This window comes from Hymenobacter glacieicola (assembly GCF_014640315.1).
Classification (GTDB): Bacteria; Bacteroidota; Bacteroidia; order Cytophagales; family Hymenobacteraceae; genus Hymenobacter; species Hymenobacter glacieicola.
Genome location: NZ_BMGS01000009.1, coordinates 112,135 through 168,786, shown reverse-complemented (window position 1 = coordinate 168,786; position 56,652 = coordinate 112,135). Strand labels below are relative to the sequence as shown.

Here is a 56,652-nt window from a genome sequence, read left to right as displayed (position 1 = left end):
GTGCTGTCAACAGCACGTCATGCAGAGGCGCAGCCGAAGCATCTCGCTCGAATCGGTAGGGTAATAACTCCCATGTCAGCACGCGAGATGCTTCGGCTGCGCCTCTGCATGACGTTCTAGTGCAGTGAGTCTAGTATCCGACCATCTGACTTTCGCCTATTCAATACCTCCATTCCATTCCCACATGAAACGAGTTTTTCGTACTGCTTTACTCATGTCGTTGGGGCTGCTGACGCCGCAGCTGCAGGCGTATCAGTCGGGCCCCTCGGCTACTACCCTGGCCGCGGCCGACGACGAGAAGATGAACAAGTTCATCTCCGACCTAATGCAGAAAATGACGCTGGAAGAGAAAATCGGCCAGCTGAACCTGATTACCGTGGGCTTCGACGTGACCGGGCCCATGGTAAGCAAGGACGTGGACGCCAACATCCGCAAGGGCAACGTGGGCTCGGTGCTGAATACCTTCACGCCCACGGCCGCCCGCAAGCTCCAGGAAATGGCCGTGAAAGAGTCGCGCCTGCATATTCCCCTCATCTTCGGCTACGACGTCATCCACGGCCACCGCACTATCTTCCCCATTGCCCTGGGCCTGGCTTCGAGTTGGGATTTGCAGGCCATTGAGCGCAGCGCCCGCATTGCCGCCGAAGAAGCGTCTGCCGATGGCCTGAACTGGGTGTACTCGCCCATGGTGGACATTGCCCGCGACCCGCGCTGGGGCCGCATTAGTGAGGGCTCGGGCGAGGACCCTTACCTGGGCTCCCAGATTGCCCGCGTGATGGTACACGGCTACCAGGGCGACGACCTGAGCAAGCCCAATACCGTCATGGCCTGCGTGAAGCACTTCGCCCTCTACGGGGCCGCCGAGGCTGGCCGCGACTACAATACCACCGACATGAGCCTGGTGCGCATGTACAACGAGTACCTGCCGCCCTACAAAGCCGCCGTGGAAGCCGGCGCCGGCTCCATGATGTCCTCGTTTAATGACATCAACGGCGTGCCTGCCACCGGCAACAAGTGGCTGATGACGGACCTGTTGCGCAACCAGTGGGGCTTCAAGGGCTTCGTGGCTACCGACTACACGGCCATCAACGAAATGACCGCCCACGGCATGGGCGACGATGCCCAGGTATCGGCGCTGGCTCTGAACGCCGGCATCGACCAGGACATGGTAGGGGAGATTTTCCTGCGCAACCTGGCCCAGAACCTCAAGGACGGCACCGTGAAGCAGGAGCAGATTGATGTAGCCTGCCGCCGCATTCTGGAAGCCAAGTGGAAGCTGGGTTTGTTTAAAGACCCTTACCTCTACACCAACGAGAAGCGCGCCAAGGCCACGATGATGAAGAAGGAGTTCATTGCCGATGCCCGCGACATTGCCCGTAAGAGCATGGTGCTGCTCAAAAACAGCAACAACGCCCTACCCCTCAAAAAGCAGGGAACCATAGCGTTGGTAGGGCCCTTGGCTACCCGCCAGCGCGACATGATTGGTAGCTGGAGCGGAGCTGGCGACTGGAAACAGGCCGTGTCTTTGGAGCAGGGCATCCGGAACGTGGCCGGCAACGGTGTGAAGATTGTAACGGCCCAGGGCGCCAACTTCACCGACGACCAGCAGATGATTGACCGCCTGAATGCTCACGGCGGCGAGCTGAACGTAGACAAGCGCAGCTCCGAGGAGATGATCCGCGAAGCCGTGCAGGTAGCCCAAGGCGCCGACGTGATTGTGGCCGCCGTAGGGGAGAGCCAAGGCATGACGGGCGAAGCCGCCAGCCGCGCCGACATTGGTCTGCCCGGCCAGCAGCTGGAGCTGCTCAAAGCCCTGAAGAAAACCGGCAAGCCGCTGGTCATCGTGCTGATGAGCGGCCGCCCGATGACCCTGCCCTGGGAAGATAAAAACGCCGACGCCATCCTGGAAACCTGGTTTGCGGGTACCCAGGCCGGCAACGCCATTGCCGATGTGCTGTTCGGGGCCTACAACCCCTCGGGCAAGCTCACGGCCACCTTCCCCCAGCACGTAGGCCAGATTCCGCTCTACTACAATCACAAGATGACCGGCCGGCCCTACCAGGGCGTGGCGCTGGACAAGTACAAGTCGCGCTACATGGACGTGAGCAACGACCCGCTCTACCCCTTCGGGTACGGCCTGAGCTACACCACCTTCGAGTACGGCAAGCCCGAGCTGAGCACCACCACGCTCCCCATGAACGGCACGCTGGAGGTGAAAGTAACCCTGAAAAACACCGGCAACTACGATGGCGAAGAAGTAGCCCAGCTCTACATCCGCGACATGGTTGGCTCTATTTCGCGGCCCGTGAAGGAGCTGAAAGGCTTCCAGAAAGTGATGCTGAAAAAGGGGGAGAGCCGCACGCTCACCTTCCGCCTGACGCCCGAGGACCTGAAATTCTACAACGCCAACCTGCAGTTCGTAGCCGAGCCCGGCGACTTCCAAGTGTTCGTGGGTGGCAACTCCCGCGACGTGCAGACGGCCGCCTTCAAGCTGGCTGCTCAGTAAGGGATAGGCACTACCTGCGCCTTGTTGTGGGACGAGCGCGCGGGGGCTTCCGGAAGCTGATCAGCTAATAGGGGAGCGGGTTAGTGCTCCGGAAGCCGATTATAGCAGTAGCGCGAAGCTTCTTCGGGAGGCTTCGCGCTATTGTTTTTAGGTTAAAGTTGTAGAAGCCTGACCGTGCAGTTAGTGGCTCAGGACAACAGCATTTTACAGGTAGTCGGCCGTCATGCAGAGCGGAGCATCTCGCTCGGCTGACGCCAGAGTTACTACCACAACATCAGCACGCGAGATGCTTCGGCTGCGCCTCTGCATGAGGTTCTTTGGTGCTTATAGGCGACCTATCATAGTAGTTTGGTAATAGTAGTCAATAGCGCAACGGAAAGCAGACAACCCGGACGTAGCAGACCGCCCGGAAGAGCTTCAACTTGCTGCTGCGTATCTTCCCGTGCTTCCTTTGCGGAGCAAGCTGCGTCGAACCTTCTCTTTTCCTTCCCACCATGCTTATTGACCGCATAAGCTGGTCGGCTTCCTTCAGGAAGCAGGCCGGCGCTCAAGTCCTACCCTCCGCCTTGCCGCAACCTCTTCGCCGTTTCAGCCGCGGCGTGCTGCTGCTCTGCGGCCTATTGTTGTGCAGTGCAGCCGAGGCCGAGGATATTCAGTCGCCGAACAAGCAGTTCACGCTCAGCGTGAACGTGCAGGAGGGCGGCGTGCCTACCTATAGCCTCACCTACAAAGGCCGGCCCGTGCTGAAAACCAGCCGCCTGGGCCTGGATCTGAAAAACACGACCTCGCTGACCAGCGGCTTCACCCAAACCAGCGCCGAGCGCCGCACCTTCGACGAAACCTGGCAGCCGGTGTGGGGTGAAAGCAAGAACATCCGCAACCACTACAATGAGTTGGCGGTGACCCTAACGCAGGCCCAAACCAACCGGGTGATGCGGGTGCGCTTCCGCCTGTTCGATGATGGCCTGGGCTTCCGCTACGAGTTTCCCCAGCAGAAGGGTCTCGACTACTTCACTGTGAAGGAGGAGCGCACGCAGTTTGCACTGGCCGGCGACCACAAGGCCTTCTGGCTGCCCGGCGACTACGACACCCAGGAGTACAGCACCGTTACCTCTAAACTCTCGGAGGTGCGCGGGCTGATGAAGGCGGCTACTACCCCCAACGCCTCCCAAACTCCCTTCTCGGCCACCGGCGTGCAAACGCCCCTGATGCTCAAGAGCCAGGACGGGCTCTACATCAACATTCACGAGGCGGCCCTCATCGACTATTCGGCCATGCACCTGGAGCTGGACGACAAGAACATGGTGCTGGAAAGCCACCTCACGCCCGACGCGGTAGGGGACAAGGGCCTGCTCCAGACCCCGGCCAACACGCCCTGGCGCACCGTAATTGTGAGCGACAAAGCTGGCGACATTCTGCTCTCCAAGCTGGTGCTCAACCTCAACGAGCCCACCAAGTTCAAGGACGTATCCTGGATTAAGCCGGTGAAGTACGTAGGCGTGTGGTGGGAGATGATTACAGGCAAAAGCACCTGGTCGTACACCAACCTGGAGAACATCAAGCTCGACTCGGTGGACTACCGCAAGGTGAAGCCCAACGGCACCCACGGCGCCAACACGGCCCACGTGAAAGAGTACATTGACTTTGCGGCCAAGCACGGGCTGGATGGCGTGCTGGTAGAAGGCTGGAACACCGGTTGGGAAGACTGGTTCGGCAAGCACAAAGACTACGTGTTTGACTTCGTGACGCCCTACCCCGACTTCGACGTGCAGGAGCTGAGCCGCTATGCCCAGAGCAAGAACGTGAAGATCATCATGCACCACGAAACTTCGGGCTCGGTGCGCAATTACGAGCGGCACCTCGACTCGGCCTTTCAGTTCATGAACAAGTACGGCTACAACGCCGTGAAAACCGGCTACGTGGGCGACATCGTGCCCTTGGGCCACAAGCACTACGACCAGTGGATGATCAACCACTACAACTACGTGCTGGAAAAGGCGGCCAAGTATAAAATCATGGTGAACGGCCACGAAGCCGTGCGCCCCACCGGCCTCTCGCGCACCTACCCCAACCTGATCGGCAATGAGGCCGCCCGCGGCACGGAGTACGAGTCGTTTGGGGGCAACAACGCCGACCACACCACCATTCTGCCCTTCACCCGCCTCATCGGCGGCCCCATGGACTACACGCCGGGTATCTTCCAGACCCGCGTTAGCGCCTACAATCCGCAGAACAACTCCTTCGTGCACAGCACCCTGGCCCGGCAGCTGGCCCTGTACGTGACCATGTACAGCCCTCTGCAAATGGCCGCCGACCTGCCCGAAACTTACAACAAGCACCTCGATGCCTTCCAGTTCATCAAGGACGTAGCCGTGGACTGGGACGATACCAAGGTGCTGGAAGCCGAGCCCGGCGACTACATCACCTACGCCCGCAAAGCCAAGGGCAGCCCCAACTGGTTTGTCGGGAGCACCTGCGACGAGCGGGGCCGCACCTCCAACATCAACCTGAGCTTCCTGGAGCCCGGCAAAAAGTACGTGGCCACCATCTACGCCGACAAGAAGGACGCCCATTACGAGAAAAACCCGCAAGCCTACCAGATCCGCAAGCAAAACGTGACCAGCAAAACCAAGCTGAGCCAGTACTGCGCCCCCGGTGGCGGCTACGCCATCAGCGTGATGGAAGCTAAGTAGCCGGCACCGGCTGATCTTAGTTAAGCAAAAGCCCCGGCTGGAATCCATGGATTCCAGCCGGGGCTTTTGCTTTGACTTAGGTGTAAGAGGATAAAAGTTTAGGTGGTAAACCGGTTCGTAGACGTAGCCACAATCCGTTTGTCATGCAGAGGCGCAGCCGAAGCATCTCGCGTGCTGATGTTTAATTAGCATTACAACGTCAGCACGCGAGATGCTTCGCTGCGCTCTGCATGACGGCCCTTTAGGTTGCTGTCCACACCCTAGCCGGCGAACCTGTTTTAGTTTACCACCATCGTCATGATGGAGTGGGGGCGGCTGGTGGCCTGGGCGGCCTGGCCTTTCAGCCAGAGCTGGAAGGGCTGCTCCTGGTCGGTTTGGTTCATGACTACCACCGCTACTTTGCCATCGGGATTGAGGAAGGCCGTGGTTTGCAATACGTCGCGGCTGGAAGCGGTGGCAATGCGCCGGGCGCCGGGCCGCACGAACTTGCTGAAGTGGCCGATATAGTAGTAGGCGTTGGTGTAGATGAGCTTGCCGCTGCGGGTGTCGCCGATGATGGGGGCGTAGCAGAAGTTGCCGACGTGGTTGGGGCCGCCGGTTTCGTCGAGCAGGATGTTCCAGTCGGTCCAGGCTACGGTGCCGGCGTTGAAGTCGTTGATCATCGAGTAGCCGTACCGCTCGCCCAGCTTCCAGTCCTGCACGTTGTCGAACTTGAAGTTCTCCACGCAGCCTTCCGTAAACATCAAGTGCTTGTCGGGGTAGGTTTCGTGTACGCGACGCAGGTTATCGAACTGCATGCCCGAGCCGGTCCAGGTTTCGTACCAGTGGTAGCCCAGACCCCAGAAGTACTTGCTGGCTTCGGGGTCATCGAAGAGGGTAGCGGCGCGCTGAAACGCCAGGTCGCGGTTATGGTCCCAGCCGATGAGCTTTTTGTCCGCAAGCCCACCTTTCTTGAGCGTGGGTCCGAGGTAGCCTTTCACAAAGTCGCGCTCCTCCTCGGCCGTGAAAATGCAGGACTCCCACTTCTGCTTGGCCATGGGCTCGTTCTGCACCGTCAGGCCCCAGATGGGAATGCCCGCCTTCTCGTAGGCTTTGATAAACTTCACGTAGTAGTCGGCCCAGCTCTGGCGGAACTCGGGTAGCAGCTTGCCGCCCTGCAACATGTTTTTGGTGTCCTTCATCCAGGCCGGCGGGCTCCAGGGGCTCACGTACAGGGTGAGCTTGCCGCCCGCCGCGGCCGTAGCCTGCTTGATGAAGGGCATCTTGTACTTCTCGTCGTGCTTTAGGCTGAAGGTTTTCAGCTCCTTGTCCCCGTCCTGCACGTAGGTGTAGGTGTCGCTGGAAAAGTCGCAGCTGTTGATGTTGGTGCGGCCCAGGGTGTAGCCTATGCCCTGGCTGGGGCTGAAGTAAGCCTGCAGAAACTCCTGCTGCTGGGCTTTGGGTAGCTTGGCAAAGGTTTCGGCCGAGGCGTCGGTCAGGGCTCCGCCAATACCAACCATCGTCTGGAAGGTGTGGGTCGGATCCACGAAAATGGTGGGCTGGGTTTCCAGGGGCTGGCCTACTTCCTTGAAGGAGAGCTTGTCGGTGGCGCTTAGGCGCAACTGAGAGCCGGCGGCGGTGGTGTACACCTGCACCTGCTTGCCTGCCGCCGAGTACGACTTGGGCGCCGAGGTAGTGGTTTTTTGCGCGGAAGCGGAGGTGCCGAGGCCGGCCGCCAACACAACGGCCCAGAAGAATTTTTGCATGCGTAAAGGAAATCTGGTACGAGAAATCAGGGAGAAAAAGCCCGTGGTACGCGGCAGGTTCACCATACGTAAGTGCCCACCGCGCCCTGGTCGAGCGAGGTAGTGGCCACGTTGCCGCGGTACTGGATAGCAAAGGTTTGGGTAGCGTTGCCCGCGTTCAGCACGAGGAGCACCTTCTTGCCAGCGGGGGTTTTGAAGGCCACGTTGGGTAGCGTGCCGGGCTCGTTGGTGCTGATGCGCACGGAGCCGGGCCGGACAAACTTAGCGGCGTGCGCCACCGTGTAGTAGGCCGTGTTGCGGGTCACATTGTCTCCGCTGATAGTTAGGGCACCCAGGCAGGTGCTGCAGCCCCCGGCGGTGTAGGGGCCGTAGTTGGGGTCGGCGGCCAGGTTCCACTCCAGCACGTTGCGGCTCCAGTTGCGGGTAGCCCCAATCATGAGATTCTGCACGTGCCACTTCAGGTCGCCGCCAAAGTTGCCGGGGCCACCTACCCACTGCTCCGTGAAGTACACGTTTTTGCTCGGGAAGGCATTGTGCACGGTGGTCATGGCCGTGATGTCGCCGGCGTAGAGGTGGAAGGCCGAGCCATCCACGTACTGGCTGGCCCCCGGGTCGCGCAGAATGGTGAGCGGGTACTCCGGCTTGTCCAGGTTGTGGTCGTAGGTGATAAGCTTGGTGGCGAGGCCGGCCGCGCGCAGGGCCGGGCCCACATGGTCGCGGATGAAGCTGGCCTGCTCCTGAGCCGACATCAGCATGCTGGGGTTGTTGCCGTCGTGCAGGGGTTCGTTTTGCAGGGTAATGGCATCCAGCCGAATACCCTCGGCCTGCATGGCTTGCAGGTACTTCACAAAATACTGCGCGTAGGCAGCGTAATACTCCGGCTTCAGGGAGCCCCCGATGTAGCTGTTATTGGTTTTCATCCACCGCGGCGCCGTCCAGGGTGAGCCCAAAATCTTGAGGCTGGGGTTGAGGGCCAGAATCTCCTTGAGCACCGGAATCAGGTTGACTTTATCCGGAGCAATGCTGAACTGCGCCAACGCAGGGTCGGGCTGGCTAGCATCATCGTAGGTAAACACGTTGATATCCAGATCGGAAGCCCCGATACTAACGCGCAGGTAGCTGGTGCCGATGCTGGTACCGTCGGTGGCGAACAACTCCTTGAGCAGGGCCGCGCGGGCCGAGGCACTCATCTGCTTAATGAGCATGGCGCTGCTACCCGTGAGCGTGTAGCCGAAGCCATCAATGGACTGGTAGGTTTGGGTGGTGTCCACGATGATGGTCGGGTGCTGAGCACTAGGCGCCTTGAAGTTTAAGGGCACCGTACGCTGGTAAAACAAGGCCGATTTATCGGGAGTCGTGAGCCACTGCGCCACCTGGGACGGGCCCGCTGGCTGGGTTGGCGGTACTGGCGGGGCCGGCGTGGGAGTGGGGGAGCTGTCGTCCTGGCTGCTGCAGCTGGCCACGCCAAGCAGTACGGCGCAGGCCAGGCTCAGCGGAAATGCGGAGGGTAGTTTCATAGAGAAGGGAAGGTGCCGCCGCGCAGCAGGCTAGAAGTAGACAGCGGGGTTAGTTATCGGAGCGAAACGGAGAAGCCGGCAGACCTTCCTGGTTGTAGAGGGTAGCAGGGCGGTTATTACCCCAGGCGTAGCGCACGGCCACCGGCTGGGCTACCCCTTCGGCCTGAAGTACGACCGTGTTGCCCTGCACCTGCGCCCGCGCCCACGCAAAGCGCCCATCGGGCCCGGCCACGGCAAAGCTGCCGGGCGTGCCCGCGGCCCCAGGCTTGAGTACCAGGCCGCTGCCCACGTTGCGGAACGTAAGTACCAGTTGGTTGCCGCTGGTAGCGAATTTGTCGAGGGTGGGGCCGGAGGCCACCACGCCGGTTTCGCCGTAGGCGACCTGCCGGGCCAGCCGGGCCAGGCGGCGGCCTACGTCCTGCTTGTTGCGGGGGTGGATGTCATCGGGGTTGCCCAGGTCCAGGGCCACAGCCATGCCCGTTTTGGGCACCGTTAGGCTGGTAAAGCGCTGCGCTTCCCGCAGCCGGGCCCAGTCGGTATCCGCCGGCTCGGGGCTGTCGGGCATGTAACCGGCCAGCTGCACAAACAGGAAGGGCAGGGGGCCTTGCTGCCAGCGGGTGCGCCAGTCCTGAATCAGGGCCGGGAAAAGCGTGCGGTACTGCGCGTCGCGGCCGGCGTTGCTTTCGCCCTGGTACCAGATAACGCCTGTCAGCGCGTACGGCACCAAGGGCGCAATCATGCCATTAAACAGGGCCGTCGGCTCATTCTGGACGCCGCCCGGAAACGGACTGCGGGGCCGGGTGCTGGGGTCAAAAGCCGGGCGGTACTGCCAGGCCCCGGCCAGCGGCACCGTGAGGCCGCCTACCGTAGCTGTCATCTCCGTGGGCTTGCCCCAGATGCCGCCGCCGCTACCCGTATCCGTGACCCGCACGGTTACGACGTTGCGGCCCGCGCGCACCAAGTTGGCCGGCACCACGTAGCGCCGAAGCTTGTCGTAGCCCCGGGTGCCGCCAACAGGCACGCCGTTGAAAAAGGTGCTGTCCTGGTCATCTACTTGGGCCAGACTTAGGGTCAGCGGCTGATTAGCGGCCGCAACAGGCAAGGTCAGTTCCCTTCGTAGCCACACAACGCCATCAAAGTCACGCAATTCCGGCGTCTGGCCTTCCCAGATGCCTGGCACTTGCATGGTTTTCCAGGTGGTAGTCGTCAGGTCAGGGTCGGCCCAGGTAGGCTGGCCGGGCAGCAGGCCCTGGTCTTGGCCGGCCGGACTTTGCTGCCAGGCCCGCAGGCGGGCCGTATACGCCGCTTGCTGCTCCGTGAACGAGCCGGGCTGGCCCTGCAATGCGGCCACCGGCCCCCGAAAATCCGGGAGTTTGAGCAGGGCCTCGGCGCTGGTCCAGGCTTCGGCAGCGGTGCCGCCCCACTCAGCCGCAATCAGCCCAATGGGAACCTTGTACCGCTGCTGCAAGTCGCGCCCGAAGTAGTAGGCCACGGCCGAAAACTCGGCCACCGACTGCGGCGTGCACGCCTGCCACTCGCCACCGGCCAGCTCGGCCTGGGGCCGCGGCTCGGCGCGGTTGGGTACATTGAACAACCGGATGGTAGGGTGGTTGGCCGCGGCTACGGCCGCCGGCCCGCCGTCCGTGTCGCGCAGGGGCCACTCCATGTTCGACTGCCCCGAGGCCAGCCACACGTCGCCCACCAGCACATCGGTCAGTTGAATCACGTTCTGGCCTTTCACTTCCAACTTGAAAGGGCCGCCCGCCGGCTGGGCCGGGAGCTTTAACTGCCAGCGCCCGTCGGGCCCGGCGGTGGCCTGGGCCGTGGTGCCCCGGAAGGAAACGCGCACCGTTTCGCCCGGCGCCGCCCAGCCCCAGAGCGGCAACGGGACGTTGCGCTGCAGTACCATGTGGGAGTTTACCAGGCGGGGTAGGCGCACCGTGGCCCAGGCAGCGGGCGAGGCCGCCAGCAGCAGTACCGTGGTAGAGCGAAAACAGGAGAAAAAGCGCATGGCAAGAAGAGGAAAGAGGTCCGAAGAAAAGACACAGCTGGGCTGAAGGGGTGCAACCAGCACCTGAATAGCCCAATCTGGCCTTATCTACGAGGTAGGGCGCCCGACCGTAGTACTTCTGAGCGAGTCACGTGGTAAGTGAAGTGAGCGGGTCGTTAAGAGGCAGAAGGAAAAGCCGGCTCCGGAGCCCCCGAATTCAACCCGCTACCCAGGAGGGGGCCGTCGGCCGGATAGGGGGCTGGGTAAGCGAAGCGTTACCAGATGTACGTGCCGGCCGCGCCGGCATTCAGGCTGGAAGTCAGAGTTTTGCCCTGGTAGCGGAGGCTGAAGGACTGGGGCGCTTTCGTGTTGTTTTGCACCAGCACTACCTTCTGCCCGTTGGGCGCTTTGAAGGCTACGCTGGGCAGGGTTTCGGAGGTAGTGGAGGCAATGCGCACCGAGCCGGGCCGGGCAAACTTGGCCGCGTGGGCAATGATGTAATAAGCATCCTCGCGGGTTACGTTGTTGCCGTCGATGGTGAGGGCGCCGCGGCACTCGGTGCACCCCCCGGGCGTGTGTGGGTTCTGCTGGGGGTCGGCGGCAAGGTTCCACTCCAGCACGGTGCGGGCCCAGTTGCGGGTAGCCCCAATCATGAGCGTGCGGATATGCCAGGGAAAGTTCTCCTCGAACTTGCTTTTGGAGCCCACCCACTGCTCCGTGAAGTACACGTGCTTATCGGGGTGGGCGTCGTGCACCTGGCTCAGGGCCTCAATCGGGCCGGCGTAAAGATGGAAAGCCGAGCCATCGACGTACTTCCTGGCCTCGGGGTCGTGGAGAATGGTCAGGGGGTAGTCGGGGCGGTCGGCGTTGTGGTCGTACACCACAATCTTGGTGTCCAGGTTTTCCTTTTGGAAGGTGGGCCCTAGGTGCTTCTTCACGAACTCGGCCTGCTGCTCGGCCGGCATGAGCAGGCTGGGGTTGTTGCCGGGGTGCAGGGGCTCGTTCTGAATGGTAATGGCATCAATGCGGATGCCGTGGGCCTTCATGCCCTGCACGTACTTGACGAAGTAGCGGGCGTAGGCGTCGTAAAACTCCGGTTTCAGGGAGCCGCCCTTGGAGTTGCCGTTGGTTTTCATCCAGGTCGGTGGCGACCAGGGCGACCCCAGAAGCTGGATGCGCGGATTAATAGCCAGAATTTCCTTGAGCACCGGAATCAGGTGCGCTTGGTCGGGGGCGAGGCTGAACTTAGCCAGCGTCGGGTCGGTCTGGCCCTCGGGCAGGTCGTCGTAGCTAAACACCTGGGCGTCCAGGTCGGAGGCCCCGATGCTCAGGCGCAGGTAGCTCACGCCGATGTTGGTGCCATCGGTAGCAAACAGCTCCCGCAGAATAGCCTGGCGCGCCGCGGGGCTCATGGCGTGCAGGAGCTGGGCGCTGCCGCCCGTCAGGCAGTACCCAAAACCATCAATCGTCTGGAAAGTCTGCTTGTCGTCGATTTCAATGACCGGCGTGCCGGCTGCCGGGGCGGTGGCGCTCCAGCTCGGGGCTGTCTGGGCCTGAAACAGCACCGATTTATCGGGGTTGGTGAGCCAGAAGGCGGCCGTGCCTTGGGCCGGCGCCCCGCCCGCCTGAGGTGGGCGCTGGCAGCCGGTGCCCAGCGTCAGGAGCAACGCCAGCGCAAGGCCGGTAAAAGAGCGAGTGGACATACGGAGCGAGGGGTAAGGAAAAGGCAAAAGGGTGGCCGTTGCGCCGCTCGCGCAGCGCAGAAAAGCATTGTAAATTAGATGTTTAGCTTACGCTAACGCTACGGCCATTAACTAGGCCGCCGTGGGCTTATGGCCATTCAGCCCGTACCACATGATGTAGACGTAGCAGAGCACGGGCAGCACAAAGGCCCAGCGCAGAGAGCTGGCATCGGCCACCAGACCGAAAAGCAGCGGGATGATAGCGCCCCCCACAATGCCCACGTTCAGCAGGCCCGAGGCCTCCTCGGTGTGGCGGCCCAGGCCAGCCATGGCCAGGGTGAAGATGGTGGCGAACATGATGGAGTTCATCAGGCCCACGGCCAGCAGGCTCCACATGGCAACTTCACCCGTCGTCAGCACCGAAATCAAGACCAGCACTACCGCGCCCAGGGCGTTGAAGGCCAGCAGGCGGCCGGGGTTGAACTTGTTGAGCAGGTAGGCGCCCAGGAAGCGGCCCACCATGGCCCCGCCCCAGTAATAGGCTACTTGGTCGCCGGCTACTTTGGGCGTGAGGTTCATCACGTCGGGCAGGTGCAGGTAGGAAACGATGTGCGAGCCAATGGCCACCTCGCCGCCCACGTAGGCAAAGATGCCGATGACGCCAAACACAAGGTGGCGGTACTGGTAGGCCCGACGGCTAGCGTCTTCTTCGGTCGGCGCGTGGGTAATGACCGGCAGCTTCAGCAGGCCCAGCAGCACGCTAATGACAATGAGTACGGCCCCAATGCAGAGGTAGGGAATCTGCACGGCCTTCACATCGATGGCCGCGGCGGAAGAAGCTGACTCCAGGTCCGGCAGGTTCGACAGAATCAGGGCCGAGCCCAGCAGTGGGGCTACTGTGGTACCTAGCGAGTTGAAGGCCTGGGTGAGGGTGAGGCGGGCCGGGGCCGATTTGGCCGGACCTAGGATGGCCACGTAGGGGTTGCCCGCTACCTGCAGCAGCACCACGCCCGTGGCCAGCACGAACAACGCTCCCAGGAACAGGCCGTAGCTACGGCTGTCGGCGGCGGGGTAGAACAGGAAAGCCCCCAGGGCCGCAATCAGAAAGCCGGCCAGCATTCCGCCCTTGTAACCGACGCGTTGCACCAGCTTGCCGGCCGGAATACCCATCACGAAGTAAGCCCCGAAAAAGCACAGGTTAATCAGGTTGGCCTGGGTGTAGCTGAGCTGGAAGATGGCCTTCAGGTAAGGAATCAGGATGTCGTTCAGGCAGGTAATAAACCCCATCATGAAAAACAGCACCGTCAGCGAAGCCAGGGCCGAGGTATAACGGGGCGCTTCGGTGCCGGGCGGGGTGTTGGTAACGGGGGGGGCGGGTGAGGCGGAAATGGGGGCAGCCATGGTGGGAAGGAAGGGGAAGGCAGGTGGAAGATAGAACGTAAAGCAAGTCAGGAACTTCTAGCGGCAAAATAGCCGATTCTCGCGGCGCCGATACTGTGGTAGAAGCCCCGGGAGGGCCGGTTCGCTCCCCTTTAGCAAACCGGCCCCAGGTAGCCCGGCAGTCTAGCGGACCCGCCGGGGTAAGGTACCCCAAGGCTGCTGGTCAGCAGGTCGGGTAAGCGTGATATGTGGTAAACAACAAAGGTGAGGCAGCACGCAGCGCGTGGAAAGTTAAAAAGCCCAAGCCCTAAGAAGGAGAAAGCTGCCGGCAGCAGCAAGGGTAATAAACCAAATATATTGGCTCGTACACGGAGAAAACAAACGCAAAAAACCTCGTTTTCACGGTTGTTTACTGGCTTTATACGCCTACTGCACACGTGCCAGCCAGCTTTTTCGGGGTAGGATTGCTTGTGAGGAGTTAGCTCTTTCTTGGGTCTTGCGGATAAGAAACAACGAAAAAAGGGTGCCTTATCCGTCCGTTTCAGGGTGGGGCTAGCCCAGCAGTATGGCTTCGCCGGACTAGCCTTGCCACCAGATCAGTACCTAGGATTTCGTTGCGCGTTCGGGTTAATGGTCAACTCGCCAAGTGGAGTGGGGAGCAGCGGGTAGTTGGCGTCCGCAATGGGCGTTTTGCGTTGTGCCTTACTTATGCCCGGTGCCCTTGGTGGCGTGGCCAGCCCTGGTGCTTGCCTGCTCGTGGCGGGTGTCGCGCAACCAGGCAAGGCATAGTTTCTTCCCGGGAGCCAGATGTGAGTAGTCTGCTAGTCATTTCTGTACCTGTTAGGGGCTGGAAATTGGCGTGCTCACGCCACCCCAACGCAAATAGGCAGGCTGAGGGCAGCCTGCCTATTTGCGATAAAGCCGAGTAGTGAGGAAATTTATTCGACCACGGACACCCGGACTTTCTTACCTTTTACTTTGGCGCCTGCCAGGCGCTCGGCTACCTGCTGGGCTTGTTGGCGGGGCACGGCCACGTAGCTGTAATAGTCGAACACTTCAATGTGGCCCACCTGCTCGCGCGACACGCCGCCTACGTTGACAAAGGCACCAACCAAGTCGTGGGCACTCACCTTATCCTTTTTGCCGGCCGAAACGTGCAGGGTAACATTCTCGGGGCGCGGGGCCTTGGGCGCGGCCGGCGGCAGCTTGGGCGCGTGCATGGCCTTCCACTTAATGGAAGCCGCTACCGGCCACTTATTCACGTGGGCCTGCTCCTTGTCGGTGGCCAGGATGTGGGCCGTGCCTTCGGCGCCGGCCCGGGCGGTGCGGCCCGCGCGGTGCTGGAAGCCATCAGCCTTATCGGGTGCGTCGTACTGCACTACCGTATCCAGCAACGTCACGTCGATGCCGCGGGCGGCCACGTCGGTAGCTACCAGCACTTGGCTGGAGCCGTTGCGCAGCTTCAGCAGGGCTTTGTCGCGCTCCGGTTGGGGCATTTTGCCGTGGAGCACCTCGGCGGCTACGCCGCGGCCCACCAGGAAGCGGGTCAGCTCCATGCACCGCTCCCGGGTGTTGCAGAACACCAGGGCCCGGCCGGTTTCGGGCTGGTGCAGCAGGTGCAGCAGGGCGGCGGGCTTCTTCTCTACCGTGCCCACGTGGCCAATGAGGGTCAGGTTTTCGGGTAGCTCGTCGGTGTCCTGGCCCGCATTTACCACCCGAGGGCGGGTCAGGTTCTTACGAATCAAGTCCAGCACCTTGTCCGACATCGTGGCCGAGAACAGCAGGGTCTGGCGGCGGCGGGGCAGGCGCTTGATAATCTCCACCAGCTCGTCCTGGAAGCCCAGCTCCAGGAGCTTGTCGGCCTCGTCCAGGATCAGGGTTTTCAGTTGGTTGGGAATGATGCTGCGCCGCTCAAAGTGGTCGAGCAAGCGGCCGGGCGTAGCTACCACCACATGCGGGGCCTGGGTCAGGGAAGCCGTTTCCTCGCGGAAGGCGTGCCCCCCGTAAAAGGCCGCTACCCGCAGATTGGGCAGAAACTTGCCGAGCTTTTTGAGGGCGTCGCGCACCTGCAGGGCCAGCTCGCGGGCGGGCACCAGCACAATTACCTGCACGGCATCCTGCTTCAGATCAAGCAATTGGAGCACCGAAAGGCCATATGCCGCCGTTTTGCCCGAGCCCGTGGGCGCTTGTCCGGCTACGTCCTGCCCGGCCAGGGCCATGGGAACTACCTGCTCCTGCACGGGGGTAGGGGCCTGAAACTGGAGTTCTTCCAGGGCTTGCAATAATTCAGGGGCAAGGCCCAGGTCGGCGAAGGACGGGGTAGTCGAAGTCATAAACGGGTATTTCGTCCCGCAAAGGTAGCGGATTGGAAATGGCCGATGGTGAAATGGCGGATGGGGGAGAGTAAGAAGGAAGGAGAAAGTAAAAAACGGCTGTCATCCTGAGCGCAGCGAAGGACTTTATCCTGGTAGCACGAGTCGTAATTACGACTTACTCTCACGTGCTAAGGTTCTTCGCTGCGCTCAGGATGACAGCCGTTTTCTTGTTGTTTGCTTGTAAAAGCACTCAAGTTGCCCGCGTCCACCAGCGCTGCTTCACTACCCCACGGTTACTCCACAATATCCACCAGCTTGTAGCGCACGGCAGACTTCTTGGGCCGGATGTCCATGCCCACGTAGTGGGCGTAGGCCTTGGTAAAGCAGGCCCCGAAGTAGAAAATCATGGCCGAATAGAACACGAACAACAGCACGAGCACAATGCTGGAGGCCGGTCCGTAAATGGGGCCCAGGTTGCGGGGCACCAGCAGGTAGCCCAGAGCGGTTTCGCCCAAATCGATGAGGACGGCCGTGAGCAACGCCCCGCGCAGCACGGCCCGGGGCGGCACCCGGGCGCTGCTCAGGTTGCGAAAGGTAACCGCAAACCAGGCCGCCAGAATCAGCAAAGAAGCCAGTTGGTTGCCTATTTTAAACAGCACATACCCGAAGTTGGCATCAAAATCGCGCACGTAGTCGGCCAGGAACGCCAGGGCTCCATCCACCAAAAAGGCCAGCATCGACAGCAGCCCCGTGGCCAGCAGCAGACCCAGGGAGCGGGCCCGCTCTTTCAGCACCTTGTGGAAACGGTCGGTGTGGCGGCTGGGCCGAATCTGCCAGAGCTGGTTTAGGGAGCTTTGAATAACCCCGAACAGGGTAGTGGCAATGAAGAGCAGAAAGCCAAACCCGAGCCAGGTGACCAAGCGGCTCCGCTCAATATTGCTGACGTTTTGCAGAATTTGTTCCACCAGGCCGGCGGCCGAGTAGCCCAGTAAATGGGAAAGCTTGGTGAGCAGCAGCACCCGCACCTGGGAGGTAGAATACAGGGAACCCAGCACCTGAATCAGAATAATCAGGATGGGAGGAAGGGCGAAGGTGGTGAAAAAGGCCGTGGCCGCGCCTAGCCGCAGCGGGTCGTTGGCCCCGAACTCCCGGGCTGCCCGCCGCAGCAGAATCAGGAAATCAAGCCAAGGATTACGCCGGCCGGGGCCAGACTCACGTACTTTTGTCATCGGAGGCGCGTAAATAACCGGCGACGCGCAGCCGGAACAGTGACGGGTTGCGAAGGTAACGCCCCGCTGCCGTATCAACCAGCTCAGCCGCTGCTAACTTGTGTTGCCCGTGAATCAGCCCCTGGTCCCGCCGCCCGCCACGCCGTCCCCCGTGCCCCCGGTCCAGGGGTGGTTTCGGCGCCGGGTGGTGCAGCCGCTGCTGGGCATTCTGCGCCAGGGCCTGACGCCCCGGCAGCTGGCGCTTATGGCAACACTGGGCACAGCATTCGGCCTGGTGCCCATGCTCGGCGTTACTACCCTGCTGGCCACTTTTGCGGCCGTGCGGCTGCGGCTGAACGTAGCGGCCATCCTGCTCATTGCCCACCTCTGGAGCCCGGTGCAGCTGCTGCTCATCATCCCGTTTATGAGCCGTGGGGCCAAACTATGGGGAAGCCACGGCCCGGAGCTAACCCTGGCAAAGCTGCAGTACCTGTTTTCCCACGACTGGGTAGGCGCCTTGCAGTTGCTCTGGCACGCTATTGTGGGCGGCCTGGCGCTCTGGGCCGTGGCCTGCGTGCTGATAGGCCCGGTGCTTTACTTCATCCTGCTGCCCATCCTGCGCCGAACGATAAAGTCCGCTCCAGTTTCATAGAAAGCGTATAAACCTTAAACAGTCAGCCTCCCCGGTGGTCGGTAGCCTTGCTACTTACCGCCGGGGAGGCTGACTTTTGTGCGCGGCTGTTCAGGCCTTACGCGCGCTGATACACCGGCGTAGTGGTGAGCAGGTACTGAATCAGGGGCTCCTCCGAGTTGGGGTCAATCAGCATGAGGTCCACGAACTGGGTGTCGCCAATTTTGCCTTGGATGACGGGGCCCAAGTCCTGCAGGAAGGCAGGGTCCTGCTCCTCCGTGTCGAAGGCTACCAGCAGGCGGGCTTCCTGGGGGTTGTGCTGCATGCGCATCTCCGTCAGGTACACGTTGCGAATGTGGGGCTGGGTGGCGCTGTACTCGCGCAGGCCTTCCAGCAGCTCCGTCGGCTCGGGCTCCGGCTGGTGCAGGGAAACCTGCATGTCCTGGGGGTTCGGAGCTTCAAAAAGCTGGCCGCTGAGCAGGGCCTGTACTTCATCGGCAGCCAGCAGCTTGCCCACGGCCGAGAAGGGGTTCAGGGCGCAGTCAGCGCCTTGTACCATGGTGAAGAAGTCGTGGCCGCGCAGGCGCATGTAGGCCACGCTATTTTCCGGCACCGCACCGTTATCGAAAATACGCTCTACGGCCGTAAAAACGGCAATTTTACCGTCGTGCAGGGCTTGCAGCTGAATTTCCATGCCCTCGGTGGGCGTGATTTCGCCGGGCTCCTGCCCTTCCTTACCCGCCATTACCACAACCACTTCTTCGCCCAGCAGAGCCTGGTAGAAGGGGCTGCGGAACTGGGGCTCCACGGCGGCTTGCATCAGCAGCTGCTCCAGAATGTTAAGGGGCTGGAAGTCGGGTAGCTGAGGCGCCTCCTCCCCAAAAGCCCCGGGCAGCGGAATGGGCGGCGCCGGCGGAATCTGGGGCATGGGAGGGGCGGCGGGAGGGGCCGGCATCTGGTAGTTAGAACCTTTATAACGCGGCCCGGCCGGCTTGCTTTGCTCCGCCGGAGCAGGCGTAGCGGGGCTATCCGCAGCGGGAGTAGCAGCGGCAGGGGATGGGGTAGGAGCAGGCGTGGGCGCCGCAGCGTCCTCGGTTTTCTTTTTCAGGAAGTCAAACAGACCCATAACAAAACAGACAGATGAAGCTGCAAGCTAAGCAGGTTTGGGGGAAGATGCACACCTCAAAACGGGCGGTTTGTGGGCCCAAGGTGAAAATATTCTGGCGCGGTAACTGGGTCGAAACGCCCTTGCCAAGCTCCCTTGCCGGCTGGGGCTGGCTCAGTGAATGGCGGTCCGGCCCGGTTACTTCAGGCTCCGCGGCTGGGTGTTAGGGTAACCAAGACGGCCGACCAGTTTCGGCCCAAACAGTTGGAAGTGTTCGGCCCGAAATTGGTTAATCGGTCATCAGGCGGCGGCTCGGAAGGGGGAGGCTACTGCCCGTCGGAGCCATTGCAGCGGCCCAGCAGCTCCGAGGCTTCCCGGATGGTGTAGGGCTGGTTGGTGTTGCCCCAGTTGGTTTGCAGGAAGTTTAGCAGGTTGGTAATCTGGGAGTCGGTCAGGTCTTCGTGGCCAGGCATGACCTGGTTATAGGCAATGCCGTTGACCGTGAGCGGGCCCTTCATGCCCTTGCGCACAATGCACGGCAACTCGGCGCGGTGAAGGGCAATGTAGTCCGTCTTGGCTACGGCCGGAATCAGGCGTTCCAGCCCCTGGCCCTGGTCGCCGTGGCAGCTGGCGCAGTGGGTAGCGTAAAGCTTGGCCCCCTCGTTCTGACGCTCCGTAAAGCAGCCGCTTAGGCCCAGCAGCAGGGTAACGCAACCCGCCACGGCCAGCCCGGCCCGACTGAAAAGCCCGGTCCGGCTCATCGGGTGGCTACTTTTTGTTCTTCCTGCTCCTCTTTCAGCAGCAGGGGTAGCTCCTGAATCAGACGGTCCACTTCCGACTTTTCCATGCCGTCGTACACACCTCGGATGCGGCGGTGGGAGTCGATGAGGGCAAAGGCTCCGCTGTGGGCAAAGCCGCCGGCTACCTTCTTATCTACCTGCGCCGAAGCCATGTAGGCGTGCGCCAGGGCAAATACCGTGTCGTGGGGGGCGGTGGCGAAGTGCCAGCGCGAGGCGTCCTTGATGCCCAGGCGCTCGGCGTAGTCGCGCAATACCGGAATCGAGTCGTGGGCCGGGTCGATGGTGTGGCTCAGAAACAGCACGTTGGGGTTGCCTTCGAACTGCTTGTACACGCGCAGCATTTCGCTCTGCATTTTGGGGCAGATGCTGGGGCACGTTGCAAAGAAGAAATCGGTGATGTAGACCTTGCCGGCAAACGTCTGGTTGGTAATCGTCTTGCCTTCCTGATTGGTCAGCCGGAAGGAAGGCACCGGGTCGGGCAGGGTATCGGCGGGGGTGCGCGGGGCGGAGTGTTTGATGCCGATGATAGACAGGCGCTCCGGCTTATCTGCTTCGGGATTGGTGGTGCAGGCCGGCAGGGCCGCGGTGGCGCTGAACAGCACGCTGGCTAGGAGCAAGTGCCCCGCCGAGCGCAGAAAAGAGGTATTCATGGGGTAGGATGGTTAGCGGCCGGTGCCTGCAGCAGCAAGCGGGCCGAGTCGACACTCGTACGGAACAAGCGGCCGACAGAATCAATTCGTTGTTGCTGACTTGAATAATAAGTCAGGCGGTGCGCCACGGCTACCGTATCCTGGGGGCGGCGGTACCGGTGCATCCAAAACATCATGCCGGCCTCAGCGGCGGCCAGGGCCCGGCGCTGCCGGCCCGCGGCGGCGGTATCGGGAGTTGGAGTTTTTTGCAGCTGCTGACGCAGGGTATAGAGCTGGTCCATCTGGGCCATCAGCTCGTCGTGGCGGGCCAGCAGGGCTTTCTCGGCGTCTTCGGCCTGCTGCTCCTCGCTTTGCAGCGACAGGCAGGCCGATAAAACCAGCAGTAAAGGAGCAAATCGGAGCGTTTTCACGCCGCAAAGGTACAACCAGATTTATGAGCCCGGCGTGAGGGCTTCGGCCCTGGCGGCTGCGCTTCTAGACTTTTCCGGCGGGTTGCTGCTTACCAGTTCAGCTGCTCAGCCCAGCGCCAGAGGGCGCTACCCAGGGCCCAGGCGCCCCACACCAGCAACCCGCCCAGCACCAGCAGCCCGAGCAGCACGCCCGCCAGCAGCCCCTTACCACTGCCCTGATACTTGCCCTCGGCGTAGTGGGCGCGCAGCAGGCGCACGTTCCGGTCGTTGGCTTTGTAGGCGAAGTCGAAGATGTTGCCCAGCACCGGAATGGCCCCAATAACGGTATCCAGCAGCACGTTCAGCGCCATGCGCATCACCAGGCTGCCGCTGGCCCCGTGGCGTAACATGGTCAGAATCAGTACCCCCGAAATAGCTAGGGAAGGCAGGCCCCCAACCACCGGAATCAGGCCCATGATAGGGTCGAGGCCGAAGCGCCAGGTAGTGCCGGGCACCCGGAACTGGCTGTCGAGCAGGTGGGATATGCGCTCTACCCAGCGCAGGCGGTCATCTTGGTCGAAGGAAGGAGGGGTAGGAGTAGACATCGGGCAGGGGCGGGGCCAGGAGGAAACAGTACGAAAGCGGTAGTCATACGGCCGCTGGGCCGCTGGGGGTGCCTGCCCGGCGAACATCCGGCGGCAAATGTGGTTGTGGCTGCGTACAGCTTGCTTACCTACCCGCTCACCAACCAACTTTCTTTGCTATGAAAACCCGCACTCTGGGCCGCGCCGGCCTGCACGTATCCGCCCTGGGCCTGGGCTGCATGGGCATGTCTGACTTTTACGGGCAGCGCGACGACGCCGAAAGCCAGCGCACCATTCACCGGGCCCTGGACCTGGGCGTTACCTTTTTTGACACCGCCGACATGTACGGCCCCTTCCTAAACGAGGAACTGCTGGGCCGGGCCCTGCAAGGTCGCCGGGAAGGCGTGGTAGTCGCCACCAAATTCGGGATTCAGCGCGACCCTGCCGACCCCGCCAAGCGCGGCATCAACGGCCGCCCTGAATACGTGAAAGCTGCCTGCGAAGCCAGCCTGCGCCGCTTGGGCACCGATTACATTGACCTCTACTACCAGCACCGCGTAGACCCCGCCACGCCCATTGAGGAAACGGTAGGGGCTATGAGCCGCCTCGTGGAGGAAGGCAAAGTGCGTTACCTGGGCCTCTCCGAAGCCGCCCCCGATACCCTGCGCCGGGCCAGCCAAGTGCACCCCATTACGGCCCTGCAAACCGAATACTCGCTCTGGAGCCGGGAGCCGGAGGACGAAATTCTGCCAACCTGCCGGGAGCTGGGCATAGGCTTCGTGCCCTACTCGCCCCTGGGCCGCGGCTTTCTAACGGGCCAAATCCAGCGCTTCGAAGACCTGGCCGAGGACGATTACCGCCGCTTTACCCCCCGTTTCCAGGGCGAAAACTTCCAGAAAAACCTGGACCTGGTGGCCCGCATCAAAGAAATGGCTGTCGAAAAAAACTGCACGCCGGGGCAGCTGGCCCTGGCCTGGGTACTGGCTCAGGGCGAAGACATTGTGCCCATTCCCGGCACCAAGCGCGTGCCCTACCTGGAGGAAAACGTAGGTGCGGCCGACATTCTGCTTTCCCTCGAAGACCTGGCCCGCATCAACCAGCTGGCTTCGCAGCATGCGGCGGCCGGGCAGCGCTACCCCGAGCAAATGATGAAGTCGGTAAATGGCTGATAAATAGTCAGTTGCTGGAGCCTTCGCCGCAAGCCGCGCCAGGCGCGGCGGCCCCAGCAGCCGACTTCCCTTGCGCGTCAACGGAGGAGCATAATCTGATTTTCTGTATATTTCAAACTGAACATCAGGCGGTGCTAGCTGGGCCGCTTTACGTATGCCTACTGACAATTACTATGTACACACATGATCCGTATTGCACTGGCAGATGATCATGCCATTATTCGGGATGGAATTCGGGCATTGCTGTCGGGAGAGGACGACCTGCAGGTAGTGGCTGAAGCCAGCAACGGCCGGCAGCTCCTGGCCCTGCTTCCTACCGTGGAGGTAGACGTAGTGCTGCTCGATATCAATATGCCCGAAATGGACGGGTACGAAACCCTGCAGCAACTACGCAAACACTACCCCCAAGTACAGGTGCTTATCCTGTCCATGCTAAGCCACGAGGAGTACATCAACCGCATGCTGGAAGCTGGCGCCCTGGGATATGTGCTGAAAAATGTAGGGAAGGCGGAAATACACTTTGCCATCCGCGCGGTGGCGGAGGGTCGGCAATTTTTGTGCACGGAGCTAGGGATAGAGTTGCTGCACAAGCTGCGCAGCCGCGGAGAAAAAGCACCAGTTGCAGGGGAGAATAAAGCCGTTTGCACACTTTCGCGGCGGGAAACAGAAGTGCTCCGGCTAATTGGCGAGGGCTTTACCACTGGGGAAATAGCGGAGAAGCTCTTTACCAGCAAGCGCACCATTGAAACGCACCGCCAGAACATCATCGAGAAAACCCAGGTGCGCAACACAGCAGCCCTCATCAAATACGCCGTGACCCAGGGGCTGCTATAGGCTACTCAACCGGGCAATAAACGGCGACACCGCTGCGGGAAATACGGAGGTTGAAATCAGGGTAAACCGTAATACGATTCCGTATTTGGGCGGATTCAGGCCAGGCACTGGAAAAAGTAGCTTTGGTGAGCTGCACTTTCCTATCTTCTCCGTTGATGAATCCCGACCAGTTTTTCATTTTTAAAGTAGGTAGTAAAGGATGCGTGGGGTTACACCTGCGAGGACAAATCAGCAGCGTTACGGATGCAATCCGGCTGGAACAGGCCGTGGTGCTAGCCTTACCGGCCACCGGAGCAAAGCACATCTGGGTTGATTGCCAACAGCTAGGGCCACTGACCCGGCAAGCCCAGCAAGCTATATGGCGCGCCGACCGCCTGGCTCAACAAGCGGGCATTACCCTGCATTGGTGCGACCTACCGCTGGCAGTAGTCGCGCAACTTCAGGAAACCGGCATGCACCTAGTGCTGCACCTGGTGGCCAGCAGCCCCTGTCTTTACCCTAGTATTTTGCGGGAAGAGGTAGCGTAACCACTTGCTTGGTAGCTCTTTACTTAAATGCCGGAACCGCCAGCGGCCTTACTGGTAATCAGCGCCGCATGGGGGGTAGCAGGTCAATCCAGCCGTCCTCACTGACTACCACCACCAGCACCGGGTAGCGGCTGCTTTCCACGTAGCGCAGCGCCGAGTTGTAGCGCGAGCCACGGGAAGAGTCGCCCTTTTCCGTGGCCAGCCCGTCCAGAATGACGCCAATGGCGTAGCAAGTGCCCGCCGGATCAATCAGCACGGCCCCGTCGATGTTGGTAACCAGGCGCAGAACCGAGGGCGTCATCAGGCGGGGCGAAACGCGGAAACACTGCCGCGTGAGGCGGGCCGCTTCCTGGGCGGCCCCCTCCGAAATCACCAGAATAGTACCATTGGCCTGGGCCGTTGCCCTAAGGGTCAGCTCCCAGAGGTAGGCGGCGCCGGCCGCATCAACCCCGGGAAACACGCGTCGCAGGGCTACCCCAAAATTAATTTCATCCACCGTGCCCTGGGGCAGGCGGGGCGTGTTCGACACGACTTTCATCATCATGTGCTCGTCGTGGCTGAGCTCCCAGCTGTAGTGCTTGGTGAAGTGCACCGTGAACAGGGGCTCATACTGCGGGTCGGTGGGCTCCACCAGGTAGCCCAGCCCAAATACGTCGGAGGCATCCGTGAGCAGGGCGTTGCGGTCCTCGCTCAGCTCCAGTAGCTTGCGCACGCGGCGGTAGTCGCGCAGCGGTATCGGCGACTCCAGGGTCATGATGGGCACCACGGACTGGTGGTTGCGCCGGGAAATGAGCATGGTGCCCACGCCTTCGTCGCCTTCGTGGCGCAGGGCGGCAATGCCGTTGCAGGCATCGTAGAGGCCGTGGGAGCCAGCCGCCGCCCGCAGCATAAACCGGCGGCCGGCCGCGCGCAGCACTTCGTTGTAGTCGCGGTCCAGCACGGGCCGGTCATCGTCCGTGTCCGACTCGCGCAGGGCCCGGGAGGCATCCTGCAAAAACTCCAGCACGGTAGCGGCCAGCAAGGAGGCTGGCCGCGCGGGGCCGGCCGGGCCGGGAAGGGCGTAGTAGCTGGTGTACACCTCGGCCGAGAGCTGCAACACCACAATCACAAGGTAGCCGCCCACGCTCACTGGCAGGGAGCAGAAACTGACCCGGTCTTCTTCGCGCAGCCCTACTAAGTCGTTGAGGGAGTGCTCAGTGGCCCGCCGTAGCAGCTCGTACCAGCGGTGCTTTTCAAACCGGTCGTGGTCCAGGGGATGCAGGTGGTAGACGACTTCTCGGGGGCCATCGGGCTCCAGGGCGGCGGCCCGGGCCTTAATGGCCGTAAAATCGTGGGGGCGGTAGCGGTGCGAGGCGGGTTCTACGACAATTGCCTCCGGCTCCGAGGTTTCGCGCGCCGAGGCAATTCCGAGCAGAAATACTTCCGGCTTAAGACTACGGTCGAGCAGGTTAAAGATACCATCGGCCGAGAGCTGGGCCGAAACGCGAAACAGACTTTGATTTTCCCACATAGGGAGGGCGAGGAGTGGGCGAAAGAAAGCGCAAAGGAGGAAGTACGGGAAATTCCGGCGAAGGATGGATTTATCAGCTAAATACCAGCGCATTTTCACAACTTTCCGAGCCCGCCAGTGGTTGCCCTACTGCCCGTAGTACCAGCCGGACTTGTCAGCCAGCGGAAAGCGGTGTATCTTCCAGAAGTTCCACGCCTTCGCCCCGCTGTGCTATGTTCGTAGATCTACTGATAGGCGGTATTTTCGCCATGTCGCTGCTGCCGCTCACCACCGGCTACTGCGCCTATAGCTACGGCCGATCCTTCTGGCTGTGGTTTGCCCTGGGCGTTTTCCTGCCCATTGTCTCGTATTTTATTCTGTTTGCCCTGATCCTGCGCCAGCAGCTCGACCACGGCCAGCGCCTGCTCACCGAGGCCAAAGCCATCCTGGCCGAAGCCGAGGAGGCCGAGCGGGTGCACCGCGAAGAGCGGTAACGCCGCGGAAGATAGGCTGGCTGCCCCAGCTGGCCGCCTTGAAGTCCTACCCCTAGAAAACATAGCAAACCCTTACTTCCAGCCTGGAGGTAGGGGTTTGTCGCATTAAGAGGCGTAGCATGGCCCGAAGCATGAACAAGCCGCGCGCTTGGCCACCATAGCATCACTCACGGAACCACCGAATCACTACGTCACCGCCGCCCCCAGCCACTGGGCCAGGCCCCGGGCGGCCCAGGCGCCGGTGCTGAAGCAGCCTTGCAGCAAATAGCCGCCCGTCGGTGCCTCCCAGTCCAGCATTTCACCGGCCACGAAAGTGCCCGGCCGGCGGCGCAGCATCAGGTCTTCATCTACTTCAGGCCAGGCCACGCCACCGGCCGTACTGATGGCTTCCTCCAGGGGGCGCAGGCCAGTGACGGGAATAGGCAGGCTGGTAAGCAGCCGGGCCAGCTCGGGAGGCGCCGCCGGTAGCTGCTCCGGGCCTACCTCCCGGAGAAGAGTCGGGACGGGGGGCCTGAGCTTCAGGGCATCGGCCAGAAAGGAAGCCAGGGACTTGCCCGGCCGCCGGCCCGCCAGCTTGCTCAGGAGCTGAGCTTCGGGCAGCTCGGGTTTAAGATTAAGGGTAAGGGTAGCTGGCGCGCCCGCCGCCAATACGGCCCGCAGAGCCGGCGTGAGGGCATATACCGGCGTGCCCTCCAGGCCGTATTCCGTCAGCATTATTTCCCCACGCATGGTTTGGCCCGCGCAGGTCAGGGCAATGTTCTTGAGCGGTTGCCGCCCTACTTTCTCCCGGAAAAAGGCCGACCACGCCACTTCAGCCCCGCAGTTGCTGGGCTCGAAAGGCACGGTTTGCACCCCAATTTCCTCGAAAGCGGCGGTCCAGCGGCCATCGGAGCCGGTTTTGGTCCAGCTGGCGCCGCCCAGGGCCAGCAGGGTAGCCGTGGGATGCACTACGGTTTGCTGGGCGGTGGCCTCATCCAGGATGCGCAGCCCCGTTTCTCCCGCGAAGCCTAGCCAGCGGTGGCGGGTTTTCAGCTCTACCCCGAGTGTGCGCAGGTGCTCCAGCCAGGCGCGCAGCAGGTGGGCGGGCTTGTGCTCCTCCAGCGGAAAAACCCGGCCGCTGGTGCCCACAAAGGTACCGATGCCCAGGCCGTGGGCCCAGGCGCGCAGCTCGGCGGCGGAAAAATGCTGGAAATAACAGGCAAACTCGGGCTGCCGAGCGGCGTAGCGGGTTGCAAAGCTGGCCGTCGGTTCCCCGTTGGTCAGGTTGAAGCCCCCGTGGCCGGCCACCAGAAATTTACGTCCCAGGGTAGCCTGGGCCTCATACACGATGACACGGTTGCCCGCTTCGGCCAGGTGCTGGGCAGCCAGCAGCCCCGCCGGCCCCCCACCCACTACCGCTACCCACGTTGCCCCCAAATCAGAAGTACTCGCCATAGGGCAAAGGTAGAGCGCAGCTTTCAGCTGGCAGTTGCTACCCGAAACTTCGGCGGAGCGGGCCAGCTAGGCTGCGCCGCACCACGCCCAGCCAGGCGGCCAGCTGGGTCAGCAGCCAACCCGGCCGCCTGGCTCGGGCATAGGTAGGCGGCCTGCGTTTCCGGGCGGGGTTGGTAAGCCGTTGCCAGGTTAGTTTTCGCTTTCCTTGATTAGCTGCCGGCGGTAGTTGGCCAGGATGGTAGACTTCAGCAGGAAGCCCATGTACCGGTCTTCGGGGCTGAGCACGGGCAGGGCCCAGGCGCCGAGCTGCTCCATGCACCGCAGCGTGTCCAGCAAGGTATCATCGGGGCGGACAATGGCGGGCGGGTCGGTCATCAGGTCCCGGACGCGGGTGGTGTTGTAGTGCTCGTCGTCGAAGAGGGCGTCGCGCACCGTATCCAGGCTTACAATGCCGTGCAGATGCCCCCCCGCATCGACCACCGGAAACAGGTTGCGCGTGGCGTGGCGGAAGGTTTGCACCAGCTCGCCCAAGGTGTCCTCGGGGTGGACGGGTAGGAAATCGGTTTGCACCTGAGAGGCCACGTCGAGCTGGGCCAGCAGGCCCCGGTCCCGGTCCTGGTTGACGTACACGCCCTTCTGCACCAGCTTGCGGGTGTACACGGAGTACGGCTCGAAATAGCGCGTAATCAGGTAGGAGCCGGAAGTCACCACCATCAGGGGCACAAACAGGGCGTAGCCACCGGTAATTTCAGCAATCAGGAAGATGCCGGTCAGGGGCGCGTGCACCACGCCGGCCAGGGTACCCGCCATGCCCAGCACGATAAAGTGCACTTCGGAAATGGGGTACAGGCCGCTCATGTTAATCAGGCGCGCAAACACGAAACCGCACAGCGCCCCGGCAAACAGCGAGGAGCCAAACATGCCCCCGTTGCCCCCGGAGCCAATGGTAATGCTGGTGGCTACCACCTTCAGCAGCATACTGCCCGCCGCCACCAGCAGCACCAGCCACACGCTTTGGTCGTGGAAAACATCGAACAGGGAATTATCCACCAGCTGGTCGGAGTGGCCGCCCAGCAGCAACTGCACAATGTTATAGCCTTCGCCGTAGAGGGGCGGAAACAGAAACACCAGTCCGCCCAACGCCAGCCCCCCCAGCACTACCTTGCGAAAAGTGCCCGGCAGCTGCTCGAAATACTTGTCGGCCCAGAAGTACACCCGGATCATGTATACCGACAACAAAGCCGTAAACACGGCCAGCATCAGGTACAGCGGCACGGCATCCACGGGCCAGGAGGTAGTAATGAGCACGAAGGGCTGGCCCGCGTACAGGGCCTTGGAAACCACCGTAGCCGTGGCCGAGGAAATTAGCAGCGGCACAAAGTACGCCGCCGACAGCTCCGAGAGAATAACTTCAACGGCAAACAGCACCCCGGCAATAGGCGAGTTAAAGATGGCCGCTACCCCCGCGGCAGCCCCGCAACCCGTGAGCAGGCGCCGCTCGCGGCGGCCAATGCGCAGCACCCGCGACGTGTTGGAGCCAATGGCCGAGCCCGTCACGGAAATAGGGGCCTCCAACCCCGCCGAGCCCCCAAACGTCACCGTCAGAAACGAGGAAACCAGCTGGGAATACAGCTTGCTGCGGGGCACCACGCTACCCTGCCGGGCAATGTTATAGATGATAGGCCCGATACCGCGCCCCAGGTTGCCATCCAGGAAATACCGGGTGAACAGCACCGTGAGGGCAATGCCAATGATGGGGTAGAGGGAGCTGGAAAACACCTGGTACTGAGCCGGCACCCAGGCGTTAAGCACCTTTTGGGAGTCGTGGACCAGGGTTTTGAGCACCACCGCCGCCAACCCCGCCAACAGCCCCACCACCATGCTGACCAAAATAAGGTACACCCGGTCGCTGATGTGGCGCAGGCGCCATAACAGCAAAGGGCGTAACAGCCGGTGAACGGTGCTTTTAGGCATAGGCAAAGATGGTGAAATTGTCAGACGGGCAGGGGGGCAGGAGGTGAAATTGTGAAGTGGTGAAATGGTGAGCTTGGCCGTGTGAACAATAAAAACGAAAGACCGTCGTGCCGAGCCGGCGGCGAAGCATCGCGCGGCTGCCGGCTGAGTGCTACTGCAACCTCAACCCGCGCGATGCTTCGCTACGCTCGGCATGACGGTCTGATTTAACTCAAAAGTTTCTTCTACTGTCCACGCAGCCTGATAGATGAGTGATTGAGTGTGGTAGTCAGGTCCTTCGCTCCCGCTCCGGATGACAGCGCAAAAAACTCACCAATTCACTATCTCACCGCCTCACCTCTTACTGCCCGAGTCCGGGCACGCCCAGGCCGGCCCCAAGCAATTCTTGCTTGACCTCCTGCATAATGCGGCTCTTGAGCTGGAGCACCCCGCGGCGGTAGTCCTCCGAATCGGCCCAGAAGTACACGCGCAGGTCGGCGGTAGTGGGAGTGGCCTTTTCCAGGTTGACATAGGGTTCCCGCGGGGCTTGCTGAATATCGGAGATGGTGCGCAGGTACTGCAGAATCAGGTTGATGGCCACATCGGGCGTAACATCGGGGCCCAGCTCCACGCTCACCAGAAAATCCTGGCGCAGGTTGCCGTCGCGGGTGTAGTTGATCAGCGGCTCCTTGAGCACCATGGAGTTGGGCAGAAAGATGTGCTTGCCATCGAAGGTGCGCATGAGGGTAGTGCGCAGGTTCAGGCCCTCCACGTGCCCGATCAGGTCTTTGATCTGCACCGTGTCGTTGATATGGAAGGGGCGGTTGAAGGCCAGGATGACGCCGGCCAGGAAGTTCTCGGCAATGTCCTTGAAAGCAAAACCCACAATAAACGCCGACACGCCCGCCGCCCCAATCAGGCTGCCCACTACCCCCGTGAACCCGAGGATGTTAAGGGCTACCATCAGGCCCAGCAGCACCATGGCCCACTTGCTGAGCTGGGCCAGAAAGTTGGGCAGTAGCGGGTCGTGGGAGCGGCGGCGCAGGCGCCCGCCCAGCAGGGTACTGACCCGGTTGGCAATGGACACGGCCGCTACCAACAGCACAATGGCAATCAGCAGCTTGGGCAAGAGAAACAAAAATTGCTGCCAGTAGGCCGACAATACGCGGTGAAAATCCTGAATCATAGGGGTGAATAAGCTACGCCCAGCGGGCTAAAACAGAAGCCCCGCGACCAAGAGGCCGTCGGGGCTATGAAGTTGTTATACGCGCGGAATCGGGGCGGGGGTTAGGCCGGGGTGGTGTCGGGGCGGTTCATCCAGCGCCAGAACACCAGCCCGCCCACGGTGTAGGCCACCACATCCAGCGGATCGGCCACTCTTTTCGGGTTAAACAGGGGCAGAAGCACCTCAAACCAGACGGCCACCACCACCCAACTGGCCACAATCCAGGAGAGCGGCAGCACAAAGCTGGGCTGGCGGAAGTAAAACCGACGCATCAGCCACAGAACCATGGTCAGTTGCAGCGGCAGGTCAACCAGATCAGCCAGGTGGGAGTTCACGAAGGTAGGTAGCCGCCCGCTGAGCCAGTAGCGGTTGATGCACGCAAACACGTACAGACAGGTGCCGAGCACAAACAAAGGATGGCGCAGCTCGGCGGGCAGCCTCATCCGGCCAGGGCCGTTACCAGCCAGATCATAAAGGCCATGAGAGCCGCAAAGGCCAGCTGTCCGCCCCTAATGAGATACTTCAGCCCGCGCACCAGCGCGCCATCCTCCGGCTTTATTTCAATCAGCATCAGGGAGGAAACCGGCTGCTCCGATAGGCGGTGCCGGGCCTCGTCGCTGGCCACGCGGTAGGGCTCCAAGGTCTGTCCGCAGTGCTGGCACTGATCGGTAGGCTGCTGCTGCCACTCAGTCCAGTGGCCACAGTGCGGGCATTTTTTGGTGGCCGTCGTCATGTAGTAGGGCAGTTACAGCTCCATGATGTCCTCGTTCCAGAGCGTGGGCTCGTCGCGAATGAAGTCCTGCATCATTTGCACGCACTCAGGCAGGTTCAAAATTTCGACCTCCACGCCGTGCGACTCCAAAAACGCCTGGGATTCGCCAAAGGTCTGGGCCTCACCCACGACCACCTTCGGAATCTTGAACTGCACAATGGTGCCCGCGCACATGTAGCAGGGCATCAGGGTGGTATAGAGCACCGTGTCGCGGTAAGTGCGCTGGCGGCCGGCGTTGCGCAGGGCATCCATTTCGCCGTGGGCAATGGGGTCCAGCTCCTGCACGCGCTTGTTGTGGCCGCGACTCACGATTTCCTCGCCCCGGCGCAGCACCGAGCCAATCGGAATACCGCCTTCTTTCCGGCCCTGAAGCGCCTCATCAATGGCCGCCCGCATGAATTTGTCCATGTGTTGAATGATCATAGGTATGAGGCCGCAAGGTAGGGTGTAATTACCCCAAGTTGCGTACTAGCGCTAGTACGCAACTTGGAAAGGAGGGGCTAGGGGTGGTTGACTCGTTGAACCTCATCTAGAGTCTTGCGCTAGTAATCGTTCTGGTATCATCAACCACCCCTAACCCCCCCTCATCTGAAAAGGGGAACTAGACGCTAGCCCTAGTACGCAACAATGGGTTCTTTACCTAGCGCAGATGCCTTTATATGGGCAGTACTGGCACTTTTCCAGGTCGTCGGTTTTGCGGATGGGCTCTTCGGGGTCGAGGATGCGGTTGACGAGCTGGCCCAGGAGCTGCTCGCTGTGCTGCACGAAATCCTGGCCGTCGGCCGTGAGAAAGCTCATATCGGCCGACATGGGGCCGGCGCTGAGGTTGCGCAGGGAAATAATGGCGGCGTCAGCGGCGGGGCGGCCACCTTGGGCCAGCAGGAAGCGGTAGAGCCAGAGCTGGCGCACTTTATCGGCGGCGGGGGTAGCATCGGTGAGCAGGCGCTGCACGGCATCGGCGGGCCCTTCGCCGCGCTTGAGCAGCTGCAGGTGGTACTTTTCCACCATGCCCGTTTTGTAGTCGACTACCCGCAGGCGGCCATCGGGCAGCTGGTCCACCCGGTCGGCAAAGCCGACGAGGCTCACGGGTAGCTTCTCGCCGGTGGGCAGGGGCACGTACACGGTGGTTTGCAGGGCTTCTTCCTGGCTTTGAATGAGCAGGGGCAGGGCGTCGGGCTGCTCCAGCAGGATTTCCAGGTAGCGGCGCACGAGTTGGCTGGCTACCTGCCCCAGCACGTGGTTCAGGCCTTCGTCGGCGCGGGCATGGCGGCCATCTTCTTCCCGGCGCAAGGCCTTGGCCACCATGACGGGCGCGAGCTTCAGCAGGCCCGGAATATCCTGGGCCGTAACGGATTGCCGGTTCTGTTGGAACGGACCGAACAGCTCCTCCAGCGCCTCGTGTACCACCGTGCCGAACCCATCGGGGCCCAAGGCTTCTTCTACCTCGTCGTTTTCGCGGAAGCGGGCTACGCGCTGGAAGTAGAACTGCAGGGAGCAGTTCAGGTACTGGTTCAGGCCGGTGGGCGAGAGGCCTTTGGTCAGCACCTCGCGCAGGGCCAGCAGCATGCCGGTATCTTTCTCCAGCACCAGGTCCGGGGCTTCGGTGGAAGCTTCCAGCACGGCGGCTCCCGCATGCAGGGGAGGCAGTACTACCTCTTCGGGGGCGGCGGTAACTGTCAAGTCGCGCAGTACCAGGCCGGGGTTCTGCACGGCCAAGTCGTTTTCAATCTGCAGCAAAAAGCGGCTCCGCTCCCCGGTGCGGGTGCCCTCGGCGCCGGGCAGAATGTGGAGCAGATCCACTTGGCCAGCCCGCTGCAAGAGGCGCCAGAACTGGTGGGCCGTGGCGGCTTCGTGGTCGGCGTAGGTAGGCAGCTGGAACGTGGTCAGCACGTCGTACGGGAACAGGGAGCTGTGGCGCTTGGGGGCCGGCAGCACGTTCTCGTTGCAGCTCAGAATGATGATATGGTCGAAGTCGAGGGCGCGGGTTTCCAGCAGGCCCATCACCTGCACGTCGGCAATAGGCTCCCCGCTGAAGGGCAGGCGCGTCGCCTTCATCTGCTCGTACAGAAACCGCCGGAAGGAGCGCACCGACAGCCGCTGCTCCCGGCAGTCAAACACCGAATCCAGGCGCTTGACCAGGGTGAAGAACAGGTAGAGGTACTCGGCTTCAATGGCCGAATGCTGGTCCTGGTAGGCTTGTTTGAGTAGGTTGATGAGCGTGTAGCAGGCCGCAATGATGTCGTCGCAGTTGTTCCAGGTAGCGAATAGGGCTTCTAGCAACTGGTGGCCGCGGCCCAGCTCCACCAGCTCCTCGGCGGGCAGCAGCACGGCGTGACGCTTGACAATGGCCCGGCAGACGTGGTCGAGCAGGCCGTGGTGCTGGGTGTCCTCCTGCTTGTCGAGCCAGTGCTGGTAGCGGCGCAGGAACGGGTGCTGGAGCAGCTTGCTGACGGCCAGATGGTGGTAGCGCGGCACTCCGTAGCCGGTTTCCGGCGAGCCTTCGCGCACGCCCGTCAGGTGCACCTCAAACAGCAGATCCACCAGGTTGAACAGGGGTGTGCTCTGGAAGTTGAGGCCCATGGTCACGTTGTACTCCGGCACGGCCTCCAGGGGTAGGCCGTGCAGCACGGGCAGCAGCAGGGTTTCGTCGGGCAGCACCACGGCTACCTTGGCCGTGGGGTTCAGCTTCCGCGACTCGGCCAGCAGCTGCCCGGCCACCTTGCCCTGCATGGAGGCGTTGGCCACGCCCACGAAGCGCACTTCCCGGGGCAGTCCGCGCAGTAGCTCGGCCGGGCCGCCGAAGTTTTCCCAGGGCAAATCGAACAACTCCTGGTACTGGCGCAGGTGCTGGCCGGCCCGGTTGGGCGAACCTTTTTCCAGATAAAACGCATCGGCATCGAAAAATACTTCCGCCCGGCGGGCCTTGCGCAGCAGCCGGATCAGCTTTTCCTCGGCTTTCGAGAGCAAGCCCAGGCCAATGAACACGTGTTGGGGTAGGGTTTCGTCTTTTTCCAGCCGATCCTGCACGCGGTTCACGGCCAGGCGGTAGGAGAGGCCGGGGTACGCCAAGTGGGTCTGCTCCATGCGGCGACGCAGGCGGCGGTACACCTTCTCCAAGTCGTCCCAGAAGCGGAAGTAGGCGGCCGTGGTGCTTTGCGCGGCTGGCTCAGCTCCCAACTCCCAGCGTTCCAAGGCTTTAGCCTGACTCAGGTACTCGAACACTTTTTTGGGCGAAGCCAGGTTCTGGTCGAGGCTGGAAAAGTCCTGGAGCAGCAGGCCCGACCAGCCCACGAACTGGTCGAAATCCAGCTTGGGGTCGATGTCGCGCAGAATTTCGAACAGCAGCAGCTGCAGGGCAATGGGCTCCTCTACCTGCACGCCGGCCAGCTCCACCATGTAGTCTTCCATGGCCGCAATGCGCGGGCTCCACACGGCCTGCCCGGCCTCGGCGGCCAGGCTCAGCTCGTTCTGCAAGTACACCACGGCGCGCCGGGTAGGCACCACCACCACCAAATCGGACAGGTCGCCGCTGGGGCCGTACTTCGCCACCAGTTCCCGGGCCATGCGCGTAAGAAAGGGCGTGGTATCGGGGCGGGCAGCAAGCGGGGCAAGGGTAGCAGGGGCAGCAGGAGCGGTAATCATACAGTGTAAAGATAAGGCCGGACGCGCTGGAAATAGTTTCGGAGGAAGAAGGCCCAGCGGTTACCTTGCGGGAGATTGGTAGCCTGGCCGGCAAAAAAATGCTTTCATGAAAACCAAACACTTTCTTCTGCTATTCTGCCTTGGGCTGAGCGCTAACGTTGTAGGCGCTATGTTCAAAATCCTGCACTGGCAAGGCGCCGATGTGCTCCTGATTACCGGGGCTCTACCGGTGCTAACGGGGGCCGTAGGGTTTATCTATAAGCTGTTCAGCCACCCCAAAGTGAAAGACTTTCTCAACCGATAACCGCAAGCTCTACCTTAACCCTACCCCCGCAGAAGTACGTACTCCGGTAGCACAAACCACCTGCTACTGTTTTTCTGATGGATCCTACCCAACTTAGCCTCGAACTCCGGCACGGCCAAAGCCCCGACCTGAAACGCCGCCGCTGGATTATCGGCCTGTCCCTGCTCGGGGTGGCGGCCGGCCAGATAGTCAGCCTCTACCAAACCGGCATCATTAAGCACCTGCCCGACCCACCCCTTGGCCCATTTGACTCCGATAAGGTGGATGCCTCGGACTACGCCTACAAGCGCATGGATACCCCCGACGCGCTGCCGATGATTGTTACCTATGGCATTACGGCCACCCTGGCCGGAGCCGGGGGCCTGCACCGAGCTAGCAAGCAGCCCTTACTACCGGTCGCCATGGGCGTCAAAACCTTGTTCGACTCGCTTACAACCGTGAAGCTGGGCCGCGACGAGTGGCAGGAAAACAAGGCCCTGTGCTTTTACTGCCAGGTAGCCACAGTGGCCTCGTTTGCCTCCCTGGCCCTGGCCTTGCCCGAGGCCATTAAGGGCGCCAAAAAGCTGCTGGGTCGGCGGTAACCGCTTATATCACATTTACAAGAAAGCCCGCGCTATAGCAGCGCGGGCTTTCTTGTGAGGTTAACTTCTGCTATCGTGCTGCTTAATGGCCGGCGTTAACCAGTGGCTCAGGTGCCTCTTGCTCCTGAGGAGCCGGGGCCACATAGGTTGCCAAGGAGCGGGCTAACAGCAGCAAGCTCACCAAAATCAAGGCGGCCCCCAGCAGGAAGGGAGCACCCGGGAAGTAAACGGGGGCACTGGCGCCGGTGTAGTACGAAAACAGGTTGGTCATCAGGGGCGGCCCCACAATGGACGTCAGGCTCATGAGGCTGGTCAGCGCCCCCTGAAGTTCGCCCTGTTGGTTGGGCGGCACCTGACCGGAAATAATGCCCTGCAACGCCGGCCCGGCAATACCGCCCAGGCAGTACGGCACCAGAAAGGCAAACATCATCCAGCCTTTGGAGGCGAAGGCAAACAGCACGAAGCCCACGGCGTACAGCAGCATCCCCAGAAACACGGAGCGCTTCGGCCCCAGCACTGGGTTGATCCGCCGGATCAGTACGCCCTGCACAATGGCTACCAGCGCCCCCAGCGCCCCCAGCGAGTACCCAACCCAGGCTTCCGTCCACTGAAACTTCTCAATCACGTAGTACGACCAGGTCGACTGCGTAGCGTGGGCTGCCACGTAGAGCAGCAGCAAAGAGGCCACCAGCCCGGTAATGACGGGGTAGCGCCGCAGCAGCCGCAGGGAGCCGATGGGGTTGGCGCGGGACCACTCAAACGGCCGCCGCTTTTCCTGGGGCAGCGACTCAGGCAACACAAAATAACCGTACACTACGTTCAGCAGGGTAATACCGGCCGCCGCCAGAAAAGGCACCTGATGGCCGTATTTGCCCAGGATGCCTCCCAGCGCGGGCCCGATGATAAAGCCCAGCCCAAAGGCCGCCCCGATCATGCCAAAATTCTGAGCCCGCTCCTCGGGGGCTGATATATCGGCAATGTAAGCGGAGGCCGTCGTGAAGCTGGCTCCCATTACGCCGGCAATCAGGCGGCCGGCAAACAGCCAGCCAATGCTGGGCGCAAAGGCCACCAGCAGGTAGTCGAGGCCAAACCCAAGCAGGGAAAGCAGCAGTACCGGCCGGCGCCCAAACCGGTCACTGAGGTTGCCCATCACCGGCGAAAACAGAAACTGCATCACGGCAAAGGCAAACACCAGCCAGCCGCCTACCCGGGCCGCGTCGCTGATAGTGCCACCCGTCAGGTTGCGGATAAGGGCCGGAATCACCGGCACGATGATACCAATGCCGATTACGTCCAGCAGCAGCGTCAGGAAAATAAAGCCAAGCGCGGCCTTGCGGGGAGCAGCCATAAGGGAGGAAGGATAGGTAGTGGCAACCGTAAAGGTAGAAGCATCTGGCTTCCCTGAGCGTTGGAAAGATGACGGGTGAACCAGATAGTTTTCTCTTGTCTCCAGTGTTTTTAAGTTACAAGCAGCTGTTCCTCAAAACACTACCACTTCTTGCGTGTCAAAATAGTACAGAACGCACTGCACGTCCTCGTAGCCCAGCTGCCGGAATAGGCCGGCGTAGCGCTGCAGGGGTAGGCGGTGGCGGGGCTCGGGGGGGGGCAGCTTAAAGTCGATGAGGGTGACGCGGCGGCCCGTAGACTCAAACACAATACGGTCGGGCTTGTAGTCCTGCTTGCGGGTGCCGCCCACCAGAATCTCGCGTTCCGCCTCGGCTTCTACCTGGGCGCTGAAGTAGTGGGCCATCTGCGGATGCTCCGTTACCTCGTGCAGGCGGCGCAGTAGCTCGGCCCGCTCCCGCGTGCTCACCAGCCCTTCGGCTACCAGCTGAGCCGCTACCCGGTCTACTTCCGTGGCTCGTTTCACCCGGCGCAGGGCGTAGTGCAGCTTGCGGTTCCACTCCCGCTGGGTTTGCTGCTCGTCGAAATCGAAAACCGTGTTGGCGTGGCGCTTCAGGCGCAGGCGCTCCTCCCAGGGCGTGCTGGTGAGGTTGTGCAGGGGTAGGTCGTGGTCGGTGGTGGCGGGCGCGTGGCGCTGGGCCGGCACGTAGCCGTGGGCATCGGACAGCACGTAGGCCATTTGCTCATCGTCCCACTGCGTGGTGCTGCTGAGGTAGCGGTGTAGCAGCTCGGCCACGGTTTTGGCCGGCTCCGGCGGGGCAAGGGCCTCCCCGTCCTTGGGGGCTTTCACCGGCCGGGGCTTGCGGCTGATGGCGTAGAGGCGGTGGCGCGGGCGGGTGAAGGCCACGTACAGCATGTTCAGGCCTTCCAAGAAGGTTTTCTCGATTTCCTCGGTGTACTGCTCGGCCAGGGGGGTATGCAACAGGGCCTGGGTTTGGGGTAGCACAGCCACGGCGGGCATGCTGGTTAGCGGTTTATGGTCCGTGTCGGCCAGCCGGCCCCAGAGCAGGGTACCCATGTAGGGCCTGAGCGACCAATCCGCAAACGGCACAATAACCACGCCGTAGGCCAGCCCCTTGGCCTTGTGCACGGTGGTAATGGTAATGGCGTTGCGGCCGGCCGGGGCGTTGATGCTCAGGCTGCTTTTGCGCTGGTCCCAGTAAGCCAGGAAGTTGTTGAGGTTGTTGCCGAAGCGCAGGCTGTACTCCAGAGTCAGGTCCAGAAACCGGAACAGGTACTCCTGCTCGGCCACCCGGTGTAGCAGCCCGAATAAGCTAATCAGGCGCTCCGTCAGCTCGTAGAGGCCCAGGTTGCCGGTTTCCCGCTCTTGCACGTCGTAGCCCAACGCGCGCAACTCATCAAAGAAGGGCTGCACCGATTCACCGTTGGCCAGCTCCGCCCAGCGGCGGGCCCGCTCCGGGGTTGGGTCCAGGCCGCGCACCACCCGGTCTACCAGCAGTAGCGCCTCCGCTCGGGCCAGCGTGTCAGCGGGCTGGTTCAGCACCCGGAACAGAGCCACCAGCAGGTTTACTACCTCCGCAAACTCCAGGGAAAGGGAGTCGGCCGAAATAATATCGTAGCCGCGCTCCTTCAAGAACTTGGCAACCCGGCGGCTTTGGTCGCGGCGGCGGCAGAGCACGGCCACATCCTGCAGGCGGAAGCCATCGGCTACGGCTTTTTCCACCAACTGAAGCGTCAGATAAAGGGTGCTTTCGGTGTAATCCAGCGTCTGCCCGGTAAGGTAGCCCGGTAGCAAGTCCGGCGTGTACGTGCCCAGGGCGGCATCGTAGCGGCAGGCGGGGGCATCGTCCTCGGTGAACAGTAGCTCTACGTGGCCCGTGTTGTTGGGCCGACTAGTTGCCGGCCCCTGTTGCACAAAGCCCGCATCGTAAATGTCCTGCACCAGCGGCAACGAGGCGTGCGTAGCGCTGACGTGGGTGAAAAAATGGTTGTTGAAGTCGATAATGGCCGGGGCCGAGCGGAAGTTGGTGTTCAGGTTGGCCGCTTCCAGGCTTTGGTCCAGGGTCAGGTAGCGGTCAGCCAGCAACTCGCGCAGCTCCTCATCGGCCGCCTTGTTATACAGGTGCTCCGTCTGGTTTTGATAGAGGCGCAGAATCTGCTCCATTTCGCCCCCGCGCCAGCGGTAGATGGCCTGCTTGGCGTCGCCCACGGCCAGGCTGAGGTTGCCCCCGGCCACGGCATTTTCCACCAGCGGCAGCAGGTTGTTCCACTGCAGCACCGAAGTATCCTGGAATTCATCGATAAGCAGGTGCAGGTACCGCTCGCCCATGCGCTCATACAGGAACGGCACCGGCTCGCGCAGCACAATCTGGGCAATGCGGCGGTTAAACTCGGCAATAAGCACTACCCCCCGGTCGCGGCTCAACTGGTCCACCGACTTGCTCAGCTCACTCAGCAGACTGACTTGGAAGAGATAGGGCAACATACCCGTCACCAGCAGGTAGTCGGGCAGCAGGGTAGCGCGCAGCTTTTCCACCAGCTCGTAGGCGGCCAGCAGAGCCGGTTTCACGGCGTCCACGCGGGCCTTATCCGGAGCGGTTTTGACTTTGCCGCTGTACCACTTATTCTGCTCTACGGTGGCCCGCACGTAAGTATTGGCTTCTTTATCGGGTTGTAACCGCTCTTCCCACTTGGTGAGGTAGCCCAGCAGCCCGCTGCGGCCCTGGTACAGGTCGGAGTCAGTTACGCCGGCCGTATCCACGGCTTCCTGGGCTACCTGGGCTACCTGCCGGAAGGCGTCCTCAATTTCGGCTTTGCGCTGGCGCAGGCCCTCGTGCAGGCGGCGGTAATCCTGCAGGCTCAGTTTCTGGAGCTGCTCCACGGCCTCATGCACCGGCTCGCTGAGCAAGAACTGCCCGAAATCCACCAGCTCGGTGGGCAGGTTGTTCCAGCTGCGGCCTTCGTCGGCCTTGCTAAGGGCAAAGTCGGAGATGGTGCGCGACAACAGGGCCGCGTTAGGGTCCCGGTTCACGCGGTCCAGCAGCAGGGCCACGGCACTTTGCAGCACGGTAGCACTGTCCAGCTCCACTTCAAACGTGGCAGGCAGCCCCAGCTCCCGGGTAAAGGCCGTAACTATGCGCTGCACAAAGGAGTCGATGGTGCTGACGGCGAAATCGGCGTAGTGGTAGAGCACCAGCCGGAACGTGCGCGCGGCCCGCTCGCGCAGCACCCGCTGCCGCTCCTCCGGGGCAGGCAGGTAGGCCAGTTGTCCTTCCGCGGCCAGCTCTTCGGCAATTTCCGTGAGCAGCGAATCCGTTTCGCCTTCCGGCAGCTGGGCAAACCGCCGCAGGGCCCCAATAATGCGCTCCTTCATTTCGCCGGCCGCGTCGTTGGTAAATGTAATGGCCAGAATCCGCTTGAAGTACGAGGCATCGTCGGTGCCCAGGGCCAGCTTCAGGTATTCCTTGGTGAGCTGATAGGTTTTGCCGGAGCCGGCGGAAGAGGAATAAATGCGGAAAGTGGCGGGCATGGGAAGGGGAAAGGAGGACCAAGAGAAAGCTCTTGCCCGAAATGAATTCCGTTTTCAGGCACTCCCCTTTATTCTTCCTCTTTGCTAGGTAGAGCCGGGGGAGCCTGGTTTTCAACCGTAATTTTGGTAGCGCCGGCCCGCTGAATCATTACTTGTTTGCCCACTTCTGTCAGGTTACGGCTCTCGTAAATCTTCATGGCCGTCGATATATCGATGGCCTGCCGGGTCTGCTCATCCAAATCGAAGGTGAGCGTGATAAAGTTCAGGTGTACCCCAAGCGGCTCCAGCGCTTTATTTGCTTGTGTCAGCAAGCTATTCTCGATTTCAGCCTGGTCTAGCTCTACAATATCCTCGGTCAGAAATAACGCCTTGCTTACGTCCCGAATCCGCTTGTCGATAACCATGTTTTCGGCGCCCTCAAACGCGGTTGGACTAAGCGCCTCATTGCTGTCCGCGTTAGCATTGGCCTTGCCCAAATACTTGGCCTGCCTGATAAACGCCAGCGGGTCAATAATCGAATAATCGTAGTCGATGTGGACGGAAGCCCGCACGCGGTCCTTCAGGTTGGTAATAAACCGACTATCCCCCTGCATCGGAAAGTTGGGAATGACCACTTTCATGTAGCACGGATTCATCGTGCCTTTCGGTACGGCGTCGCCGGCGGCAATTTTACTCCATTCCATGCCACAGTCATTGGAAACCAACACTTGCTGGTTTGATTTGGCGTAGTTGCAGCTAGACAAAAGACCAGCTAGTAGTAGAACAGAAAAAGTGCGCATAGTGGCTGCATGCTGAAGTAAGCGGAAAAAACAAGCGGCTGGCTAAGGTAGTAAGGCCCTTGTTCAGTTGGCCCTACACCGGTCCCCGCAGCCGCACCACCACGTCCGGCTCTATTCGCGCGGGCCGCTTGGTGGTGGGGTCCAGCAGCACCCATTGGGTTTCCGCCTCGCAGAGCAGCTTGCTGTCCTCGGCCCGCTCAATGCGCACGAAGCGCTGGCACTGGGCCCCGCGCACTTCTCCAATCCAGGTGGTGCAGCGCAGCTGCTCGCCCAGCAGGGCGGGGTGGCGATACTGCACGCGGTGTTCCCGCACTACCCAGATGTAGTGCTCCCGCTCGCCGGCGGGGTAGGCCGTGAGCCAGTGCGCCCCGGCCGTATCCTGCACCCAGCGCACGTACTGCACATTATTGACGTGGTCTAGCTCGTCGATGTCCTCGGGCTGAACCGTCAGGAGGCGGGAGAAGCGAAAAGCGGGGGGCGCGGGCATTTCCATAGGCTCAAAGTTACCTCCTCGGCCGGCAAACAAACTCAGGGCTGAATAAGCTTGCAATAAATTCAACAAGAGAAATCAGGGTAGTAATTGGTATTAATTACCTGAAAAACAGAATGTTATTGAGAATGGATGGTAGTTAAGCACGGGATAAATTCTTGGAAGGGTAAACATATGAGGTATTCCACATCTAAAATATCCGTGTATATTTGAGCACATTAAGAAAACGCGGTTTCACCGTCCTGTTGAGTACTTCCATCCGGGAGGGAAAGCAGAGTTGAGTGCGCTTTCCGAAAAAAACATCCATCATCACCAGTACCATGCAGACAGGAACTGTAAAATTCTTCAACGAAACCAAAGGTTTCGGCTTTATCAAAGTTGACGAAACCGGCGAGGACGTATTCGTGCACGTAACCGAGTGCATCGACGAAATCCGCGACAAAGACAAAGTGGAATTTGAAATTGCTCAAGGCCGCAAAGGCCCGAACGCCGTGAAAGTGAAACTGGCTTAGTCCTTTATCCTTCTCGGATAGCTTTAAAAAAGCAGGCTCCTGACGAGCCTGCTTTTTTTGTGCCTAGCCATTACAATTATCATTGGCCCCTGCGTATGGATCTATTTTAAAGCTCGAGCCGTTAGGGAATAGCTGAGGCAGGAATGCAATTTGATTATTTCTGCGTATCTTTGCACCCGCATTTGAGAACGGCCACGTTCCGCGCAGCTTGTGAGCTGCCTTTAAGAAACCTGTTGGGCCGGCTTTGTCTTCCGTCCGTTGCTTCCGTCACTTGTCGTTGTGTTGAGTGGGAGAGAAGAGCGTCGCTGAATCCGCTGTTTTCAGAGCTACAGTCTCCACTCCATCAACACAGACATGGAAAACGAAAAGGTAAAAATGAAATTCAGTGAGTTGACCCTCTCTGAAGAAATGCAGCGCGCCATTGCTGAGGTAGGCTACGAAGAAGCGTCGCCCATTCAGGAGGCTGGTATTCCGGTATTGCTCCAGGGGCGCGACGTAATTGGACAGGCCCAGACGGGCACCGGCAAAACGGCCGCTTTCTCTATTCCCGCCATTGAGCGCATCGACACCGAGTCGCGCGAAGTGCAGTGCCTGGTGCTCTGCCCTACCCGCGAACTGGCCGTGCAGGTTTCCGGCGAAATCCAGAAGCTCGGCAAATACAAGCGCGGCTTGGCCGTAGTGCCGATTTACGGTGGCTCCAGCTACGACCGGCAGTTCCGCGCCCTGGAGCGCGGCGTGCAGATTGTGATTGGTACGCCCGGCCGCGTGATGGACCACATCGAGCGGGGTACCCTCAAGCTTGACAACTGCAAAATGATCATCCTCGATGAAGCGGATGAGATGCTGGACATGGGCTTCCGCGACGACATCGAGACGGTGCTCAAGAAGATGCCCGAGCAGCGCCAGACGGTGTTCTTCTCGGCTACCATGAGCAAGCCGATCATGGAGATGACCAAGCGCTACCAGACGGATCCGCAGATCGTGAAGGTTAACCATCAGGAAATGACGGTTACCAACATCGAGCAGAGCTACTTTGAGGTGCGCGGCCCCCAGAAGAAGGACGTGCTGACCCGTCTCATCGACATGTACAACATTAAGTCGGGCATCGTCTTCGCTAACACGAAGCGCATGGTGGACGAAATCGTGGGTGACCTGCAAGCCAAAGGCTACTTCGCCGAAGGCCTGCACGGCGACATGGGCCAGCAGCAGCGCCAGAATACGCTCGACAAATTCCGCAAAGGCACCCTGGAAATCCTGGTCGCCACCGACGTAGCCGCCCGCGGCATCGACGTGGACAACGTGGAGGTAGTCGTAAACTACGACCTGCCCGCCGACGAGGAATACTACGTGCACCGCATCGGCCGCACCGGCCGCGCCGGCAAGCAGGGCAAGGCCTTCACTTTTGTGAGCGGCCGCGACATCTACAAGCTGCGCGACATCATGCGCTTCACCAAGGCCACCATCAAGCAGGAGCGGGTGCCTTCGTTTGAAGATGTGTCGGAAGTGAAAACTACCCTCATGCTCAACTCCATTAAGGAGGTGATTGAGAAGGGGAACCTGGACAAGTACATTGCCCGGGTGCAGCGCCTCATCGACCAGGATCAGGAAGACGGCGTAACGTCCCTGGACGTGGCGGCGGCTCTGCTGAAAATGACGATGAAAGAGGACAAGCGCGCCCAGGAAAGCCTCGACGCCAGCCGCACCCAGGGGGCGGCCCGCCCCGGCTTCACGCGCCTGTTCGTAACCATGGGCAAAAAGGACCGTCTGCACCCCCGTGACATTGTGGACCTGATTGCCGAAAACACCAGCCTCACGGCCGGTAAGGTAGGCGACATTGCCCTCTACGATAAGTTCAGCTTCGTGGAAGTACCAAACGAGTTCGTGGAAGAGGTGGTCAGCCAACTGGGCCGCAGCACCATTCAGGGCCGGCCGGTAGCCTTCAACATTGCTACCCCTCGCCAGGAGGGTGATGCTCAGCAAGAAGGCGGTAACCGGGGGGGCTTCGGTGGCGAGCGTCCGCGCCGGGGCCCGGGTGGCTTCGGTGGTGGCGAGCGGCGAGAAGGCGGCTTCGGCGGCAACCGCGGCGGTGGCTCCTACGGTGGCAACCGTGGTGGCAGCTCCTACGGCGGCGGTGAGCGGCGGGAAGGCGGCTTTGGCGGCAACCGCGGCGGTGGTAGCTACGGTGGCAACCGGGGCGGTGGTTCTTACGGCGGCGACCGTCGGGAGGGCGGCTCCTTCGGGGGTAACCGCAGCGGTGGCAGCAGCTACGGCGGCGGCTACAAAGGCAAGCGCGACAACGGCGGCTTCGACGAATAGGTAACTTCCAGTCTCGGCCGCAAGCCGATATAGCCCAAGGTTAAATAGCAAAGGCCACTCGAACGAGTGGCCTTTGCTATTTAACCTTGGGCAAACTATGCGGTAGCAAACCACTAGCCGCCTAGGGGCAGTTGTGTGGGCTATTTCGAGGAGTCGCGCAGGGCGCGCATCTCGTCGTGGCCTTGGGTTACGCCAGCGGCCTGTTTGGCAATGAGGGCTTGCAGCTCGCTGGGTATGCCTTGCAGTTTCTGGGCTGTTTCGTAGGCTTTTTTGGCGTAGTCTTCACCCCGCTCGCACTCAGCCAGGATGCTGTGCCGGTCTTTGCCGGTTATCAGACCTTTCAGGTTGATAAAGGCGCGGTGTACGGTACCCGTAATGGAGGATTCCTCTTCCGGATGCAGGTTCAACTTGTGCATCTGGTCTTCCAGCTCCGTGATGTACTCGGAGCGCTGAGCGGCATATTTCTTAAAAATCTGCTTCAGATCAGCGTCCTCTACGTCGGTCATGGCTTCGGCGTAGCCGCGCTGACCATCTTTTAGGGTTTCCAGGAGTTCGTTGAGGCCGGCTTGGAGGGTTTTAGCGTCCATGAGGAGAGGAAATTTGGGTGTTAGGAAAGATAGTTGTGCCCTTCTTTACTGATAGAACCCAAATCAAGTTGCAATAAGTGCTAAAACGAATATCGCCGCTCAGCGCTACGCCGTGCCAAGCAAGTTGGTTTCAAGTTCAACAAGCAAGGCGTAGTTGCCCGTTCGTTACCATAGAAACCCAGCGTATGTACCAATTACGCAGCAGCCAGGGCCCGCCCGGCCAGGTAGCCCGTGGTCCAGGCTGCCTGAAAGTTGAAGCCACCAGTAATGCCGTCAATGTCAAGTACTTCCCCGGCAAAATGCAGCCCAGGTACGCGGCGGCTCTCCATGGTTTGCATATTGATTTCACTGAGCGTGATGCCCCCACAGGTGACAAACTCGTCCTTGTAGGTGGTTTTGCCGCGCACGGGTAGGGCCGTGCGGAGCAGGCTCTCGATGAGGCGGTTCTGAAGCTTGGCGGGCAGCTCGTTCCAGCGGGTTTCCGGCCCAACGCCGGCCTGCTCCGTGAGCGTGCGCCACAGGCGTTGGGGCAGGCCGCAGAGCGGATTGCTGGCTACCACCTTCTTGCCGTGCAGCTCCCGGAACTCTACCAAGTACTGGCGCAGCGTGTCCTCGGTGTACTCAGGAATCCAGTTGATGAGGGTAGTGCTCTGGTACTGCAGCTCGTGCAAGCGGCGGGCGCCCCAGGCGGAAAGCTTGAGTACTGCCGGTCCGCTCAGGCCCCAGTGCGTGACCAGCACTGGACCTTCGTATTCCAGCTTTTCGCCGCTTACGCGCACCCGCGCCCGGGGCACGCTCACGCCCGGCAGCTCCCGCAGCGGGGAATTGGGTACGTTGAAAGTAAACAAGCTGGGTACTGGTTCCTGCACCGTGTGGCCTAGCTGGCGCAGCCACTCATACTGCTCCGTTTTAGGTGCACCGCCGGTGGCTACCAGCAGTCGTGCTACCGCAAGCTTCTGGGCGTGGGCGCCCGTCAGGGTCAGCTCGAAGCCCCCCGCGGGTAGCAGTGCAATGTGCTCGGCAGTGGTTTGCAGCAGGATTTCAACGCCCGCTACCCGAGCTGCCGTCAGCAGGCACTGGGCAATGGTTTCTGAGGAGTCGGTGGTGGGAAACATGCGGCCGTCGGGCTCGGTTTTGAGGCGCACGCCGCGCTGCTCAAACCAGCGGACCGTGTCCAAGGCACCAAACTGCTTGAAGGCCTCTTTGAGTTGCTTGGCCCCGCGGGGGTAGTGCTGCACTAGTTGGGCGGCCGTGTCGGCGGCATGGGTCACGTTGCAGCGCCCCCCACCCGAAATGCGGACCTTGCTCAGCAGCTTGGAAGTTTTCTCAATCAGGACTACCCGCAGGCTGGGGTTGGCCTCGGCGCAGGCAATGGCCCCGAAAAAACCCGCGGCTCCCCCGCCCAATACGGCCACTGTACGCTTCGCTTCATTCACGCTGCAAAGATACGGCTTAGGCGGCTGGCAGCGAAGGCCCGGGCTACCGCAACATCAGCAATATTCGAGGGCGGCCACCACATCTTCGTGGCGGAACTGGTAGCCGGTCAGCTCCCGAATAAGGGTAGAATCAATCTGCTTGCCTCCCGCAGACTCTTCCAGAAACGTGGGCGGCTGCAAGCCGAGCCGGGTAGCGGCGACCGTGTAGAACGTGCGGCGGGTAGGATGGGTAGCAGCGCTGGCGTTGAACGTGTAGCCCCATAAATCCTGCTCAATAATGCGGCTGAGCAGGCTAATGCAATCCTGCAAGTGAATCAGGTTGACGGGCGCTTCGCCGTGAGGAACGCCCGCGCGCCCCGCCAAAAACCGGCCCGGCGCGCGCCCCGGGCCCATTAAGCCGGCCAGGCGCACTACCGTGTGGGCGGGGCCCTGAAACAAGGCTTCGGCCTGCAGCAACGGGGCGGCGGCCGTGGCAGCGGCCTGCGCGTCGGGCTCCCGCATCAGACGGGGCTCGTCGGCATACACGCCCGTGGAGCTGACCAGCAGCACATGCCGAACGCCTACCTGAGCGGCTGTTTCGGCCACCGGGCGCAGCAGCGCCGGGTAGGCCTCGGGGGAGCCGGCCCCGCGGGTTGGTGGCACGTTCAGCACCAGCACGTCGGCGCCTTGTAGCTGAGCCCGTAGGGTGTCGGCATCAGTAGCAGTGAGGTTGGGAGCCAGCCGGAGCAGAAAGGGCCGAATCCCGGCGTCGCGCAGGGTAAGGAGCTGGCCCGGGGTGGTAGTAGAGCCGTGCACGCGGTAGCCCAACGCCACCAGGGCCTGCGCCAGGGGCAAACCTAGCCAGCCACAACCCAGTACGGCTACCGTGGGGGGCGAAACGGAAGGAATGGAGTCGGTCATGCGGGGTAAAGGTGGTAAAAAATCTTTCGCGGGCAAGTCAGAGCAAAGTGCTATTTCGGGACGTAGGTAGTACCAGTTTGGCCTTTGAGTGCACCTGCCTCCTGAGCAATACGCTAATTAGGCTAGCCTATAGAAAGACAAAGCCACTGCAGAAATACCGTTCTTGCGGGCCGTAGCCCGCGGGCTGCCCTAATTTTTTACCTCATCATTCCCACCTTTTCTCATGTCTGCTTCGCATCCTTACGCCCAGCCCATGCTCCGCGACAACGCCCTGCAGGGCAAAACCATCGTCGTGACGGGCGGCGGCACCGGCCTTGGCCGCGCCATGACTACGTATTTTTTGCAGCTGGGCGCCAACGTCGTTATCAGCTCCCGTAAGCTGGAGGTGCTGGAAAAAACGGCCGAGGAGCTGCGCCAGCAAACTGGCAACCAGAGCGTACTGGCCGTGCAGTGCGACGTACGCAAGTACGACGAAGTAGAAGCCCTACTGCAGAAAACCATCAACACGTTTGGCGGGGTAGATGTGCTGCTCAACAACGCGGCCGGCAACTTCATCAGCCCTACGGAGCGCCTGAGCCACAAGGCTTTCGACGTTATTGTAGACATTGTGCTGAAGGGCTCCTACAATTGCACGCTGGCGTTTGGCAAGCGCTGGATTGCTGAAAAGAAGCCCGGTACCATCCTCAACATTGTGACTACCTACGCCTCCGTCGGCTCGGCGTTTGTGGTGCCGTCGGCGGCGGCCAAAGCCGGGGTATTGGCCCTGACCCGCTCCCTGGCCGTGGAGTGGGCCAAGTACGGCATCCGTTCCAACGCCATTGCCCCTGGCCCGTTCCCGACGGAAGGCGCCTGGAGCCGCCTGTTCCCCGAGCCCCTGGCCTCGAAGCTCGACCCCGCTGCTTCCGTACCCCTCAAGCGCGTGGGCAACCACCAGGAGCTGGCCAACCTGGCCGCCTACATGGTGTCTGACTTTGCCGCCTACATGAACGGGGAGGTAGTAACCCTGGACGGAGGCGAGTGGCTGAACGGAGCCGGCGAGTTCAACAAGCTCGAACTCCTAACTCCCGACATGTGGGACCATATCGAAAAAACCATGCGCCGCTAAATCACGGATTTAGACGGATTTCTTGGATTACACGGATTCGTTCGGATTGTTTGTGAGGAAGTGCCTGATACAAAAAAGCTCCTGAAATTATTCAGGAGCTTTTTTGTGATAGTGTATTACGGAGAAGAGCGTAGGAATCGTTTATACTTTAGGCTGGCTTCACCAAAATTGAGTAAGAGCCCTACTTCCAGGCGGTATGCTTTTAGGTAGTTTCTAATTTGAGCGTAATGAAGAGGCGTTATCTCAACTAACGCTTTTAACTCAACCACTACTTGTTTTTCGACCAAGAAATCTACGCGTCGGGCTCCTACTTCACTGTCCAAATAATAGACTGGCAAATGAATTTCTTGTTCGAACACTATATTATTTTTCTCAAACTCAATAGCTAAACTGCGCTGATAAATGATTTCAGGAAATCCATTACCAAGTGCCGTATGTACGCGCATAGCGCAGCCAATAATTGTTCTGGTTAAGTCGCTCTGCGCATTTCCAATCAGCATAGCTAGTATTTAGTAAATTCTCCGAACGAATCCGTGTAATCCGAGAAATCCGTCTAAATCCGTGATTAAAGTTTGTACCCTTTAAAGTCTTTCGTGAACTCCTGGGCCGGAATGGGCTGGTTGGCCACGATGTCGCTGAACTCAAACTTCTCGAACAGCCCTTTATCGTCGTTTACCTGAATCACAAGAGGTAGGGTCAGCTTCTGATCCACGGCAATGATGACGCGGCGGCCGTAGGCGTTGGGCACTTGCAGGGCGCGGCCGGCCGGTACGGTAGCGCCGGGGGCCAAACCGTTGCGCTCCAGAATCCGGTATTCGCCGCAGCCGAAGCGGTCGGCAATGGACGCCACGGTTTCCGTTTTGGCGGGCTTGTAGGTTACGTAGCGAAACTGGGGATAGTCGGCGCGCAGGATGTGGGCCGGGCGGCCCTGCACGGTCGTGTCGCCGGCGTAGCGGAAGCTTTTCTCGAAGCTGTGGTCGACGCGCTGGCTGGAGCCGCGCAGCAGCTCGGCAATGGTGCCGTACCCTGCGTCGAGCACGCTGTGGTGCTGGGTTTTACGCATCAGGGCCCCCAGCGGGTCGAGGCTGACGGTGACGTAGGGGAAGCTGTTGGGGTACACCCAGGCGTCGCCGTCGTTCTGGCCCGTCACGTAGAGCACTTCAATGCCCTTCTGGTTGCGCAAATACACTTTATAGGGCTTGAAGGCCATTTTCATGCTGGTGCGAGCCTGTTGGTAGCTACCTTCAATCCGCTCCTGGGCGCGCACATTGCAGCGCAGGGTTTTTAGGTTTTCGATGGAAGTGGAGAGGCGGGCAATAAGCTGTTCCGTAGTGAGCTTGGCGTCGGCGGGTACGGCTGCCATGCTGCTGAGGGCCAGCCCGGCAATCGTGAGAAGTCGGAAAGTACGAATCATGCAGAAAGTAAAGTGGGAATCAGATAGAAAGGTACATGCCGGTTAGCAGAAATCAAGCCGGAAGAAATAGAGGGATAGATAGGCGAATTGGTGAAAAGATGAGCTTAGGAATGGATAAAGTAAACTAAAGAAAAGCCCATCATCCGGAGCCCAGCGGAAGACCTTATGATACCTGAACAAGACGTTATTTCGTCGGTCGTTTAGCTATCATAAGGTCCTTCGCTGGGCTCCGGAGGACAGACAGTTTCCCATACTACCTAACTCACTTTATCACCAACTCACTTAATTGAGACTGATGCGGGGAAAGCGGCTGGCGGTGCTGTCGAAGACAAATAGCTCGTCAATTTCGATTTCACGCAGAAACTGGTAAAGAGGAAAGCGCTCCACCACGGCCCGAACGGTGGCCGCGTTCTGCCCGTTCATGGTGACCCAGCCCCGGGTGCGGTCGGCGCTGATGGCGTAAGACTCCACGATGTTTTCCTCGATTAACTGGTTAATAAAGGCACGATGGCGCGGGATAAGGGCAATAAAATCCTCATCAAAAACATCGGGGAGGCGTAGCGTAACGACAAATTTGGCCATGAAACAAGAAGCAGACACGGCCATAACGCCACCGGCTGCCCGAAGGTTGGAGGGAAGAGCCGCTGCAACTTTTTTCGGCTGGTACCAGAATAGGGAGCATGCATTTCTCTGTCATTACCCCGACCCACAACCGCCGCGACTTTCTGCCCGAGGCGGTAGCCAGCGTGCGTGCCTCCGTTTCGGCGCCCCTGGATTTTTCCTTTGACCACCTCATCTGCGAAAACGCCTCCACCGACGACTCGGCCGAGTGGCTGCGCCAGGCGGCCACCCAGGATGGCATTCCGCTGCGGGTCCGCAGCCAGCCCCACAAGTTGCTGCCCGGCCCCGCCCGCAACCTGCTGATCCGCCAGGATGCCCCCGCCGACAGCTGGATTGTACCCCTCGACGACGACGACATCCTGCTGCAACGGGCTCTGTATCACTACGCCGACCAGATTCAGCAACATCCCGGCCGCCCCTGGCTGGTAGCCGACTTCCTGCGCGTTGACCAGGACCGGCGCTACCTGCCCAATGAAGACTACTACGCCTGGAAGTTCGACTCGCCGACCGATATGCTGCGCGCCATTTTTCGGGCCGAGCACTTCATTCAGGGCAACGTGTGCTACAGCCGCCAGCTTTTTGAGGAGGTAGGCGGCTACGACGAACAGATTGAAATGGCCGAGGACCTGGACCTGTATGTGCGCTTCCTGCTGGCCGGCCACCAGCCCGTTATCTGCCCCCACCTCAGCCACTTGCACCGTTTTCACACCAGCAACGTCAGCATCGGCGTTGATGCCGACAAGCACAGCCAGGACCTGCGGGTGATTTACGACAAGTACGCCGGGCAACTGCAGGCACTAGGGATTGAGCGGCCGTAAAGCGCAGGCTAAGCGGACCAAAAGATTTCGCGGATTCTGGTCACGAATTCGGCTTCTGTTCCCATATCCTATCAAGAACGTCATGCCAAGGCGGAGCCGAAGCATGACGTACAAAGTCGCCACCAAAATCCGGACAATCTCAAATCCGTTTAGTCTTATTCTTTCACCACCACCCCGCCTTTGACTACCAACCGTACCTGCCGTAGGGTCTTGATATCCTTCGTAGGGTCGCCGGCGACGGCAACGAGGTCCGCGAGCAAACCGGGCTGGATGCGGCCCCGGTCGGGGAGCTGGAAGATGCGGGCGTTACCGGCGGTGAAGCCGCGCAGGGTTTGAAGGCTGGTAAAGCCGTATTCCTGAATTAGCAGCTCGGCCTCGCGCAGGTTGTCGCCGTGGGCGAACACGCCTACGTCGCCACCGTAGGCCAGGTCCACGCCGCTTTGCAGGGCCGCTTTCATAGTTTGCTTTTTCTGCTGGATGCGCTCCGGCTCCGGGTCCTGGCCTTTGCGCCAGCCGCGGTACCGGGAGGTAGCGTCGCCAGCCGCGACGGTAGGGCAGAGGGCTACCCCGCGCTGCTTCATCAGCTTAAAGACTTCGGGGGTGCCCGCGTCGCCGTGTTCAATGGTCTGTACGCCGGCCAGGGTGGCCCGGCGCATGCCCTCGGGCGTGCTGGCGTGGGCCACCACGGGGCGGCCGGAGCTGCGGGCGGTTTGCACAATCAGGTTTAGCTCGTCTTGGGTAAAGGTAGGGCGGCTGGGCTCGTTGGCGCCCCAGCGGTAGTCGGCGTACACCTTGATGACATCGGCGCCCCGGCCAATCTGCTCCCGCACGGCCCGGATAATGCCGTCCACCCCGTCGGCCTCCTGGGCGCCCTGGGGCACCACAAAGCCGGCCGCCAGCTTGGGCCCGTAGGAGCCGGTAGCCACCAGCGCCCGGGTAGCTACCACCATGCGCGGCCCCGGAATCAGGCCCCGGTCAATGGCTTGCTTCAGGCCCACATCGGCGTAGCCCGCGCCCTCGCTGCCCAGGTCGCGGACGGTAGTGAAGCCGGCTTCGAGCGTGGCGCGGGCGTGGGCCGTGGCGCGGGCCACCCGCAACGCTTCCGATTCCTGCAGCACCTGGTCGTTCCAGCTGGTTTCGTTGTAGGGGTGCAGCAGCAGATGGCTGTGGCCTTCAATGAGCCCCGGTAGCAAGGTCAGGCCCGGCAGCTCCACGGTGCGCGCCCCGGCCGGGGCCGGGAGCTGGGCGGCCGGCCCCACGGCTTTGATTTTGTCACCTTCCGTTAGCACGGCCCAGCCGGGGTGCAGGGTTTCGCCATCGAAGACGGCCGCGGGGCGGAGCAGCAGGGCGGGGGTAGGCGTTGGCGCGGATGGTTGGGCCAAGGAGGTCAGGCCAGGGAAAAGTAGGCTGATGAGGAGAGGGAGGCGCACGGAAGGCAGGAAAATATAGAAGGCGCTTAAAGCTACGGTTGCTTTCGCAGATTGTAGGATATGCCCAGTTGAGCATCCCAGACAAACAACTGCTGTCCATCAAATCGAAAACTGGCATCCTCAACCTGCAGGTTGGGCCGTAACATTCGCGGATGAAACAACACCTCCAAATTAAATCGGCTACCCCACAGCTGCTGGTAGGTCAGGCCTGACCATAGCCCAAAGCCTGCCCGTACTTCATCGGTCCGCTCGCGAGAGCCCACCACGTACAGGCCGGCACTTGGTCCTAGCACGGCCTCAAGCCGCGGCCCCAGTTTCAATCGGGGCGCCAATAAAACCTGAATGGAGTACAGAAAATTATGGTACTCAGTAATGGTCCGCCCGCCGCCCGTAAAATCAAAGTCGGGGACAAACTCCTGATAGGGCTGGTGGTTGCGGGCAATGGTAGAACCGATACCAACCACTAGCCGGCGGCCCAGCGGTAGTACAACGTGCACCCCAGCGGCAGGAGCGCCGGTAAAGGACTTCTCGCCTACACGGGTATAGCCGCCTGCCCCTAGTAGTTTCTGCCCAAAGCCGGGAAATGTCAAGAAGGTAAGTAGAGATAGTGCGACGAAGATTGTTTTCATAGCTAATAGAAGAAGGGCAAAATATATTGGTGAAAGGAAATGCAGAGGATAGAACTGGCTGCATAAAAAACACCCGCTAACAGCAAGGTAGCGGGTGTTCTTGACATGCTTTGTATAAGCCTAAACTTGACTATGCCTTTTCCTTGGCCGGCTTGCGCTTCACTTTGATCTTCTCCAGCTTCTTGCCGTTGTGGGGGGTAGCGGCTTCACTGCCGGGGCCACCCACGAGGGTCATTTCCCTAACGAGGTGGCCGGCGCCGGCGTATTTATCGACCACGAACAGCATGTAGCGCACGTCGAGGGTGATGTTGCGCACCCGGTCGGGGTCGAACATGATGTCGGACATGGTTCCTTCCCAGTTGCGGTCGAAGTTGGTACCGATCAGCTCCCCGCGGCCGTTGATGACGGGCGAGCCGGAGTTGCCCCCTGTCGTGTGGTTGGTAGCAATAAAGGCCACGGGCACGGTGCCCTTGTAGGCGTAGGGGCCGAAATCCTTGTTCTGGTACAGCTCGGCCAGGCGGGCGGGCACTTCAAACTCGGGGTTGGTGGGGTCGGCCTTCTCCATGATGCCGTCGAGGGTAGTGTAGAAGTCGTACTTCGTGCCGTCGGCGGGCTGGTAGCCGGCTACCTGGCCGTAGGCCACGCGCAGGGTGGAGTTGGCATCGGGGTAGAACTTGCGCTCCGGCTGCTGCAGGCGCAGGCCGGCCACGTAGGTGCGCTGGAGCAGGGCAATGTTATCGGTGGCGGCGGTGTAGGTGGGCAGTACCTGCTGGCGGTAGGTACTCACTACGGCCTGGGCCAGCTGCACGGCCGGGTCTTGGCGCAGAGTAGTTACGTTGCCCTTCGCCACCTCATCCAGCACCGCGTACGCCGATTCCTGACTGGTCAGGCGCGATTTGCCGTAGAGCTGGGCTGCGTAGGCCGACCAGCCGGAGGTAGCGTACTGCTTCTGCAGGTTTTTGACGTAGGCGGGCAGCAGGGCGGCCGGGGTGCCGTTGGCATAGAGGGGGAGCAGGGCCGCGGCCACCTTCTGGTCGGTGGGGGCGCTGTAGTTGCGGAAGAAGCCCACGGAGCCCTTCTTGGCTTTCTCGGCGGCGGCGGCCAGCTCTTCGGGAGTAGCTTTCCTGTCGGCCAGCTCCAGCAGAGGCAGCAGGCTGTTGGCGTAGCTGACCAGTTCCACCCCGAGGGCGGCTTCCGTCACGTAATCGCGGGCCAGGGTATAGTCGCGGGCGGTAGTGTAGTTTTTTTGCAACTCGGGCAGCAGGCCAGCAAAAGCCGCCCGGCGGGCGGCATCGCCGCTTTCAGCCCACTTCTGGAAGGTGGCCTCTTGCTGCTGCTTCACGCGCACGGCATCGAGCTTTTTGAGGCCGCGGGTTTCGCCAATCCACTTTTTCCAGTAGTTGGCAATGCTGGCGTACTTGGCCGCGTACTGAATGCGCACCTTGTCGGAGGCTTTCATGTCGGCGTCCAGCACCCGCAGCTTGGCGTCGCGCACCTTTATTTTGGCGGGGTTTGACAGCGAATACACCTCATCCACGCCCCAGCTGGTCAGGTATTCGTTGGTGCGGCCGGGAAAGCCAAACACCAGCGTGAAGTCGCCGGGCTGCACGCCGCTGAGGGAAATGGGCAGGTGGTGCCGGGGCTTGAAGGGCTTGTTATCAGGCGAATAGGGGGCGGGCTTGTTGTCGGGGCCGGCGTAGATGCGGAAGATGCTGAAGTCGCCGGTGTGGCGGGGCCAGGCCCAGTTGTCGGTGTCGCCCCCGAACTTGCCGATGCTGCTCGGCGGCGCGCCCACCAGCCGGATGTCCTGGAACACCTCCGTCAGGAAAAGGTAGTACTCATTGCCGTTGAACATAGGGCGCACAAAGGCCTGGTAGTGGGTGCCCTGCACGGCGGCCTGGGCCACGCGCTGGCTGTTTACCTGCACCAGCTTCTCGCGCTCGGCCTCCACAATGCCCGTGGTTGGTACGCCGGCCAGCACCTGGCCCGTCACGTCTTCCATGCGCACAATAAAGGTAGCCGTGAGGCCAGGGTTGGGCAGTTCCTGGTCCCGACTCATGGCCCAGTAGCCCTTGGTCAGATAGTCCTTCTCGACGGAGGAGTGGCTCTGAATCTGGCCGTAGCCGCAGTGGTGGTTGGTGAGCAGCAAGCCTTGGTCCGAAATAATTTCGCCGGTACAGCCGCCGCCAAACTGCACCACGGCATCCTTAAGGCTGCCCTGGTTGACGGAGTAAATCTGCTCGGCGGTGAGCTTGAGGCCTTTTTTCTGCATGTCGGCCTCGTTGAGCTGCTTGAGCAGCAGGGGTAGCCACATGCCTTCGTCGGCGCGGGCCGGGGGCAGGCAGGAAAGGAGCGTGAGGGCCAGCAACGCCAGCCGGGAACGTACGCGCATACAAAAGGAGTTGTGCTGTTGGGTGGTCAGCGAAGAAGATGACGCAAAAATAGCGAACCGGCGGCTGGTACCGCTTATCTGCACCACCCGCTGGCCCGTACCGCGCACAAAAAAGCACTACCACCGCCGAAAGGGCCGAGGTAGTGCTGGAAGAGTGATTTGCGGCGGGGAAGCCAGGTTACGAGTGACCCATTTCGGCTACGGCCGGCGCGTTTTCGGCGTTGGTATTCGAGGCAGCGTACCCGGGCTTAGCCGAAGCAGCCGGAATGTCGTCGGTTTCTTCGGTGGCGTTGGTTTGCTCCCATTCCCGGAACCGCACAATTTCACCCTGGAATTTCTCCACAAACCAGCTCAGCAAAGCCAGATCATCCAGAAAACCTACCACGGGTACGAAATCGGGCACCAAATCAACGGGGGAGAGAGTGTAAAGCAGTACGCCCAAAGCCGACACGATGGTACCGGTTTCAATCTGGCGGTAGCTGCCGCTCACGTAGTTACGTACCAAGCGCACGACTGTATAGCCTACGTCGAAGAGCTGCTTGAACTTGCTGTCCTTGCTTTCTTTGCTGGCCAGCTTGTTGGCTACCTCGCTCAAAACCATGACCACCTTGAAGGGGCGGCCCAGCAGCTTGCCGGCGCGGTTTAGAAAGACACTGAAGAGGGCATTTTTGGAAATGGAAAAACCTTTTTCTAAAAGCGAAGCCATATGA

General features: G+C 61.0%; 47 protein-coding genes. 13 read left to right on the top strand and 34 right to left on the bottom strand.

Annotation, left to right across the window (positions count from 1 at the left end; genetic code table 11):
• Positions 1-184 precede the first annotated feature (184 nt).
• The gene (bglX, locus tag IEW18_RS16875; RefSeq protein WP_188559045.1) at positions 185-2,506 is read left to right on the top strand and encodes a beta-glucosidase BglX; all 2,322 of its coding nucleotides are present in this window, start codon (positions 185-187) and stop codon (positions 2,504-2,506) included.
• A 494-nt stretch (positions 2,507-3,000) separates the two neighbouring features.
• Positions 3,001-5,199: a glycoside hydrolase family 97 protein gene (locus IEW18_RS16870; RefSeq protein ID WP_188559044.1), complete on the top strand. Its 2,199-nt coding sequence runs from the start codon at positions 3,001-3,003 to the stop codon at positions 5,197-5,199.
• 278 nt (positions 5,200-5,477) lie between these two features.
• Here the strand turns inward: IEW18_RS16870 and IEW18_RS16865 are convergent, their stop codons facing one another.
• The 7 genes from IEW18_RS16865 to IEW18_RS16835 form a co-directional block, all read right to left on the bottom strand.
• Positions 5,478-6,944, bottom strand: a complete 1,467-nt coding sequence (locus IEW18_RS16865) for a glycoside hydrolase family 30 protein (RefSeq protein WP_188559043.1) — start codon at positions 6,942-6,944, stop codon at positions 5,478-5,480.
• 59 nt (positions 6,945-7,003) lie between these two features.
• Positions 7,004-8,461 (bottom strand): glycoside hydrolase family 30 protein, encoded by a 1,458-nt coding sequence (locus tag IEW18_RS16860; RefSeq protein ID WP_188559042.1) that lies wholly within the window; start codon positions 8,459-8,461, stop codon positions 7,004-7,006.
• A 49-nt stretch (positions 8,462-8,510) separates the two neighbouring features.
• Positions 8,511-10,472 (bottom strand): sialate O-acetylesterase, encoded by a 1,962-nt coding sequence (locus tag IEW18_RS16855; protein WP_188559041.1) that lies wholly within the window; start codon positions 10,470-10,472, stop codon positions 8,511-8,513.
• Between the two features lie 254 nt (positions 10,473-10,726).
• Positions 10,727-12,154, bottom strand: a complete 1,428-nt coding sequence (locus tag IEW18_RS16850) for a glycoside hydrolase family 30 protein (RefSeq protein WP_188559040.1) — start codon at positions 12,152-12,154, stop codon at positions 10,727-10,729.
• 111 nt (positions 12,155-12,265) lie between these two features.
• Positions 12,266-13,534 carry a sugar MFS transporter gene (locus IEW18_RS16845; RefSeq protein ID WP_188559039.1) on the bottom strand — a complete coding sequence of 423 codons (1,269 nt, stop codon included), beginning with the start codon at positions 13,532-13,534 and terminating at the stop codon, positions 12,266-12,268.
• A 917-nt stretch (positions 13,535-14,451) separates the two neighbouring features.
• Positions 14,452-15,846: a DEAD/DEAH box helicase gene (locus IEW18_RS16840; RefSeq protein ID WP_188559038.1), complete on the bottom strand. Its 1,395-nt coding sequence runs from the start codon at positions 15,844-15,846 to the stop codon at positions 14,452-14,454.
• A gap of 275 nt (positions 15,847-16,121) precedes the next feature.
• Entirely contained in the window at positions 16,122-17,057 is a 936-nt protein-coding gene (locus IEW18_RS16835) for a YihY/virulence factor BrkB family protein (protein ID WP_188559037.1), read from the bottom strand.
• Positions 17,058-17,166: 109 nt separating this feature from the next.
• Between IEW18_RS16835 and IEW18_RS16830 the strand changes: the two genes are divergently transcribed.
• Complete coding sequence (locus IEW18_RS16830) at positions 17,167-17,688, top strand: DUF2062 domain-containing protein (RefSeq protein ID WP_188559036.1); 522 nt, start codon at positions 17,167-17,169, stop codon at positions 17,686-17,688.
• A gap of 97 nt (positions 17,689-17,785) precedes the next feature.
• Here the strand turns inward: IEW18_RS16830 and IEW18_RS16825 are convergent, their stop codons facing one another.
• The 5 genes from IEW18_RS16825 to IEW18_RS16805 form a co-directional block, all read right to left on the bottom strand.
• Positions 17,786-18,793, bottom strand: coding sequence for an enhanced serine sensitivity protein SseB (locus IEW18_RS16825; protein WP_188559035.1), 1,008 nt, complete (start codon positions 18,791-18,793; stop codon positions 17,786-17,788).
• Between the two features lie 305 nt (positions 18,794-19,098).
• A complete protein-coding gene (locus IEW18_RS16820) occupies positions 19,099-19,533 on the bottom strand; it encodes a c-type cytochrome (RefSeq protein WP_188559034.1) in 435 nt (144 codons plus the stop codon).
• Positions 19,530-20,222: an SCO family protein gene (locus tag IEW18_RS16815; RefSeq protein WP_188559033.1), complete on the bottom strand. Its 693-nt coding sequence runs from the start codon at positions 20,220-20,222 to the stop codon at positions 19,530-19,532. The genes IEW18_RS16820 and IEW18_RS16815 overlap by 4 nt, the downstream gene beginning before the upstream one ends.
• Entirely contained in the window at positions 20,219-20,632 is a 414-nt protein-coding gene (locus IEW18_RS16810; RefSeq protein WP_188559032.1) for a hypothetical protein, read from the bottom strand. Before IEW18_RS16810 ends, IEW18_RS16815 begins: the two co-directional genes overlap by 4 nt.
• 89 nt (positions 20,633-20,721) lie before the next feature.
• A complete protein-coding gene (locus IEW18_RS16805) occupies positions 20,722-21,216 on the bottom strand; it encodes a DUF4112 domain-containing protein (protein ID WP_188559031.1) in 495 nt (164 codons plus the stop codon).
• A gap of 158 nt (positions 21,217-21,374) precedes the next feature.
• Between IEW18_RS16805 and IEW18_RS16800 the strand changes: the two genes are divergently transcribed.
• The 3 genes from IEW18_RS16800 (at position 21,375) to IEW18_RS16790 (ending at position 23,725) form a co-directional block, all read left to right on the top strand.
• On the top strand, positions 21,375-22,364 hold the full coding sequence (locus IEW18_RS16800) for an aldo/keto reductase (protein WP_188559030.1): 990 nt from the start codon (positions 21,375-21,377) through the stop codon (positions 22,362-22,364).
• Between the two features lie 183 nt (positions 22,365-22,547).
• Positions 22,548-23,198, top strand: coding sequence for a response regulator transcription factor (locus tag IEW18_RS16795; RefSeq protein WP_188559029.1), 651 nt, complete (start codon positions 22,548-22,550; stop codon positions 23,196-23,198).
• Between the two features lie 155 nt (positions 23,199-23,353).
• A complete protein-coding gene (locus tag IEW18_RS16790) occupies positions 23,354-23,725 on the top strand; it encodes a hypothetical protein (protein WP_188559028.1) in 372 nt (123 codons plus the stop codon).
• 58 nt (positions 23,726-23,783) lie between these two features.
• Here IEW18_RS16790 and IEW18_RS16785 read toward each other — a convergent pair whose 3' ends face one another.
• Positions 23,784-25,235, bottom strand: a complete 1,452-nt coding sequence (locus tag IEW18_RS16785) for a DNA integrity scanning protein DisA nucleotide-binding domain protein (protein WP_188559027.1) — start codon at positions 25,233-25,235, stop codon at positions 23,784-23,786.
• Between the two features lie 212 nt (positions 25,236-25,447).
• On the opposite strand from IEW18_RS16785, the gene IEW18_RS16780 reads away from it, so the two are divergent.
• On the top strand, positions 25,448-25,708 hold the full coding sequence (locus tag IEW18_RS16780) for a hypothetical protein (protein ID WP_188559026.1): 261 nt from the start codon (positions 25,448-25,450) through the stop codon (positions 25,706-25,708).
• 186 nt (positions 25,709-25,894) lie between these two features.
• Here IEW18_RS16780 and IEW18_RS16775 read toward each other — a convergent pair whose 3' ends face one another.
• From IEW18_RS16775 to IEW18_RS16745, 7 genes are all read right to left on the bottom strand, one after another.
• Positions 25,895-27,142 carry a BaiN/RdsA family NAD(P)/FAD-dependent oxidoreductase gene (locus IEW18_RS16775; protein ID WP_188559025.1) on the bottom strand — a complete coding sequence of 416 codons (1,248 nt, stop codon included), beginning with the start codon at positions 27,140-27,142 and terminating at the stop codon, positions 25,895-25,897.
• A 189-nt stretch (positions 27,143-27,331) separates the two neighbouring features.
• Positions 27,332-29,116 (bottom strand): chloride channel protein, encoded by a 1,785-nt coding sequence (locus IEW18_RS16770; protein ID WP_188559024.1) that lies wholly within the window; start codon positions 29,114-29,116, stop codon positions 27,332-27,334.
• 340 nt (positions 29,117-29,456) lie between these two features.
• Positions 29,457-30,281 carry a mechanosensitive ion channel family protein gene (locus tag IEW18_RS16765; protein ID WP_188559023.1) on the bottom strand — a complete coding sequence of 275 codons (825 nt, stop codon included), beginning with the start codon at positions 30,279-30,281 and terminating at the stop codon, positions 29,457-29,459.
• A gap of 101 nt (positions 30,282-30,382) precedes the next feature.
• Entirely contained in the window at positions 30,383-30,763 is a 381-nt protein-coding gene (locus tag IEW18_RS16760) for a hypothetical protein (RefSeq protein ID WP_188559022.1), read from the bottom strand.
• A complete protein-coding gene (locus IEW18_RS16755; RefSeq protein ID WP_188559021.1) occupies positions 30,760-31,053 on the bottom strand; it encodes a hypothetical protein in 294 nt (97 codons plus the stop codon). The genes IEW18_RS16760 and IEW18_RS16755 overlap by 4 nt, the downstream gene beginning before the upstream one ends.
• A gap of 12 nt (positions 31,054-31,065) precedes the next feature.
• Positions 31,066-31,500 carry a nucleoside deaminase gene (locus IEW18_RS16750; protein ID WP_188559117.1) on the bottom strand — a complete coding sequence of 145 codons (435 nt, stop codon included), beginning with the start codon at positions 31,498-31,500 and terminating at the stop codon, positions 31,066-31,068.
• Between the two features lie 228 nt (positions 31,501-31,728).
• Positions 31,729-34,734 carry a PD-(D/E)XK nuclease family protein gene (locus IEW18_RS16745; protein WP_229728800.1) on the bottom strand — a complete coding sequence of 1,002 codons (3,006 nt, stop codon included), beginning with the start codon at positions 34,732-34,734 and terminating at the stop codon, positions 31,729-31,731.
• A 106-nt stretch (positions 34,735-34,840) separates the two neighbouring features.
• On the opposite strand from IEW18_RS16745, the gene IEW18_RS21890 reads away from it, so the two are divergent.
• A complete protein-coding gene (locus IEW18_RS21890) occupies positions 34,841-35,038 on the top strand; it encodes a GldL-related protein (RefSeq protein ID WP_373285743.1) in 198 nt (65 codons plus the stop codon).
• A 77-nt stretch (positions 35,039-35,115) separates the two neighbouring features.
• Positions 35,116-35,619 carry a vitamin K epoxide reductase family protein gene (locus IEW18_RS16740; RefSeq protein WP_188559020.1) on the top strand — a complete coding sequence of 168 codons (504 nt, stop codon included), beginning with the start codon at positions 35,116-35,118 and terminating at the stop codon, positions 35,617-35,619.
• 82 nt (positions 35,620-35,701) lie between these two features.
• Here IEW18_RS16740 and IEW18_RS16735 read toward each other — a convergent pair whose 3' ends face one another.
• From IEW18_RS16735 to IEW18_RS16720, 4 genes are all read right to left on the bottom strand, one after another.
• A complete protein-coding gene (locus tag IEW18_RS16735) occupies positions 35,702-36,967 on the bottom strand; it encodes a TCR/Tet family MFS transporter (RefSeq protein ID WP_188559019.1) in 1,266 nt (421 codons plus the stop codon).
• A gap of 132 nt (positions 36,968-37,099) precedes the next feature.
• Positions 37,100-40,513 carry a UvrD-helicase domain-containing protein gene (locus IEW18_RS16730; RefSeq protein ID WP_188559018.1) on the bottom strand — a complete coding sequence of 1,138 codons (3,414 nt, stop codon included), beginning with the start codon at positions 40,511-40,513 and terminating at the stop codon, positions 37,100-37,102.
• Positions 40,514-40,581: 68 nt separating this feature from the next.
• Positions 40,582-41,256 (bottom strand): SPFH domain-containing protein, encoded by a 675-nt coding sequence (locus IEW18_RS16725; protein ID WP_229728798.1) that lies wholly within the window; start codon positions 41,254-41,256, stop codon positions 40,582-40,584.
• 109 nt (positions 41,257-41,365) lie between these two features.
• On the bottom strand, positions 41,366-41,785 hold the full coding sequence (locus tag IEW18_RS16720) for an acyl-CoA thioesterase (protein WP_229728796.1): 420 nt from the start codon (positions 41,783-41,785) through the stop codon (positions 41,366-41,368).
• Between the two features lie 317 nt (positions 41,786-42,102).
• Here IEW18_RS16720 and IEW18_RS16715 point away from each other — a divergent pair, with 317 nt between their 5' ends.
• Together IEW18_RS16715 and IEW18_RS16710 are read left to right on the top strand one after the other, a co-directional pair.
• Positions 42,103-42,294, top strand: coding sequence for a cold-shock protein (locus IEW18_RS16715; protein WP_110980085.1), 192 nt, complete (start codon positions 42,103-42,105; stop codon positions 42,292-42,294).
• 354 nt (positions 42,295-42,648) lie between these two features.
• Entirely contained in the window at positions 42,649-44,610 is a 1,962-nt protein-coding gene (locus tag IEW18_RS16710; protein WP_188559015.1) for a DEAD/DEAH box helicase, read from the top strand.
• 140 nt (positions 44,611-44,750) lie between these two features.
• On the opposite strand, the gene IEW18_RS16705 is transcribed toward IEW18_RS16710, so the two are convergent.
• The 3 genes from IEW18_RS16705 to IEW18_RS16695 form a co-directional block, all read right to left on the bottom strand.
• Positions 44,751-45,197 (bottom strand): PA2169 family four-helix-bundle protein, encoded by a 447-nt coding sequence (locus tag IEW18_RS16705; protein ID WP_188559014.1) that lies wholly within the window; start codon positions 45,195-45,197, stop codon positions 44,751-44,753.
• 194 nt (positions 45,198-45,391) lie between these two features.
• Positions 45,392-46,633: a BaiN/RdsA family NAD(P)/FAD-dependent oxidoreductase gene (locus tag IEW18_RS16700; RefSeq protein ID WP_229728795.1), complete on the bottom strand. Its 1,242-nt coding sequence runs from the start codon at positions 46,631-46,633 to the stop codon at positions 45,392-45,394.
• Positions 46,634-46,687: 54 nt separating this feature from the next.
• Complete coding sequence (locus IEW18_RS16695) at positions 46,688-47,533, bottom strand: NAD(P)H-binding protein (protein ID WP_188559013.1); 846 nt, start codon at positions 47,531-47,533, stop codon at positions 46,688-46,690.
• Positions 47,534-47,756: 223 nt separating this feature from the next.
• Between IEW18_RS16695 and IEW18_RS16690 the strand changes: the two genes are divergently transcribed.
• Positions 47,757-48,638: an SDR family oxidoreductase gene (locus IEW18_RS16690; RefSeq protein WP_188559012.1), complete on the top strand. Its 882-nt coding sequence runs from the start codon at positions 47,757-47,759 to the stop codon at positions 48,636-48,638.
• A 116-nt stretch (positions 48,639-48,754) separates the two neighbouring features.
• On the opposite strand, the gene IEW18_RS16685 is transcribed toward IEW18_RS16690, so the two are convergent.
• The 3 genes from IEW18_RS16685 to IEW18_RS16675 all read right to left on the bottom strand — a co-directional run bounded on the left by IEW18_RS16685 (position 48,755) and on the right by IEW18_RS16675 (position 50,634).
• Positions 48,755-49,138, bottom strand: a complete 384-nt coding sequence (locus IEW18_RS16685) for a GxxExxY protein (RefSeq protein WP_188559011.1) — start codon at positions 49,136-49,138, stop codon at positions 48,755-48,757.
• 65 nt (positions 49,139-49,203) lie between these two features.
• Positions 49,204-50,052, bottom strand: coding sequence for a LysM peptidoglycan-binding domain-containing protein (locus IEW18_RS16680; protein WP_188559010.1), 849 nt, complete (start codon positions 50,050-50,052; stop codon positions 49,204-49,206).
• Between the two features lie 282 nt (positions 50,053-50,334).
• Positions 50,335-50,634, bottom strand: a complete 300-nt coding sequence (locus IEW18_RS16675) for a hypothetical protein (RefSeq protein WP_188559009.1) — start codon at positions 50,632-50,634, stop codon at positions 50,335-50,337.
• Positions 50,635-50,732: 98 nt separating this feature from the next.
• On the opposite strand from IEW18_RS16675, the gene IEW18_RS16670 reads away from it, so the two are divergent.
• On the top strand, positions 50,733-51,491 hold the full coding sequence (locus IEW18_RS16670; RefSeq protein WP_188559008.1) for a glycosyltransferase family 2 protein: 759 nt from the start codon (positions 50,733-50,735) through the stop codon (positions 51,489-51,491).
• A gap of 155 nt (positions 51,492-51,646) precedes the next feature.
• Here the strand turns inward: IEW18_RS16670 and IEW18_RS16665 are convergent, their stop codons facing one another.
• The 4 genes from IEW18_RS16665 to IEW18_RS16650 form a co-directional block, all read right to left on the bottom strand.
• A complete protein-coding gene (locus IEW18_RS16665; protein WP_373285741.1) occupies positions 51,647-52,921 on the bottom strand; it encodes a metal-dependent hydrolase family protein in 1,275 nt (424 codons plus the stop codon).
• A gap of 32 nt (positions 52,922-52,953) precedes the next feature.
• Positions 52,954-53,550, bottom strand: coding sequence for a hypothetical protein (locus tag IEW18_RS16660; RefSeq protein ID WP_229728794.1), 597 nt, complete (start codon positions 53,548-53,550; stop codon positions 52,954-52,956).
• Positions 53,551-53,680: 130 nt separating this feature from the next.
• Positions 53,681-55,942, bottom strand: coding sequence for a S46 family peptidase (locus IEW18_RS16655; RefSeq protein ID WP_188559006.1), 2,262 nt, complete (start codon positions 55,940-55,942; stop codon positions 53,681-53,683).
• Positions 55,943-56,120: 178 nt separating this feature from the next.
• Positions 56,121-56,648 (bottom strand): YkvA family protein, encoded by a 528-nt coding sequence (locus tag IEW18_RS16650; RefSeq protein ID WP_188559005.1) that lies wholly within the window; start codon positions 56,646-56,648, stop codon positions 56,121-56,123.
• Positions 56,649-56,652: the final 4 nt, after the last annotated feature.

What these genes read in the sequence shown, in the direction of transcription:
- bglX (WP_188559045.1), top strand. Translation starts at nt 185, where the DNA reads ATGAAACGAGTTTTTCGTACTGCTTTACTCATGTCGTTGGGGCTGCTG.
- IEW18_RS16870 (WP_188559044.1), top strand. Translation starts at nt 3,001, where the DNA reads ATGCTTATTGACCGCATAAGCTGGTCGGCTTCCTTCAGGAAGCAGGCC.
- IEW18_RS16865 (WP_188559043.1), bottom strand. Translation starts at nt 6,944, where the DNA reads ATGCAAAAATTCTTCTGGGCCGTTGTGTTGGCGGCCGGCCTCGGCACC.
- IEW18_RS16860 (WP_188559042.1), bottom strand. Translation starts at nt 8,461, where the DNA reads ATGAAACTACCCTCCGCATTTCCGCTGAGCCTGGCCTGCGCCGTACTG.
- IEW18_RS16855 (WP_188559041.1), bottom strand. Translation starts at nt 10,472, where the DNA reads ATGCGCTTTTTCTCCTGTTTTCGCTCTACCACGGTACTGCTGCTGGCG.
- IEW18_RS16850 (WP_188559040.1), bottom strand. Translation starts at nt 12,154, where the DNA reads ATGTCCACTCGCTCTTTTACCGGCCTTGCGCTGGCGTTGCTCCTGACG.
- IEW18_RS16845 (WP_188559039.1), bottom strand. Translation starts at nt 13,534, where the DNA reads ATGGCTGCCCCCATTTCCGCCTCACCCGCCCCCCCCGTTACCAACACC.
- IEW18_RS16840 (WP_188559038.1), bottom strand. Translation starts at nt 15,846, where the DNA reads ATGACTTCGACTACCCCGTCCTTCGCCGACCTGGGCCTTGCCCCTGAA.
- IEW18_RS16835 (WP_188559037.1), bottom strand. Translation starts at nt 17,057, where the DNA reads ATGACAAAAGTACGTGAGTCTGGCCCCGGCCGGCGTAATCCTTGGCTT.
- IEW18_RS16825 (WP_188559035.1), bottom strand. Translation starts at nt 18,793, where the DNA reads ATGGGTCTGTTTGACTTCCTGAAAAAGAAAACCGAGGACGCTGCGGCG.
- IEW18_RS16820 (WP_188559034.1), bottom strand. Translation starts at nt 19,533, where the DNA reads ATGAGCCGGACCGGGCTTTTCAGTCGGGCCGGGCTGGCCGTGGCGGGT.
- IEW18_RS16815 (WP_188559033.1), bottom strand. Translation starts at nt 20,222, where the DNA reads ATGAATACCTCTTTTCTGCGCTCGGCGGGGCACTTGCTCCTAGCCAGC.
- IEW18_RS16805 (WP_188559031.1), bottom strand. Translation starts at nt 21,216, where the DNA reads ATGTCTACTCCTACCCCTCCTTCCTTCGACCAAGATGACCGCCTGCGC.
- IEW18_RS16800 (WP_188559030.1), top strand. Translation starts at nt 21,375, where the DNA reads ATGAAAACCCGCACTCTGGGCCGCGCCGGCCTGCACGTATCCGCCCTG.
- IEW18_RS16795 (WP_188559029.1), top strand. Translation starts at nt 22,548, where the DNA reads ATGATCCGTATTGCACTGGCAGATGATCATGCCATTATTCGGGATGGA.
- IEW18_RS16790 (WP_188559028.1), top strand. Translation starts at nt 23,354, where the DNA reads ATGAATCCCGACCAGTTTTTCATTTTTAAAGTAGGTAGTAAAGGATGC.
- IEW18_RS16785 (WP_188559027.1), bottom strand. Translation starts at nt 25,235, where the DNA reads ATGTGGGAAAATCAAAGTCTGTTTCGCGTTTCGGCCCAGCTCTCGGCC.
- IEW18_RS16780 (WP_188559026.1), top strand. Translation starts at nt 25,448, where the DNA reads ATGTTCGTAGATCTACTGATAGGCGGTATTTTCGCCATGTCGCTGCTG.
- IEW18_RS16775 (WP_188559025.1), bottom strand. Translation starts at nt 27,142, where the DNA reads ATGGCGAGTACTTCTGATTTGGGGGCAACGTGGGTAGCGGTAGTGGGT.
- IEW18_RS16770 (WP_188559024.1), bottom strand. Translation starts at nt 29,116, where the DNA reads ATGCCTAAAAGCACCGTTCACCGGCTGTTACGCCCTTTGCTGTTATGG.
- IEW18_RS16765 (WP_188559023.1), bottom strand. Translation starts at nt 30,281, where the DNA reads ATGATTCAGGATTTTCACCGCGTATTGTCGGCCTACTGGCAGCAATTT.
- IEW18_RS16760 (WP_188559022.1), bottom strand. Translation starts at nt 30,763, where the DNA reads ATGAGGCTGCCCGCCGAGCTGCGCCATCCTTTGTTTGTGCTCGGCACC.
- IEW18_RS16755 (WP_188559021.1), bottom strand. Translation starts at nt 31,053, where the DNA reads ATGACGACGGCCACCAAAAAATGCCCGCACTGTGGCCACTGGACTGAG.
- IEW18_RS16750 (WP_188559117.1), bottom strand. Translation starts at nt 31,500, where the DNA reads ATGGACAAATTCATGCGGGCGGCCATTGATGAGGCGCTTCAGGGCCGG.
- IEW18_RS16745 (WP_229728800.1), bottom strand. Translation starts at nt 34,734, where the DNA reads ATGATTACCGCTCCTGCTGCCCCTGCTACCCTTGCCCCGCTTGCTGCC.
- IEW18_RS21890 (WP_373285743.1), top strand. Translation starts at nt 34,841, where the DNA reads ATGAAAACCAAACACTTTCTTCTGCTATTCTGCCTTGGGCTGAGCGCT.
- IEW18_RS16740 (WP_188559020.1), top strand. Translation starts at nt 35,116, where the DNA reads ATGGATCCTACCCAACTTAGCCTCGAACTCCGGCACGGCCAAAGCCCC.
- IEW18_RS16735 (WP_188559019.1), bottom strand. Translation starts at nt 36,967, where the DNA reads ATGGCTGCTCCCCGCAAGGCCGCGCTTGGCTTTATTTTCCTGACGCTG.
- IEW18_RS16730 (WP_188559018.1), bottom strand. Translation starts at nt 40,513, where the DNA reads ATGCCCGCCACTTTCCGCATTTATTCCTCTTCCGCCGGCTCCGGCAAA.
- IEW18_RS16720 (WP_229728796.1), bottom strand. Translation starts at nt 41,785, where the DNA reads ATGGAAATGCCCGCGCCCCCCGCTTTTCGCTTCTCCCGCCTCCTGACG.
- IEW18_RS16715 (WP_110980085.1), top strand. Translation starts at nt 42,103, where the DNA reads ATGCAGACAGGAACTGTAAAATTCTTCAACGAAACCAAAGGTTTCGGC.
- IEW18_RS16710 (WP_188559015.1), top strand. Translation starts at nt 42,649, where the DNA reads ATGGAAAACGAAAAGGTAAAAATGAAATTCAGTGAGTTGACCCTCTCT.
- IEW18_RS16705 (WP_188559014.1), bottom strand. Translation starts at nt 45,197, where the DNA reads ATGGACGCTAAAACCCTCCAAGCCGGCCTCAACGAACTCCTGGAAACC.
- IEW18_RS16695 (WP_188559013.1), bottom strand. Translation starts at nt 47,533, where the DNA reads ATGACCGACTCCATTCCTTCCGTTTCGCCCCCCACGGTAGCCGTACTG.
- IEW18_RS16690 (WP_188559012.1), top strand. Translation starts at nt 47,757, where the DNA reads ATGTCTGCTTCGCATCCTTACGCCCAGCCCATGCTCCGCGACAACGCC.
- IEW18_RS16685 (WP_188559011.1), bottom strand. Translation starts at nt 49,138, where the DNA reads ATGCTGATTGGAAATGCGCAGAGCGACTTAACCAGAACAATTATTGGC.
- IEW18_RS16680 (WP_188559010.1), bottom strand. Translation starts at nt 50,052, where the DNA reads ATGATTCGTACTTTCCGACTTCTCACGATTGCCGGGCTGGCCCTCAGC.
- IEW18_RS16675 (WP_188559009.1), bottom strand. Translation starts at nt 50,634, where the DNA reads ATGGCCAAATTTGTCGTTACGCTACGCCTCCCCGATGTTTTTGATGAG.
- IEW18_RS16670 (WP_188559008.1), top strand. Translation starts at nt 50,733, where the DNA reads ATGCATTTCTCTGTCATTACCCCGACCCACAACCGCCGCGACTTTCTG.
- IEW18_RS16660 (WP_229728794.1), bottom strand. Translation starts at nt 53,550, where the DNA reads ATGAAAACAATCTTCGTCGCACTATCTCTACTTACCTTCTTGACATTT.
- IEW18_RS16655 (WP_188559006.1), bottom strand. Translation starts at nt 55,942, where the DNA reads ATGCGCGTACGTTCCCGGCTGGCGTTGCTGGCCCTCACGCTCCTTTCC.
- IEW18_RS16650 (WP_188559005.1), bottom strand. Translation starts at nt 56,648, where the DNA reads ATGGCTTCGCTTTTAGAAAAAGGTTTTTCCATTTCCAAAAATGCCCTC.